At 45.1% G+C, this 57671-nt stretch carries 41 protein-coding genes and 2 pseudogenes (1 of these 43 running past the window's edge); 41 read left to right on the forward strand and 2 right to left on the reverse strand.

What is annotated here, in order from left to right; all coding sequences use genetic code 11:
- From G625_RS0108555 to G625_RS0108685, 26 genes and pseudogenes are all read left to right on the forward strand, one after another.
- Positions 1-192, forward strand: a 192-nt coding sequence (locus G625_RS0108555; protein ID WP_029200790.1) for a transposase, incomplete at its 5' end; no start/stop codon positions are given.
- Positions 193-366: 174 nt separating this feature from the next.
- Positions 367-1665 (forward strand): PDDEXK-like family protein, encoded by a 1299-nt coding sequence (locus G625_RS0108560; protein ID WP_044932091.1) that lies wholly within the window; start codon positions 367-369, stop codon positions 1663-1665.
- 111 nt (positions 1666-1776) lie between these two features.
- A complete protein-coding gene (locus tag G625_RS0108565; RefSeq protein WP_029200792.1) occupies positions 1777-2217 on the forward strand; it encodes a GatB/YqeY domain-containing protein in 441 nt (146 codons plus the stop codon).
- Positions 2218-2225: 8 nt separating this feature from the next.
- Positions 2226-2696, forward strand: a complete 471-nt coding sequence (locus G625_RS0108570; RefSeq protein WP_029200793.1) for a hypothetical protein — start codon at positions 2226-2228, stop codon at positions 2694-2696.
- A complete protein-coding gene (locus G625_RS22370; RefSeq protein WP_029200794.1) occupies positions 2693-2950 on the forward strand; it encodes a hypothetical protein in 258 nt (85 codons plus the stop codon). The genes G625_RS0108570 and G625_RS22370 overlap by 4 nt, the downstream gene beginning before the upstream one ends.
- 10 nt (positions 2951-2960) lie before the next feature.
- Positions 2961-3299, forward strand: coding sequence for a GNAT family N-acetyltransferase (locus G625_RS19050; protein ID WP_044932093.1), 339 nt, complete (start codon positions 2961-2963; stop codon positions 3297-3299).
- 44 nt (positions 3300-3343) lie between these two features.
- Complete coding sequence (locus G625_RS0108585) at positions 3344-3640, forward strand: hypothetical protein (RefSeq protein WP_029200795.1); 297 nt, start codon at positions 3344-3346, stop codon at positions 3638-3640.
- Positions 3630-4526: a phosphatase PAP2 family protein gene (locus G625_RS0108590; RefSeq protein WP_029200796.1), complete on the forward strand. Its 897-nt coding sequence runs from the start codon at positions 3630-3632 to the stop codon at positions 4524-4526. Before G625_RS0108585 ends, G625_RS0108590 begins: the two co-directional genes overlap by 11 nt.
- A gap of 328 nt (positions 4527-4854) precedes the next feature.
- Entirely contained in the window at positions 4855-5355 is a 501-nt protein-coding gene (locus tag G625_RS19055; protein WP_044932095.1) for a macro domain-containing protein, read from the forward strand.
- Positions 5328-5648, forward strand: a pseudogene (gene yaaA, locus G625_RS21925) (peroxide stress protein YaaA); the annotation flags it as partial. The gene G625_RS19055 and the pseudogene yaaA, both read left to right, overlap by 28 nt.
- A 22-nt stretch (positions 5649-5670) precedes the next feature.
- Positions 5671-5898: a hypothetical protein gene (locus G625_RS0108605; protein ID WP_044932097.1), complete on the forward strand. Its 228-nt coding sequence runs from the start codon at positions 5671-5673 to the stop codon at positions 5896-5898.
- Between the two features lie 123 nt (positions 5899-6021).
- On the forward strand, positions 6022-7488 hold the full coding sequence (locus G625_RS0108610) for an AMP-binding protein (protein WP_029200798.1): 1467 nt from the start codon (positions 6022-6024) through the stop codon (positions 7486-7488).
- A 137-nt stretch (positions 7489-7625) separates the two neighbouring features.
- The gene (locus G625_RS0108615) at positions 7626-9836 is read left to right on the forward strand and encodes a condensation domain-containing protein (protein WP_029200799.1); all 2211 of its coding nucleotides are present in this window, start codon (positions 7626-7628) and stop codon (positions 9834-9836) included.
- Positions 9837-9931: 95 nt separating this feature from the next.
- Complete coding sequence (locus G625_RS0108625) at positions 9932-11944, forward strand: glycosyltransferase family 8 protein (protein ID WP_029200800.1); 2013 nt, start codon at positions 9932-9934, stop codon at positions 11942-11944.
- A 30-nt stretch (positions 11945-11974) separates the two neighbouring features.
- Positions 11975-13738 (forward strand): MATE family efflux transporter, encoded by a 1764-nt coding sequence (locus G625_RS0108630; RefSeq protein WP_029200801.1) that lies wholly within the window; start codon positions 11975-11977, stop codon positions 13736-13738.
- A 181-nt stretch (positions 13739-13919) separates the two neighbouring features.
- The gene (locus G625_RS0108635; RefSeq protein WP_029200802.1) at positions 13920-15077 is read left to right on the forward strand and encodes a phosphopantetheine-binding protein; all 1158 of its coding nucleotides are present in this window, start codon (positions 13920-13922) and stop codon (positions 15075-15077) included.
- Between the two features lie 108 nt (positions 15078-15185).
- On the forward strand, positions 15186-18272 hold the full coding sequence (locus tag G625_RS0108640; protein ID WP_029200803.1) for an AMP-binding protein: 3087 nt from the start codon (positions 15186-15188) through the stop codon (positions 18270-18272).
- On the forward strand, positions 18245-20152 hold the full coding sequence (locus tag G625_RS21195; protein WP_029200804.1) for a glycosyltransferase: 1908 nt from the start codon (positions 18245-18247) through the stop codon (positions 20150-20152). The genes G625_RS0108640 and G625_RS21195 overlap by 28 nt, the downstream gene beginning before the upstream one ends.
- Positions 20149-21357: a nucleotide disphospho-sugar-binding domain-containing protein gene (locus G625_RS0108650; RefSeq protein WP_029200805.1), complete on the forward strand. Its 1209-nt coding sequence runs from the start codon at positions 20149-20151 to the stop codon at positions 21355-21357. The genes G625_RS21195 and G625_RS0108650 overlap by 4 nt, the downstream gene beginning before the upstream one ends.
- A gap of 90 nt (positions 21358-21447) precedes the next feature.
- A complete protein-coding gene (locus G625_RS0108655; RefSeq protein ID WP_029200806.1) occupies positions 21448-24465 on the forward strand; it encodes an AMP-binding protein in 3018 nt (1005 codons plus the stop codon).
- A gap of 69 nt (positions 24466-24534) precedes the next feature.
- Positions 24535-25743, forward strand: a complete 1209-nt coding sequence (locus tag G625_RS0108660) for a glycosyltransferase (protein WP_029200807.1) — start codon at positions 24535-24537, stop codon at positions 25741-25743.
- A gap of 16 nt (positions 25744-25759) precedes the next feature.
- Positions 25760-27019, forward strand: a complete 1260-nt coding sequence (locus G625_RS0108665; protein WP_029200808.1) for a glycosyltransferase — start codon at positions 25760-25762, stop codon at positions 27017-27019.
- Between the two features lie 57 nt (positions 27020-27076).
- Positions 27077-28192: a 4Fe-4S cluster-binding domain-containing protein gene (locus G625_RS21200; RefSeq protein WP_029200809.1), complete on the forward strand. Its 1116-nt coding sequence runs from the start codon at positions 27077-27079 to the stop codon at positions 28190-28192.
- Positions 28189-29211, forward strand: coding sequence for a Gfo/Idh/MocA family protein (locus G625_RS0108675; protein WP_044932100.1), 1023 nt, complete (start codon positions 28189-28191; stop codon positions 29209-29211). The genes G625_RS21200 and G625_RS0108675 overlap by 4 nt, the downstream gene beginning before the upstream one ends.
- Positions 29212-29286: 75 nt before the next feature.
- Positions 29287-30693: an NDP-hexose 2,3-dehydratase family protein gene (locus G625_RS0108680; protein WP_242826623.1), complete on the forward strand. Its 1407-nt coding sequence runs from the start codon at positions 29287-29289 to the stop codon at positions 30691-30693.
- Between the two features lie 8 nt (positions 30694-30701).
- Positions 30702-31619, forward strand: coding sequence for an NAD-dependent epimerase/dehydratase family protein (locus tag G625_RS0108685; RefSeq protein ID WP_029200812.1), 918 nt, complete (start codon positions 30702-30704; stop codon positions 31617-31619).
- 3 nt (positions 31620-31622) lie between these two features.
- Here the strand turns inward: G625_RS0108685 and G625_RS0108690 are convergent, their stop codons facing one another.
- Entirely contained in the window at positions 31623-34559 is a 2937-nt protein-coding gene (locus tag G625_RS0108690) for an AMP-binding protein (protein WP_029200813.1), read from the reverse strand.
- A 796-nt stretch (positions 34560-35355) separates the two neighbouring features.
- Between G625_RS0108690 and G625_RS0108695 the strand changes: the two genes are divergently transcribed.
- The 9 genes and pseudogenes from G625_RS0108695 (at position 35356) to G625_RS0108730 (ending at position 47937) form a co-directional block, all read left to right on the forward strand.
- The gene (locus G625_RS0108695; RefSeq protein ID WP_029200814.1) at positions 35356-36051 is read left to right on the forward strand and encodes an AzlC family ABC transporter permease; all 696 of its coding nucleotides are present in this window, start codon (positions 35356-35358) and stop codon (positions 36049-36051) included.
- Complete coding sequence (locus tag G625_RS0108700) at positions 36044-36367, forward strand: branched-chain amino acid transporter permease (protein WP_029200815.1); 324 nt, start codon at positions 36044-36046, stop codon at positions 36365-36367. The genes G625_RS0108695 and G625_RS0108700 overlap by 8 nt, the downstream gene beginning before the upstream one ends.
- Positions 36368-36428: 61 nt before the next feature.
- Positions 36429-36545: pseudogene (locus G625_RS21930) on the forward strand (AAA family ATPase); the annotation flags it as partial.
- Between the two features lie 167 nt (positions 36546-36712).
- On the forward strand, positions 36713-37891 hold the full coding sequence (locus tag G625_RS19075) for a GNAT family N-acetyltransferase (protein ID WP_049895814.1): 1179 nt from the start codon (positions 36713-36715) through the stop codon (positions 37889-37891).
- A 271-nt stretch (positions 37892-38162) separates the two neighbouring features.
- A complete protein-coding gene (locus G625_RS0108710; RefSeq protein ID WP_029200816.1) occupies positions 38163-40847 on the forward strand; it encodes an amidohydrolase family protein in 2685 nt (894 codons plus the stop codon).
- An 8-nt stretch (positions 40848-40855) separates the two neighbouring features.
- On the forward strand, positions 40856-41533 hold the full coding sequence (sfsA, locus tag G625_RS0108715; RefSeq protein WP_029200817.1) for a DNA/RNA nuclease SfsA: 678 nt from the start codon (positions 40856-40858) through the stop codon (positions 41531-41533).
- Between the two features lie 98 nt (positions 41534-41631).
- Complete coding sequence (locus G625_RS0108720) at positions 41632-43335, forward strand: AAA family ATPase (RefSeq protein WP_029200818.1); 1704 nt, start codon at positions 41632-41634, stop codon at positions 43333-43335.
- Between the two features lie 263 nt (positions 43336-43598).
- On the forward strand, positions 43599-45185 hold the full coding sequence (locus tag G625_RS0108725; protein WP_029200819.1) for an amidohydrolase: 1587 nt from the start codon (positions 43599-43601) through the stop codon (positions 45183-45185).
- 445 nt (positions 45186-45630) lie between these two features.
- The gene (locus tag G625_RS0108730) at positions 45631-47937 is read left to right on the forward strand and encodes a diguanylate cyclase (protein WP_029200820.1); all 2307 of its coding nucleotides are present in this window, start codon (positions 45631-45633) and stop codon (positions 47935-47937) included.
- 72 nt (positions 47938-48009) lie between these two features.
- On the opposite strand, the gene G625_RS21205 is transcribed toward G625_RS0108730, so the two are convergent.
- Positions 48010-50388, reverse strand: coding sequence for a fructose-specific PTS transporter subunit EIIC (locus G625_RS21205; RefSeq protein ID WP_084152826.1), 2379 nt, complete (start codon positions 50386-50388; stop codon positions 48010-48012).
- Positions 50389-50678: 290 nt separating this feature from the next.
- On the opposite strand from G625_RS21205, the gene G625_RS22740 reads away from it, so the two are divergent.
- The 6 genes from G625_RS22740 to G625_RS0108765 form a co-directional block, all read left to right on the forward strand.
- Positions 50679-51212 carry a hypothetical protein gene (locus G625_RS22740; protein ID WP_049895816.1) on the forward strand — a complete coding sequence of 178 codons (534 nt, stop codon included), beginning with the start codon at positions 50679-50681 and terminating at the stop codon, positions 51210-51212.
- A 31-nt stretch (positions 51213-51243) separates the two neighbouring features.
- The gene (gene budA, locus G625_RS21210; protein ID WP_049895817.1) at positions 51244-52956 is read left to right on the forward strand and encodes an acetolactate decarboxylase; all 1713 of its coding nucleotides are present in this window, start codon (positions 51244-51246) and stop codon (positions 52954-52956) included.
- Positions 52957-53230: 274 nt separating this feature from the next.
- Complete coding sequence (locus tag G625_RS0108750) at positions 53231-53620, forward strand: PaaI family thioesterase (RefSeq protein ID WP_029200821.1); 390 nt, start codon at positions 53231-53233, stop codon at positions 53618-53620.
- Positions 53621-54197: 577 nt separating this feature from the next.
- Entirely contained in the window at positions 54198-55361 is a 1164-nt protein-coding gene (locus G625_RS0108755) for a GGDEF domain-containing protein (protein ID WP_029200822.1), read from the forward strand.
- Positions 55362-55594: 233 nt separating this feature from the next.
- Positions 55595-56785 carry an ATP-binding protein gene (locus tag G625_RS0108760; RefSeq protein ID WP_029200823.1) on the forward strand — a complete coding sequence of 397 codons (1191 nt, stop codon included), beginning with the start codon at positions 55595-55597 and terminating at the stop codon, positions 56783-56785.
- A gap of 26 nt (positions 56786-56811) precedes the next feature.
- Positions 56812-57671, forward strand: partial view of a hypothetical protein gene (locus G625_RS0108765; protein ID WP_029200824.1) — the 5' portion only. It continues 400 nt past the right edge of the window; 860 of the gene's 1260 nt are visible here — the first part of the coding sequence; the start codon lies at positions 56812-56814; its stop codon lies off the right edge, out of view.

Here is a 57671-nt window from a genome sequence, read left to right on the forward strand (position 1 = left end):
CGGCTTGTACTCCCAATGAAGTTCAGAAAACTTCAGGCAGATACAATCCGTATGAAGCTGATCAAAATAGCTGCAAAAGTAGTTCGATCAGCAAGATACATGGTATTCAAACTCTGTAGCAGTTGTCCATATCAGGAAGAGTTCATTGAGACACTTTCAAACATCAGGCAACTTCAAGTTGAGTTGGAATAGCAACTTAGTGGAACTTTGACAGCTTAAAAGGATTTCTTTCCAACGATTACGGGATTTTTGCGCCCTTTTTTCGGTAGATAACTGTTGATTCTTTTAAGGTTGTTTTTAAAATTATCCGCAGAGGCTAAATTGAGTGAACTTATACCTCCGTGAATAATTCAGGATTATGATTATATGGGACGATTTGAGCAACTTATTTCAGAGTGCAAGCCAATTGTGAGTAAACATTTGGCCGCTACGCAAGACGGAAACAAAAAATACAACATCTATCGGATTCTGAATCTGACACAGAATGAAGTTCAGATGTGCAGGGTACTTGCTGATTTGCTAAACCCTTCAGGGGAACATGGTCAGGGAGCAAAGTATCTTGGCTGCTTTGTAAGGACAGTTCTTGGGCTTGATATTTCTGATGAAGAAATTGAAGATGCTCATGTTTATAAGGAATATCCCATCACGGATGACAGGAGAATTGATATTGTTATCACATATCATGGTGGCTTTATTCCTATGGAAGTTAAGATAAATGCTGGGGATCAGAAAAGTCAGTGCTATGACTATTATCAGTTTGCAAAGAAAAGGGATAAGAATGCTTTTGTCGTATATCTGACAAAAAGCGGATACAAGCCATCTGAATATAGCTTGACCGGTAGAGCAGGTGACAGACTTCCTGAAGGTGCTGTAAAATGCATTTCATTTTCTGAGGACATTTTAAGATGGCTGGAAGACATAAAGGCTGGTTCACCGGATGAGATGCAGGTGCTGATTGATCAGTACTCAGGAGCGGTCAAGGAATTTATTAATGTAGATAATGCGGAGTACAAGATGAATCTTACAAACAAGATTTTAGCTGATTCTGATAGCCTTAGAACTTCTTTAGAGATAGCTGGTGGAGTTAATCATGCCAAAGCAGAGATTATGAAAAGGCTTTTTGAAGAGTTTGAAGCTCAGATGCAGCCTATTCTTTGTAAATATAATCTGGAGGTGGAAACAAGATCAGAATGGTTTCACTACAAATATCAGGCGACAGAAGAGTACTATACTCGCAATGAATCTTCTTATCCGGGGCTTAATTACGTTATTAAATCAGTTAACCTTGGAAGAGATTTATCTCTATGGCTGAGGATTGAGATAGACTATAAGCTTTTCGGAAGTTTATGTGTATTCGATTATGGGGCTGAGTCCAATACGGGATATGAAGTCGGAAATCAGTGTGATGTTATCTCAGATGATCTGTGGTTAAAGCTTCGAGAGCACATTAATCTTCCGGAGAAGAAAGAAAAAGAAGGCTGGATCATAGTATGGAAGTATCTTCCAACTGGCTCGGATAGCACGATTGATGCTATAGATACGGTACCTGATTTTAAGAAGATGAATGAAGCTGCGATTGCACTTGTTGATGAAACAACATGTAAAATATTTGTTGGCAAGTGCATAACAGTTATAGAGGAAACGCTTTTATCGTTGGTTAAGTAATACAATGTCTAATAAGAATTGTGAAAGAGCTTGAAGAAGATTTCCTTGGTAGACATTTCACTTTGGATGGTCAATAATCAATTAAAAATAATTAGAAAGAAGGTATTTAACATGACAAAATTTGAAACACTTCAAAAGGATATGATCGCTGCAATGAAGGCAAGAGATAAGGCTAGAAAAGATGCAATTTCTTCTCTTATATCAGATGTTAAGAAAGTGGCTATAGACTCTGGATCGAGAGACAATATAGGTGATGACCTTGTGGATCAGGTGATTCTTAAGTCTCTTAAGATAGCGAAAGAACAGATTGATACTTGTCCGGACGATAGAGCAGAACTCAAAGCAGAGTATCAGTTCAGATATGATGTAATCAAGGAATATGCTCCTTCTATGATGTCTGAGGATGAAATTAAGGCATTCTTGAAGGAGAAGTTTGCTGAGGTGATAGCAACCAAGAATAAGGGAGCAATAATGAAAGAAATAATGCCGGTTCTTAAAGGTAAGGCTGACGGCAAGGTGATCAATATGATAGTTGCAGAGCTCTGTAAGTAAGACTTAGGATGTGTGATATCGAAGCTGCCAGAGCCAGAACTGCGGCAGGCAGAAAGAAAAGAGAACTTTTTAAAGATAAGGTCGAGGCTGCCAGAGCAGAGCTCAGAGAAAAGTTTAAGCTTAATGCCAGGGATGCCAATGACTTCTCCAGAAAGATGTACTATGCCTCTGCAATGCTTCTTAAAAACAGTGAGGATGATAATCTGATCTTCTGGGATGATGATTATGATTTTTTCTGGAAAGATGGATTTATTAAAGGGATTGGCTATCTGAAATCTATGGTGGGGCAGAATGCCGGGTATGGATACAAGTATACCTGTGATATTTTCTCCGATATAGGCATTAAACCACCGCTCATGCTACTCGGTACAGAAGAAGCAAACCGGATTGCAAATGAAGAAGAGGGTAAAAGGATCAGGGAGTACATGGATGGGTTCTATGGAAAGATTACAGGTGAGAAAGAGAGGGATGGTTTATGAAAAGAATTATCACGCAGGTATTATGCCTGACCTTAATAGCATTACTCATATCCTGTGGGAAATCAAATACGAAACCAGCTGAAACGAATACTACTGAAAACCACTCAGAGAGTTCTTCTGAAGAAGTTATAGATATTTCCAAAACCGTACTGCTAAAGATTGAGACAGAAGGGTTGGGCTATGTTGCTTATGCAGAAGATGGAGAGCAGCGTACTGATGAGACATTTAATGCCTGGGATTATGTGGACGAATAAGGAGCACCCTATGGATTTTAAATCAAACAATTCATGCACCTGGCTGGAAGACGAGAACGGAAAACGTATTGCAGTACTTGAATATCCGGAAGTTAAACCCGGGATAGTAAACCTTACTCATACAGAAGTAGATCCGTCTATGAGCGGACAGGGAATAGCCGGAAAAATAACTGAACATGTAGCGAACCTTCTTAGAGAAGATGGCCGTAAGGCTGAGCTTTCATGCTCCTACGCTATAAAATGGTTCCAGAAACACCCTGAGTATGCAGATGTTTTAGCAGATCCTGTGGCAGAGGCAGAAAAAGCAATGAACCTCGGCGGTCCTGCATGTGGGATAAAACAGCCTTAAAGCTAAGGTTATTCTTTCAGTTTTGGCAACGGAATGGTGTTCATATGGATAATCGTAGAGAATGGTCAATTTACCGGGATGAATTAGTCAGTGCCATAGTAAGCCTCGGATTCCCGGGCGAATTTGGCAACCAGATAGCAAAGCAGCTAGGAAGTCCCAAAGCCATGCAGAGAATGTGCAAGTACTTAAACAATGTAAAACCGAAGAGTGCTGAGCTTATAGCTGACGAGATGCTTTCCATATGTACTGAAATCGAAAGATGGAAAGAAAAGAAGGCGTGTGAAGAGGCTAACGCAAATTATAACAGGATGCTGTGGGAAGGGTTGTTCGATGATGAATAGAAAGAAAATAATGGGTGTTCCTATAATGTGCTTTTGTGTTGTAATCGCTGTCTGTACCATTGGCATAATTATAGGGTCATTTTTTGATTACAGCATCAATGTAGCGCTTGCAAACAAGACGGAAATTGGAGCGTTTTTTGCAACATACGGGTCGTACTTTTCTTACTGCCTTTACCCTGCGTCCGGGATGTGCATATATAAAGGTCTCATGAAGAAGGGCAGTCGTTATCAGATGCTGGCCCGCGTGATCATGGCAATCTCATACTTTATGGCCGTTTATTACAGCAACAATTATAACGGATCAAAGGTAAGGGCACTGTTTGGCTATACAGCCGGTGAATCTTCGCCGATTCTGTCTGTGCTAAGCTGGCTATTCTGGGTTGTCCTCTATGCGTGGGTGCCTATTGTCTGCTACAGACTATTCGATGACAGTGATGAAGATAAACTAATCGTGACAGGAGCAGCAATTCTTATAGCCGGAATCACAGCTGATAATCTGAATCTATGGCTAAAGCAGGTCGCATCGAGGCCAAGGTTTAAGTATCTTATAACGCTTAATGATCCAATGTCAGAGTACAGGAACTGGTGGCAGATGATTCCTAATCTTGCAGGTTCTAATGACAATTACAAAAGCTGGCCAAGTGGAAATATGACGATAGCAAGTATGATGTTTTCTCTGCCTATGCTTTCAGATGTTTTGAAAAAACGCTCTGACAAAAAGAATATGGTATGTTTTGTGATTGCCTTATGCTTTGTGATTATTTACGGTTACAACAGGATACATATGACAAATCATTTTCTTTCGGATGTGTGCTTTGGAACCCTGATTACTTATATTCTATATTCGGTTGTAAGTTCGGCATTCCTGGATGCAGCAAGAAAATAGCTTTGTTGGAGGAACCGGAGAAATACTAATTGGAAAATGAGCTGTAGGTATATGTAAAACGTGAAATCAAGGAGTCCTAAATATCAGGAGTACACGCTTGTCATTTATCTCAGTGACACAACAATAGATGATGTCCATTCCCTTTGTGATGAGTTGGTCGATGTGTATAGGCAGAGTTCTGTGCTTATCCAGGCAAATGAGACTACGACGGAGTTCTATTCCGGGTGATTCAATGCAAGTGAGCGCGTAGATAATCGTAAAAAATATAATCAGAGATAGGCGTATAAAAGCTGCTTCAGAATATATAGAAATGAAGGTGGAACAAAATATGAGTAATATAGTTCTTATCCAGGAATCATGTGTTAACCAGAATGTGGATGCAGTAGTCAACGCTGCAAATTCGGGTCTTTTTGAAGGTGGTGGTGTTTGCGGCGCAATTTTCAGCAGTGCAGGAAGTGCTGAACTTGCGAAAGAGTGCAGCAAGTACAAGACTCCGCTTAAAGACGGTTCTGCGGTCATTACTTCGTCATGCAGAATGAAGAATTGCAAGGCAATAATTCATGCCGTGGGTCCAGATTTCAGGATAAAGAAGGATGCTTTCAAAGAATTATATGAAGCTTATTATAATTCTATGACTGTGTTGAAAAACAATGGCTATCACAGCATAGCATTTCCCTTAATTAGTTCGAGTATTTTTGCAGGGAATTTAAAGAATCCGGTCGCCGAATCTACAAAACAGTGTAAACGGGCATATAAGCAGTTTACAGAAGATTATCCGGATTATGATATTAATGTTAGGCTTGGGGGAAGAGGCTTTATAATGAAGTAAGAGATGAAACAGGAATTATCATTAATCTTGCGTCTAAGGAATACTCAAAGTGTGTAGAAAAGTATCTTAGACCGGAGGATACGTTTATAACTGTAACTTTTGGCGAGACTGCAAATGGAAAGCTTGTGACAAAGGGTACATATGCAAAAATGGCACGTGGCGAGATGGTAAGGTTTATGGCAGAAAACATGATAGAAGATCCAAATGAGATAAAGACCTTTGACCGTCTTGGATATGTTTTCATGGATGAGCTATCTAACAGTGATGAACTGGTATTTGAAAGAAGAAAATGATTTTACGTTTTTTGGAGTTACTATGTTTAGCATTTTCCCAAAGAGAAAACCAAATATCCCGGCATATGACTACGATCCCGAAAAAGAGATACCTGTGATCCGTGCTTCAATATGCAATGGTGAACAGGTTGCAGGATTTAAGGATATAAAGACAGGAGTGTTTCATGAGTTAATGCTTATTCGTAGCGATAAGGACATTGCTGAATTCAAAAATGCCTTTAGTCTTAAGGATATTAAGAAGGAGTATTGAACCATGGAAACAAGACATTATGTTGTGGTAAAAAATCTTTATACTTACATAAAAAATTGTAAAATAAAGAAATAAATATGTAAGCAGTGTGTGTGAATGAGTGCAATCTCAAGGAGAACATAATTGGACGACTATAAAAAGCAAACAATTCCTCAGGTTCTTGAACAATACAGGGACAGTGACGAGCCGGCCGTGCTCTGTGGGGATGAAACTGTCAGTTATTGTGAACTGCTTTCCGATGCCCGGAAAATTGCTTCAGGTATACAAAAACGCGGTATCAAAAAGGGCGATTGCGTTGTATTGCGTTTGTCCCGGGATACGGTTTATATCAGAGCATGGCTCGGAGTGCTGTATGCCGGTGCAATCCAGCTAACATTCCATGATGGATGGCCTGAGAAATTCATAGAATCAGCTATGGCTGAGTGCCACCCGGCAATGGTTCTGGACGATAAAGCTATAGGTGAGCTGCTTGAATCTCCTGAACCTTCGGACATTTCTCGATTATTTACAGAACTTGATGGAGAGGATCCCTTCCAGATCATCTACACTTCGGGAAGCACGGGACAACCCAAGGGCGCGGTCAATGCCCATCTGACGGCTGTCAGTCGTACTCTGGCTGCATATGGAGACCCTCTGCCGGATTATTTTGTACATAACTGCAGCAGGCTGCTTTTGGATTGCAGTCTTGGTTTTGTTCTTTCCTCGTTTTGCATTTGTCTCTGTTTACTGAATAAAAAAACTCTCGTTCTTGCACGGAAGCAGGATATACGTACGCCTCGTGCAATCGCGGAATGTGCCGGAAAATACGGCGTAGATACTATTCATGTTACCCCTTCCTATTTTCAACAGTATAGAAGTGATCCGGCTTATGGCTCGCTTTTTAGAGAGATGAAGCTGGTGATGGCAGGCAGCGAGGCTGTTTCTGAACAGACGGCGCATATGTTGACGGACCTTTCCGGAGGGAAAACGGTTTTCTGCTATGGTGCTTCTGAGATATTTGGACCTGCTTTTTTTCAGTTCGGGAGCGAATACCATGGAGGAGATATCTGCTTTAGTGCGGCACCATCCGTTAGGGAGACATATGTGCTCAATGAACAGGGACAGGCTGCCGGGATCGGAGAAGAGGGTGAACTCTGCGTGGGAGGAATTGCAGGCAGATTGGGAAGATATCTTGGGTCGTATGCGTCATCTCCTAACTTTACAGAGCATTCTGGGCTTGGGCGTTTGTATCTGACAGGTGATATTGTAAAAAGAATGGCTGACGGCAGATTCTGCATCGTAGGCAGAAAAGACTCTATGGTAAAGCTTTACGGCATGAGGGTTGAATTGGGTGTCATCGAGAGTAAACTCCGAACCATTCCGGGCGTGCTTCAGGCGGCAGTCAAGGTGCAGGGAGAAGGGAACGAGGCAAGGCTTTGTGTATGGTATGCTGCTGAGGATCAGGTGAGTGAATCAGAACTTCGCCGGTATCTTTTGGCTTCTTTGCCAAACTATATGGTTCCCGCTTTCTGGATCAGGATGAAAGAGCTTCCGCTCAATCCAAGCGGAAAGCTGGATCGCAAAGCACTGCAATGGGAAAGGGAACAGTAGTTATGGAGCTTAGTAAAAAAGAACTTGATTTGGAAACGACCATTCAGATTTGACGATATCTGTCCTTTGACGTATCATACAAGATATTGATAAATATTCATCCTTGGGTTTTTAGGAGGAGTTAAAGGAATAGCATTATGATGAACGACGATTATCGTGACTTCCAGAGGATGGTTGTTCAGAACCAAAGGATACTTGCGAACATGGCCAGCTATATACAGGCGAGGTCTGTGTCAGCGTCTGGGTCTGTGCACTTGGGGCAAAAGGAACGGCCATTCGACTGTGGCGGAAGGAATTTTGTTTGGTTCGACAAAGTCATCCAGAGATATGCCGGACAGGTCGGCAAGGCGGCTGGGGAATCTGCGAATTGGGCCGGCAAAGCGGCTAGAAGACCTGCAGATCACGTCGACAAGGCTCTTGGGAGTTCACCTTCGGTCAAGGATGAGGTCTCCCATGATCATACGGCAGAAAAAAAGGCCTTTTTCGACACCTCAAGGTACACTGCTGCAAATCTTTCCGAACACGATCTGAGCAAAATCATCAGCCTGTACGGAAATGCCGTGCAGGACATCTACGAGCTTGCAGCCGGACAAAAATGGATGCTGGAGGAGGGAAAACATGTGAAGTCAGCATTTTTTCTCCAGATTCTGACAAAGGCCGTGATCTCGCTGGATCCCGCTACTTTTCGCCAGCAGGCCGATCTGGTCTGTGAAAAGCATGAAAATCTCAGATCAGCCTTTGTCTACAGAAACGTGAAGCATCCCTACAGGGTCGTTCTCAAGGACCGCCACCCGGAGATTAATTATTTTGATTTGTCCGACCTTAGCATGGAGGAATTTGACAAGCGGATATCCAAAATGATGGAGGCAGATCGGCGGCGAGGCTTTGATCTCGAGAAGGATTCTCTGCTCCGGATCAGCGTGTATAAAAGCTGTGAAAAGGATACTTATGCGCTGATTGTCTCTCAGCCACATATCAATTCAGACGGCACTAGCCTCGGTATCCTGTTCGGCGATCTCTTTGTCGGCTATGCGCTTGATTTAAACGGCATTGACAAAAAGATCGAAGAACAGTCGTATCAGGCCTATGCGGAGCATCTGCAAAATGTTGATATAGACAAGGAACTGTCTTGGTGGAAGGAATTTTTGGGAGATATGAGGGAGAATGTTCTGTTGCCCGGACAGAATCCCAGTGACCTGGAGTATAAGCGGGCTGAGTATTTCGCACCGTTTTCAGAGGACGATGTGGCTACACTCAAGGCTTTTCAGAAAAAGCTTAAGGTGACGCAGTTCACCCTTCTTCAGACCCTGTGGGGCATCATGATTGCAAGATTGGGAGGAGAAGACAGTATAGTGTTCGGTGCTGTCACGTCCGGAAGGGATGCCGAGGTATCGGACAGCATGAAGCTTGATGGCGGATTTATAAATGCAATCCCGGTGAGGATAAAGTTTTCTGAGGATGAAAAATATGCGGATCTGGTGAAACGCTCACAGGAAGATTTCGTCCGCTGCATGGAAAATTCCCACTGTTCTCCGGGACAGATCCAGAGAGCGTTGGATAGAAGTCAACCGGTGTTTGGTCATATTCTGAACAATCATAATTTCGTAAAGGCAAAGCAGCCGATCTCCGGTGGAGACAGCCTTTTCGGCATACGTATCCTCGGGGGTGATGCCTATGACAACCTTTCGGCAGATCTCTGTATCTATTTTACGGAGAAGGAGGGAAAGCCCGGCAGCAGCTATTCCTATAACGAGAGGGCTTTTTCCAGAGAGGTCATACAGCTGCTCAGCGAGCACTTTATGAAAATGATTTCTGCGCTTGCTGATGTGACAGAGGATACCGTTATCGGCGATTTTCCAGCGTTGGACGCAGACCTCATACTTGCTGTGCAGGACAATGAGCGGATCAGGCAGGCAAAGATCGCGAGTTATATGAAGAAGCATCCGCTTTTTGGTTATGCGGATGACAACGAACTGTTTTTCTTGGCAGATGAATGTGTCATGACGTCCTTTGCTGAGGATGAGACCATTGTGCGCATCGGCGAGAAGCAGGGCAGCATACCTATCCTCATGCGCGGAAGGGCGATCGTATACGGAGAGACCAGAGACGGATGGAACAATCCCGTTCGTATCCTCAGGCAGGGAAGCGTGCTTTCCTATGCATCTCTCCTCGGCAGGAAGGAGGAGAACATCATCACCAGCGGGGAGGATGATACGGTGATTCTCTTTGTTCCATCGGATGTGTTGCTCAATCTCATGGAAACCCATGCAGAGACTTCACTCAGGATCATAACGGATCTGATGAATCAAAGGGAAACCTACATGAAGCTCTGGTTGAATGCAGGGTGAGGAACAGTTGATTGAAGGACGATGGACTAAGTCTTACGTATGAGACAGTGAAGAAGATCATGAAAGAATACCTGAAAGGAAAGGAAGGGGAATAGATGAGGGAAACTTTGGATATTGTGTATGCATCGGATCAGACTTACCTGTTCTTCTGCTGTGTCTCCATTTTGTCCCTGATGGAGCAGCTTCCCGAAAATCAGAAGGTTAGACTTCATCTGCTTCTTGATGAGAGCTTCAGTGAGGAAGACCGAAGGCTGTTAAATTATCTGACAGACAGTTATAAAAACCTGAAGCTTTCGGAACATCGAATCTCTGAGGCAGCTTTTGACAGCAGAGACTTTAAGGATTCCCTATGGTCTAAGGCCGCCTGTTATCGGCTTATCCTGCCAATGCTCCTTCCGGATGTGGATATTTGTCTGTATATTGATTCAGACACGCTTGTGGTGGGAGACATCCTCCCACTTTGGGAAACGGATATGACGGATTACTATCTGGCAGGAGTTTTTGATGATATTTCCCCTGTTCGGGAACAGACCGTGAGAGACAATATTCCTGACATCCAGACCTATATCAATTCCGGCGTGCTGCTCATGAATCTTTCACTTATGCGGAGGCATGGGATCCAGAAAAAACTGATGAAAGGTATACAGGACTATCTGGTGGTGGATCAGGATCTTTTAAACGTCGTATGCTATGGAAGGATACGGCTTCTGCCATCGGATTACAACTGTATTCCCGGTGTATTCTGTGATACTCCGAGGATCCTGCATTTTCTGATGCGTGACTATATACGTCCGTGGAAAAACCTGCGTGCGGAGGGAAGCGATCTCTGGTGGCGTTGCGCTGAGAGATTTGAGGGACTGTACGATATCAATGGACTCAGGGAAAAGGCCGATTGGTATGAGATGGGCAGTCTTACTGCCATTCTTCGAAGAAGCAGTGATTATGAGCGGATTTATGTGGTTGGATCAGGTATGGATGCACAGCGGATTTACAGAGCTCTGCGCCTTGGCAGACTGAGCGGTCTGCAAAAGCTTCTAAAGGAGGACGATCCTGCCCCCGATGTATCCGGGACGCTTCTTATCGTTGCGACAAAAAAGAAGAAGATACCCATTGTACAGTCTTTTTTAAAAGAGAGTGAAAGTGAAGGTCAGGTGTTTTATTTTGCAAAGTGGCCGCTCTCATTCTATCGACTACTTCCCAAGAACTGTGCTCGTGAGGTGAATGGAGAACTTCTGATGTGGGAGTATGGTGCAGACAGCAAAGGAACAGCTTCCATGACGTTGCTGCTTGAAATCAGTGCCGCCAGATTTCCGGAACGGGAGGCTCTGACAGAATGGCGGGACGGTGCAGCTACCTCGGTATCATGGAGGGAATTGAACCGAATGGCAAACCGAATGGCAGACAAGATCCGGCGGCAGAATATCAGGCGGGGATCTGTGATCCGTCTTGGTTCGGATGGCAGAAAAGGTATAAGTTTTCTTGCCGGTATGCTTGGAATCATGAAAAGCGGATGCATCGCCGCTATGGATGAGAATGACGATTATCCCTGTATATCGATTCCAAAGGAGGGAGAGTATTTATCCGATAATCCGCCTTTGGAGGTTCTGCCGGATGAACCGCTGCTTATTGAGGATACTGCTGTGGCTTTGGATAATCCTGTATGGACAGGGCGCAGAATATGTGAGATGGCAGAGGTTTTTCGAAGGAGAACAGGTTGGCATGGTAAGGACAGGCTGATGATCTGTCAAGGAGAAAGTTCTTTGGTCTGGGTGCTTCTTGCCGCAGCGTTTTATGAAGGCAGTCCTGTAACCTTTGTTTGTGATGATGCTATGGGTGATTTTCTGACGGCTGCAAAGGAAAAGAATGTTACGGTCATCTTTTCAGAGAATTCTGTTTTAAAAAGAACCCTATACAGAAGGGAAAAAGAAACATTGGATCCCGGATGCCTTCGGATGTTGATCACGGAGACATTTTGGAAAGCCCCGGGGAGGTCGGCAGAACTCGATGAGGGAGAGATTGCTGACAAATGGCATACTCTCGTACCATCCGTTCCGGTGAACGGACAGGGATATGAAGGTAGCTTCTGCTATGATAGTGAATGGTATTGAACTTGAAACGGGAAATCATGGTGGTAAAGTATGAAAAAAGAAAAAACATTGATGGAGGGAGTATTCTCCAGATTATTTACAGTCATGCTGGTTGGAATGGTGTGTGGTATCCTGTGCAATGTGATTGACTCGGCAGTTACAGGACAGTTTCTCGGAAGAGATGCAGTAGCGGCTTCAGGACTGACCGGTCCGTTTGTTTCACTGATCGGGCTTGTGATCGCATTGTTTGTGGCTGGAACCGGACAGCTGTGTACAGAGAATATGGGAAAGGCGGATATAGGAAAAGTCAACCAGATTTTTTCAACCATGGTTGTTTGCGTTACGGTATTTGGTCTTCTGATGACAGTTTTATTTACGGCTTTCTCTCCGATGTTTTTGCCTTTCATGGCAAAGGGCGCGGATCCGCAGGTTATGGAGATGGCAGACGGTTATCTAAGGGGTTATTCTCTGATCATTATTCCCATGAGCCTCTCTTCTCTGCTCAACAGTCTTTTTGCTCTGGATAATGACCAAAAGCGAAGTCTAGGCTATGCAGTGATCATTCTGGTCGCTGATGTAGTTCTGGATCTTTTAAATGTTTTCGTTTTTCACGGTGGGCTGCTCGGTATGGCATTAGCGTCTGTAGTCAGCGCAGTTATAGGTCTTTTGTACCTTTTGCTGCATTTTCGTCAGGAAGGGCATCTTCTCAGATTCAGCATGAACAACTTAAACTTCCGGGATGTTCCCGAGGTTCTCGTATACGGATTTGCCGGGGCAATCCCCATGCTGATGGGAAGCTTTAGATCCGCCTCCTTCAATTATGTTCTGCTGAAAGCAGGAGGTACGGACGCAATTGCGGCTTTTTCGGCTGCAGGCTGTGCCTTTATTCTGCTTGTGTCCCTCACCATGACCATACAGTCCGTGACGGCATCTCTGACGGGGCTTGCCTTCGGAGAAGAGGACACCGATTCCATTGGACAGATACTTCGCATCTCCCTTGTATTCACCTACAGGGTATTTCTGGTGATAGGACTCCTTTTGTTGATTTTCGCAGCTCCTGTTTCCTCTATTTTCATCCGGACAGAGGATACAGCCTTGAGACATCAAACAACAGCTTTTATCAGATACATGGTGATTCAAAACCTGTTTGGGATAGCCAGCTATTGCTTTAGCGGAAGCTTCACAGGCACAGGACATGTCAGGCTGAATTATCTTGTGAGTATTTTCAGGGATGGTTTATTTCCCTGTCTTTTGGTGCTTATTTTAGGGCTTGGGTTCGGAATACCCGGGGCAGAGGCAAGCATACCGGCAACGGGTATTTTGACACTGCTTAGCTGCATTTGCATTCCGGCTGTCATAAACCGTGTTTTCCCAAGGTCTGTTCGCGATCTTCTGATTCTTTCAGAGGACTTTGGGACGAAGCCGGGCGAATGCTTTGAGGCCTCGGCTAAGGATATGGAGCAGGTTGTGGATATGTCCGAAAAGGCACGTCAGTTCATCATGGAGAGAGGTGAAGATGTGAAAATGGCAAATCACGTCGCACTGTTCATTGAGGAAATGGCAAAAAACACGGTGCAATACGGATTTAAGAAAGTAAAAAACGGTCGCATCGAGTTAAAGCTGATACTTAAGGAGCAGAAAAAGATGATACGGCTTAAGGATAACGGAAGACCTTTTGATCCCATAAGATGGCTTGAGGAAAACAATCCGGAAGAACCGGGAAAGAACATTGGCATCCGGATGATCATCGGTCTGTCAAAGAAAGTGCAATATATCCCGGGTATGGAACTTAACAATATTATCGTGGAATTGTAGCTGTAGAAGATGACATTTGGATGCTTCTCGCCTGTTCCTTATGGTTCGCAGCCTGAAACAATCGCAAATATCGCAGCGAGCAGTTGACACCCCCGGTTCACAATGGCTTGCATTTATGAATCATTTATAATAAAGTTATTGTATAAATGCTTGAAACTCTTATAGAAAAGGAAGATGAGTTATGAAGTCTGAAGAAAAAATCTCATTGCTTAAACAGGCATGGAAGGAAGTTTTCGGAGTAGATGAGGTTGCCGATGATGCTGATTTCTTTGACGATGGGGGGGACTCCATCAAGGCGGTACAGCTTTCATCTTGGTTGGTTCAGAAGGGCATAAAGCTGGATTTGGGCAAGATCTTCTATACGCCGGTTTTGTCAGATATGGCTGAGACATTGGAGGAAACGGATGCCATGTATGTACCGGCGGAGCTTCTTACCAAAGATGTTATGCAGCAGAAACTGAATGAGGTGATGCAGGAGTCTTCATCGAACCAAGCCGCAGATGACCAACAGATATGTGATCCGGAAACGATGCAGCAAGTCAATGCCGCAGATGGCCAACAGATATGTGATCCGGAAACGATGCAGCAGGTCAATGCCGCAGATGGCCAACAGATATGTGATCCGGAAACGATGCATCAGGTCAATGCCGCAGATGGCCAACAGATATGTGATCCGGAAACGATGCATCAGGTCAATGCCGCAGATGACCAGCAGATATGTGATCCGGAAACGATGCAGCGGGCAAATACCGCAGATGGCCAGCAGATATGTGATCCACAACTTGAACCCCGGGTTTACGGTGGGATGACTTCACTGAAGATGATGAGGTCAATGCTTAAACTCATGATCATGCAGCAGCAGACGGTACTGCAGATGATGGAGATCATGGCAGAAATGATCATACCACCTGTCACTAAATCTCCGATGGGAAATATGCCCGGACAATATTTCGTGCCAAACAAGTGGATGGGAAACAACAATCCGTTTATGAAACAGCCTTCGGGAGATATGAAGGCAAAGGTGCAGAAGGCAATGGAACCTTATATTTCAAGAAAGGCAGATAAGCCGATCGAGCAGCCAAACGTGATCGAAATTAACAAGGCCAAGGTTGCCAAGCCTGTCAAAAGTGCAGAGGAGGTTCTGGAGCATGTTCTTTCCGGACTTCTGAAAAACGGATTCAATAAAACAGATGATTTATTTGAACAGGGGCTCACTTCTCTGGATGCCGTCAAGATTGTAACCAGGTGCGGAGAACATGGCTACTCTGTTAAAATGCAGGATATCTATATGCATTCTACTTTTGATGAGTTGGTGAAGTACATGACTCCGGGTGAATAAAAATCCTATAGAGCGTGATAAAAGAGAAGCCATGCCTGCAAAAGCATGGCTTTTCTTTTATATCGGGAACCGCTAAATTGAAAGAGAAAAACAGGATTACATAAAACTGTGGCTCAGGGTGCTTTGAACCAGATAGGAAAAAAGGCGGCGTATCCGGATGGAGAGGAACAGAAGATGAATCTGAAGGAAGCTGACAGGTTTCAGACAATTCTCGATGGAATCATTAGATACAGAGAAAGCGAAAAGACTGCCGTACTATGCGGGGAGGAAAGGATATCCTACAGAGACCTGATCCGTGATGCCATGCTGCTTTCGCATGCTCTGAGAAACAGGGGGGTAGGAAAAGGTTCTTTTATTATCCTTGCTATGAACCGCAGCGTGCATATGATTAAGGCTCTGCTTGGGATACTGTATGCGGGAGCGGCTTATGTGGCTGTGGATCGGACGTGGCCTTCCCGGAGGCTTTCGTATATACAAAAGGACTGTCAGGCCTCATTCATACTAGATGATGTGTTTTATGAGGGTCTCTGCCGGGAAAGCGTGGCGATTCTACGGCAGAGAAGCTTTGACGTGGACGAAAAGGAGCTGTACCCTGGCGAGGAGAATCTTCCCAGAGTAGAGGGCTGTGATGCGATCGCGGTATATTATACCTCCGGCAGTACGGGGGAGCCCAAGGGTACGGTAACCCATCACGGAGTTTTCCTGAATGAGGCCATGCCTGTGTCTTGCAATATCTGTTCCTGTAAGACTGCCCTTCTATGCGACGTGGTTTTTTCCATGGGCAATTTTGCATACGGTGCCGTTGCCTGTGATATTTTTTATGCTCTGTTTAACGGGATGACCCTTGTGCTCGCATCGGAAAAGGAGCGGCTCTCGCCGGATCTTTTAGGGAAGTGTATGCTTAAGCATCACGCGGATGCTCTTCTGGGTACGCCATCCATGCTGATGGGATATCTGGAGGATGCTACGTTTGCCTCCGGCTTTTCAGCTCTTAAGAGAGTCATCCTGACAGGAGAAGCCCTGTCCGAGGATGCGGCTTCAAGGATCGCTTCCTGTACCGGAGCTGTCCTCTTTGACGCCTTCGGTGCATCGGAGGTGCGAAATTACGCCTTTACAGAGATAAAGCCCGGTGAAACTATCAAACTGGGATCACCCACCCGGCAGGCTGTGCTGCTGTTGCTTGGTGAGGAAGGCATACTTCATGAAGCGGATAAGGCCTCCCCTGATACGAAGGGGGAGCTTTGTATCGGAGGAGAGCCGGGCAAATACGGATACTATCTCAACCACCCGGAGCTGACAGCTCAGAAGTTTACCGTTACCAAAGAATACGGAAGGATCTATCATACCGGAGATATGGCGATGGTAATGAAGGATGGGAGTATCATTCTGACGGGACGCGCCGACGGTCTGCGAAAGCTCCATGGACAGCGCATGGAGACCGGTGAGGTGGAGAGGATGATGGAACGGTATCCCGGGATTTACAAGGCGGCGGCGGATATCCGCGGTGAAGGGGCGGATGCGGTTCTTTGTGGATGGTATAAGGGAAATGAGATCGATGAGGATGGGCTCAGGACTTTTCTGGCAGAAAGACTGCCGGCTTTCATGGTTCCTGCCCGGTTGATGGCACTTAACGAGCTGCCGCTTAATGATAGCGGAAAGCTTGACAGACGTGCCCTTCCGGATATTCCCGCAAAGGACGTGATTTTCATTCCGCCTCAAAACGATCTGGAAAAGCTTCTGTGTGATACTTTTGCAAGGGTATTAAGGCTACCATCAATTCCGGGAAGAGATTCCGGCTTTTTCGGGTTGGGAGGAGATTCCATCAAAGCCATGATGCTGATCAGTATCATGGAGGAGTCCGGATATCATCTGTCTATGGCAGATATGCTTAAATATTCGACGCCGGCGCAGCTTGCGGCATGGCTTGACCGGGAGGAATCCACGGTAAAAACCTCTGTGGAGGTAAAGGCTCCGGAGCTGTTCACGCTTCCTGAGGAGTTGATGACGCTAAGGGAGGATGCGAACATAAAAACAGTGCTTCCTGTCAGCAATGTAACCGACGTTTATCTTAGGATGAAGGGGCTCGGGATCTCTGACCGCCGAAATGTGACAAGGGGAAAGTTCTATGTTTCCCGAGGCTTTACAGAGGAAGAGTTTCGTGACCGCGCAGAACACCTTGTCAAGAACCATCCTGCTCTCAGGTCTGCCTTCAGGCAGGACAGCTCCGGAAGGTTCTGGCAGGTATTCTATAAGGAGTATCAGCCGGTCATATATTATAAGGATATCCGGAAGCTGTCGGGGGAGGTAAAGGCAGGGTTTACAGACGGCTTCCTGAAGGTCATGGATATGGGAGAAGGACTTTTTCAGGCCGCATGCCTTCTTCTTTCTGACGAAAAGAGCGTTCTTTTGCTTTGTGTAGATCACACCATCGCAGATGGGATATCTGTTCAGATCATGGCTTACGAGCTGGCTTCTCCCGATTACAGGAAGCTATCGGAGGATGCTTTGCTGTCTCACAGAGAGAGGGTTATGCAATATCTCACCCCTCCCGCTCCTGTCCGTGACTATTATCGGAAGGCGCGGCCCCTGTGGAAATCGATAGAGAGCCTTCGTCAGGATCAGCCGGACAGAAAAGTCCGCAGGGTATCTCTTACGAAAGATGAAACAGGACGACTTAATCAGATCCTGGCAGAACGTGGTATCCTTCTCTATACCTGGGTTCAGTTCTGTTACGGAAGAGCCCTTTTGGATGCCCTTTCAGGAGAAGAGATCTGGCTTTTGACCCTGGAATCCGGCAGATATCCCGACTGGAAGGACGATATGAGGACAGTCGGAAACCTGATCATCGGCACACCGGTAAAGATTAGCCGCGATATGACTGCAAAAGCCCTGCAGGAAAAACTGTTTATGTTAAGGAGTGGTCCATGGCTTTCGGATAGCGATATCCTGCGTGACGGAAAGTGGATGGGGATCTACGAGGGCATCACCTCCAATATGTTTGACGGCATCGGGAACGAAAATGAACCCGTGGTGGAATTATGGGAGGATCGTCCGAGAACCGGAAACAGTATGGAGCTTACGGATAAGGCGCTTGTCATCGAGCTTCGTCATCCGGATCAGAAGGAAGAAAATGAGCGTTTCGATCAGGTGGAGGTGAAACTGAGGGAATGGATATTACATATCCTGTCACTGTAGTAACACCGGTTCGGGATACACCGATCCCGGTTTTTAAAAGAGCCCTTGCATCCCTGCAAAGCCAGAGCTTTGGCTTTGACCGTATACAGTGGGTTGTGGTACTTCACCTTTGCTCCCCGTCTTACAGGGATGAGGTTACCCGCCTTTTGGAAAAATATCAGAACGTTACTCTGATTTCCGAGGATAGACCGGAAAGTGCTTTATCGGATGTCAGAAACAGGGCACTGGATCTGGCGGAAGGCAAGTGGCTGTTTTTCCTGGATTCCGACGATGAGCTGAAGAGAGATGTGATCAGGGATGTTGTCGGACATATGGAGGCATCGGGTGCTGACACAGGGATCTTTGGCGCGGAGATCGATTATAACGGCTTTAGTGTCACCTCCCTGCCTGACTCCGGATCAGATAAAGCGCATGTCCTTATGCGCGGAGACGAGCGGATCGGCAAAGGTCTTTGCGAGTATGGCCTGTATCTGTGGACGAGATGTTATCGCAGACAGTTTCTGTCAGAAAAGGTCATCCGTTTCCGTCCGCATATGTTTCATGGAGAGGATTTTTTCTTTAATCTTGACGTTACTGCAGAAGCCGGCAGGGTACTCATACTTCCGAAGCTGTCCGGATACAGGCATTATCTGGCCGGAGGAATGAGCGCAAGGTTTGCGGAAAAGATCGGAGCAGGAGAGAGTACGAAGCTGTCAGAGGAGTTCGTTGCCGACTATGCCCTTTTGCTGGATGACCTTTATGAAGCCGGGAAAAAGATGGCTCTTGCGCTGGACAATGCGATCTGGTATCACATATGGAATTATGGCCGTTCCTTTTTCTACGCGAAGGGAGAGGTAAAACGTGTATTCAGGGATTCCATATCACCCCTGCTGCAAAAGCTCCGTCCTCCCGTGATGCTTGACTTAGACAGACAGAAACAGGCGGAAGGCATCTATAGGAAGATCATTGAGCAGACCGGTGACATTTCTTTGAAGCACTGCATGGTATCCGTGATCATACCGGTTCATAATGGAGCGGCGTACCTGAGAGAATGTCTGGAGGCGATTCAGAGGCAGACCTGGAAGCGTCTTGAGATCCTGGTGATCGACGATGCATCTACGGATGAAACAGGACGGATCGCGGAGGATTTTGCCCAAAAAGACGACAGGGTCAGAGTCATTCACAATAACGTCAATAAACAAGTATTTCATGCAAGGCGGATCGGATTTGAACAGGCCCGGGGGGATTATCTGATCTCTGTTGACGGAGATGACAGGTGTTCAGAGGACTATGTGGAATCGCTCCTTCTAGCCGCCGGTGAGAGCGGTGCCGATCTTGTTGTAGGAGATCATATTCTGTACACTACCGAAAGATCAGTTTTTCAAAATCTTGCCATGGGCCGGAATGAGGACAGGCAATATCTGGTTCCGCAGGATATGGAAATGGAGTTTTATATCCCGATCGACATCAATGATTATCGATATGATCAATGTCTGGTGCCGGTATGGTCAAAGCTGATCCGTAGGGATCTGATGGAACGGGCGCTTCCCACCTTTCGGGCAGTGACGTTTCCGATGTCTTTCTTTGAGGATGTTCTGTATTCCGGTGTTTTTTACCGCCTCAGCCGGCGGTCGGTTTTTACGAACCATGGAACCTATTATTACAGGAGACATTCCGCATCCAACACAAGCAAGGATCTGATAGAGGCGCTGGAAAGCAACGTCAGAGGACAGCTGGAAACGATCGTACAGCTTCGCTGGCTCCTTCGGCAGACGGATGCGGGGAAAGAAAAGACGGATCGTTTCGAAGCCTGGCGGGATTCACTCTGGAAGGTCATGGAGGCCCGATACGTCGTCTATATTGGGAAGGAAGCAGCTAAAAAGAAGGAAGGAGACGCATGATTTTCTTGTTTGTGAACCCCTTCTGGGGGCATATTAATCCTCTTCTTGACCTCATCAAAGGACTGGCTGCGCGAGGTTTTACGGTCAGGGTATACAGCGGAACAGAGACAGCAGACGCCATTACGCAGGCAGGCGGTATGTTCGTTGACTGCACACGCTTTTTTCTGAGACCGGGAGAGATCCAGTACGCTGTATCCGGTTATCTGAATGCACTTGAGGCCGCCATGGCGATGGATGGGTTCATGGCAGATCAGATACAGGAATGGAAGCCTGTATATGTCATCTCGGATATCGAGAGTATCTGGGGCAGTCTTCTGGCGGAAAAGTATCAGCTGCCTCTGATCATATTTTCTCCCACCCATCTGAGGACGCTCTTTGCGGCGGGAGATTACTGGGGAGAATTCTTTCGGGAGCTGGAGCCTTATGAGGAAGCATTTGAAAGAAGACTGCAGCTTTTGAACGAAAAGGGCTTCCCGAAAAAGAGCATGATGTCTTTACTTTGCGTGGATCCGGAAAAGAACTATATCGCTGCCGTTCCCCGCATCCTGCAGCCGGATTGTGAGAGCCTTGATGAAGACCGGATAAGCTTTTTTGGAGGCATCGGCCTGAAGGTTAAGGACAACGCTTACAGATCCGGCAAATACCGCCCGCTTATCTATGTGACGCTTGGAACCACGTATTTTTCCGATGCACATGTCTTTTTCCGATGCTGTATCGAAGCCTTCCGGGATCTGGATGCGGATATCGTGATGGCGGTATGGAAATATGTGGATATCCGTAAATTGGGAGAAGTTCCGGAGAATATCGACATCCGGGTTTTTGTAGATCAGACAGATGTCCTCAGAAAATGTGACGCGGCACTCTTTATAGGAGGTATCAATACGGTAAAGGACTGCCTGATGCTGGGCATACCCATGGTCATCTGTCCGTTCTTTTACGATAATTATGCCACCGCCAAACTGATCCGGGAAGCCGGAGCCGGAGTGCGGATTGACAGCTATCAGCCCGGGCTGCTGCGTGAGAGCGTCCTGCGGGTTCTGAAGGAGCCTTCCTTTAGGGAGAAGGCGGCTTCCCTTGGAGAGATCATCAGAAGCAGTCAGGGTACTTCTGAGGCGGTCGAATGGATCCTGACCCGCATCGAAGAAAAACAGCAGGAGGACTTTTCACAGCATTCAGATTCATTGCCGGGAGCCAGATACCGTTAGTGACCGTACTTCGGTAACTTACAGGATCGGCATCCGACCGCACACATTCAGATTTTAATAAGCGTTTATGGAGGAAGAAAGATAGAAACTATGTATACATTCAAGGACATCTGGAAGGGCGCAGACGAAAACGTCACCGTACATGAGCTTCTTGAGCGTACAAGGAGCTGTGAAGGGATCGCCATGGATATATGGGGCGAGACCATGAGCTATCAGGTCTTTCACGAAAGATCCGATGCTGTGGCGGCATTTTTGCAGCACAGGGGATATGGCAGGGGTGATATGATCCTCGTGCGCATGGAGCTTTGCTGTGATCTGTACTGTGTCATCACCGGCGTGATAAAAGCCGGCGCTGTCGTGGTGCCCCTCGATAAGGAGCTTCCCGACGCTCGTCTAGCGTTGATCATGGAGCAGACATCCCCGGTCCTTCAGATCACGGATGAGTTGGCGGAAAAGATGCTGACAGAAGGGAAAGAACTCACCTTTTGTCCTGCAAACAAGCAGATGTCATCTCAGGATGTCATAGCCATCCTGTATACATCGGGTTCTACAGGGGTTCCCTGCGGCATCCGTGTGATTTCCAGTGTCATGGTATGCAGCCTCCTTCCGATACCGGAAAACAGGATACTGTCAGAGGCAATAGGGGATTGTACAGCTCTTTTTAATATCAGCCATCCTTCAGTTGCTTTTGGATTTACGAACTTTTATTACACGATCCTGTATGGAAAAAAGTTTGTGCACATTCTTATGGGGCAGGCGGACACCATGGAGCGGATTGCTGCAAAGCTGAATGAGAATGAGAGCTGCTTTTTGTTCTTCCCGCCATCCGCTGTTTTAGCCTGTCTTGACAATGAACGGGTACGCATGGCCTTTTCCCACGTAGGTGGTGTCATGGTGGGCTCGGATATCGTCAAACCCTCTCTGATGGAGGAAATGAGAAGCGTGCTGCAGCCGGGTGCCAGGATCGTCATCCTCTATGGGAGCTCGGAGGTCGCCCTTGCCACCGCAAGGATTGTCGTGCATCCGGAGAAGGCACATTCGGTCGGTTTCCCCACTGCCTTTTCCCGGATCGAGATTGTGGATGAGAACCGAAGACCCCTGCCCGTCGGAGAATCGGGTGAAGTAAGTGTGCGGGGAATCCGTGTGAACATGGGCTACATCGGCGCTGAGGATCAGAAACAGAACAAGATCGTCTTTCATCCGGATGGAACCCGTACCTGGTACTCAGGGGATCTCGGGTATCTGAAGGAAAACGGAGAGCTGTTTGTACTGGGAAGAATGGACCGGATCATCAAGCATCATGGATACCGGCTGGATCCCGTGGAGATCGAGGAATGCTTCAAACGGGAGCTTGGTGTAAAAAATGCTGCGGTCAAACAATTTGAAATTGCGGGAAGATCCGTTCTGTGCGCCTTTTATGAACACACCTTTACGATGCCGGAGGAAGAGATTCGGCAAAAGCTCTCAGATAAGCTTCCCCGTTACAGTATCCCGGAGCGGTTCGTGCAGTTGGATAAAATGCCGTTAACCGATCGCGGGAAGCTTGACTACCGCGCCCTTTCCCTGCCGGATTCTGAAGGGCAGGCCCCCTATAAGGCGCCCAGGACAAAGGAGGAAAGGCAGATCTGTGAAGCCTTTGCAAAGGTGATGAAGCTTTCCCGCGTAGGGGTAAATGATAGCTTCTTTGCCCTGGGAGGAGATTCCATCCTTGCGGCAGGAGTTCTTTCCATGCTGAGGTATGAGGGACTGGAGCTTACGGTTGCTGAGCTTTTCCAAAAACCGACTCCTGCCATGCTGGCCGGCTGTGCAAGGCATGTGACTTTACCTGATCAGACAAAGAAGGATTCCTTTGCCGGAGAAAGCGGCCGTGGGGAGGAGCTGTCCTGGAAGGATCGGCTGCCGGAGGAACTGGCATATCTTTCGGAGGATGAAAGGATAGAGGCGGTTTATCCGACAGACCCTTCCACAGGCTTCTATCTGTTTTTGCAGGAATCCGGGAGCGACTACACAAGAGGAAATATGATACGCTTCCTGATCCGCTGTAAAAGAGGATTTACGGAAGCCGCCTTCAGAGAACGGGTAAAGCAGATCACGGCAAAGCATCCTGTGCTGAGATCCTCTTTTGTGCGAGCAAAAGACGGAAAGCCATATCAGGTATTCAGGAAGGAGACAGAGCCTTCTGTCTGGTATAAGGATCTGGGCTCCCTGTCCGAAGAAGCCCGTGAACGGTTCCTTGGCGGATTCTTTCAGGTGATGGAAGAGGAGGGAAGCCTTTTTTCGGCAGCCTGTTTTCCGGTGGCTGATTCCTGCTGCGAGCTGCTTCTGAGCCTTCGCCATGTGCTGACAGACGGGCTTTCCCTTTATGAGGTGATACGTGAACTGACGGCAGATTCCATCACGCCGGATACAGATGCCTTTTATCTGTGGCGGGAGAAGCTGATGCAGGAAGAGGACAGGATCCCGCCTGAGCTTCTTGAGCATTACCGGGATTTCGGGGAGAAGATGCTTCTTCCCTCCGGCAAGGGAACGGGAGATTTTACGGTCAGGGTGCGGAAGCTTTCTCTTGATCCGGACAAGACCCGGGCTATTCAGGAAAAATGCGCCGCAGAGGGCGTATCTCTGGTCACCTATGCCGAGTACTGCTACGGAAAAAGTCTTCTGAAGGTCATGAGCCGTGACCAGCTCTGGTTTTCCCATCTGTATTCCGGCAGGAGCCCGGAGCTTTCCGGAAGCGATGCCATCGTGGGAAATCTTTTCTACACGATGCCGGTGAGAATAGATAACCGGATGACTGTACAGGAATTTCAGGAGGAGCTCCTTCTGCCCTGGCGGTATCCCTACAGCACGCAGAATTCTCTTTACAGAAGATTGAACCGTTTTGTCGTTGAGGAAGGACTGGTATCCAATCACTTTACCGAATTGGGGGAAAATGTGTTGGAGATCCGGGATATTCAGGAAAACACACGTACCGGACATTCGGTTGAAAGCAGGGATGGCCGTCTGACCATTACCCTTCGGCATTTTGACCGGGAAGAGGAAAACAGGTCATATGATCAGATCGAAGAAAATCTTCTGTCCCTGCTTAATCAGGTATCGTCTGAGCACTGATGCTGATATCCGGAAGAAATGACGGATGAAAGGATGAAACTCTGAACAATGTTTTGGGAGAAAGGGAACATGAACTCTGTAATTGCGGTCTTTGTCATTCCGGGTGTCAGCCATATTGCGATGCTGGTACCTCTTTTGCGATATTTTGGGGAACAGGGATATGCTGTCCGTGTCTATACAGCTTCTTTTATTGCTTCTCATGTGGAAAAGGCAGGTGCCGAGCTGGTTTGCCTGGATGATCTCTATGATCAGCTGGAAGGGGATCCTTATACACGTGCCACCAGTCCCTACGCCATGCTGGAGCTTGTGAAGTTAATGGATGAAAGGTTTGGAGAGGAGCTCCGTACCCATCCTCCTGCTCTTGCGCTGGTGGATGCCCATACGGTTTGGGGGCGTCTTCTTGCCGGGAAGTACGAAATTCCGGTGATCATTTCCAGCACTACCATGATCATGAACCCTTTGACGATGAAGAAATACTTCCGGTATTACGAACGATCGGTTCAGATCATGGAGGAAGGCGATCTTGACAATAAGCTGGAAGAACTGACCCGGGACGGCTTTCCGAAACGGGATATCTCTTCCCTTTATTCTGTGGGGGAAAAGGAAAACTGCATCGTGTATGTATCAAAGGAGCTTCAGCCCTGTGCGGATCGGATGGATATTTCCCACGTGTTTTTTATGGGATATGCAGATGAATTTAAGGGAATTCCTGTCAGAAGGTCGTCTTCACGTCCCCTCATCTTTATCTCCATGGGGACCTCCTTCTTAAATACCGGATTCGTATTCAGAAATTGTGTCACTGCTTTTAAAGACAGAACGGAGCTTGACGTCGTGATGGCAGTCAGCAGTGAAGAGATAGTGAAGCATCTGGGAGAGCTGCCGGGACATATCCGGGCACTGCCCTTTGTGGAGCAGAAAGAGATTCTGGCGATTACTGCTAAGGCGGATGTGGTGATCTGCCATGGAGGACTAGGCACAGTACGGGAGAGCCTTCTGGCCGGCGTGCCCATGATCATCTGCCCCCGGGCATTTGACCAGGAAGGAAACGCAAAGCGCGTGGAGGAGCTGGGGGCCGGAATCACTCTTGACAACAACCGTCCGGAAACGCTACGGCGGGCAGTCCGGCTGATGCTGTCGGTTCCATCTTACAGGGAAAACTCCTTCCGCATAGGGGAGACCCTGAGAAAAAGCGGCAATGTCGAGGAAGCGGGCAGATGGATTCTCTCCTGCCTTCCTCATACTGAGAAAATATCGGGGCAGTCCGAAATACTGTTATGAAGGGAAGGAGAGGAATATGAAATCTGTGATCATGGTTTTTGTCTTGCCATACATAGGGCATATTACGCCGATGGTTCCCCTTTTGCGATATTTTGGGGAACAGGGATATGCTGTCCGCGTCTATTCAACTCCTTCCATTGCTCCTTATGTGGAGAAGGCAGGCGCGCTGCTGGTCAACCTGGATGACCTGTATGACCAGCTGGAGGGGAATGCTTCTGATCATGCCATCAACCCGCTTGCCATGATGGATCTTCTGATGCTGATGGATGAACAGATGGAGCGGGAAGTCCGTATCCATCCTCCTGCTTTCGCGCTGGTGGATGCCGCTACAATCTGGGGCCGCCTTCTTGCCGAAAAGTATAGGATTCCGATGATCCTGTCCAGTGCGCCTATGATCATAAACCGCCTGACGATGAAGGAATACTTCCGGTATTTTGAACAGCTGATGCAGATTCTTGAAACTGGCGTGATGGAGGAAAAGCTGGAGGAAGCAGCGAAGGCCGGCTTTCCGAAAAAGGATATATACTCCCTGTATACGGTAGAGGAAGAGGAAAACTGCATCGTATATGTATCAAAAGAGCTCCAGCCCTGCGCGGATCAGATGCAGTCGTATCACATCTTTTACGCGGGATACGTCAATGATGAGAAAGAGGGAAGGGACAATAGTCTGGAAGATGAGGTTGGTCTGAAAGCCGGAGGCGAAAGGGATGCTGCCCCGCAGGACACGGAGCACGAAAGATCTTCCTCGCGCCCCCTCATCTATATTTCGATGGGGACCTCATCCATAAATACGGGATTCTTCTTCAAAAACTGTGTCACTGCCTTTCAGAACCGGGAGGAGCTTGACATCGTGATGGCAGTCTGCAGCGAAGAGATCGTGAAACAGCTGGGAGATCTGCCGGGACATATCCGGGCGTATCCCTATGTGGACCAGAAGGAGATCCTGAAAAAAGCCGACGTGGTGATCTTTCATGGCGGGCTGAATACCCTGCGGGACAGCCTTGTGGCCGGTGTGCCGATGATCATCTGTCCCCGGGCATTTGACCAGGAAGGAAACGCAAAGCGCGTGGAGGAGCTGGGGGCAGGAATCGCTCTTGGCAACAACCGTCCGGAAACGCTGTGGCGGGCAGTCAGGCTGATGCTGTCAGTTCCTTCATACAGGGAAAACGCTTCCCGCATAGGGGAGACCCTGCGGAAAAGCGGCACTGTCGAAGAAGCGGCCCGGTGGATCTTATCGTGCATCGGGACTGAAGACGCATCGCAGCGGCTCTCCTGAGGGGAAACTGCTGCGATGTGTCAGGAAGCTGGTGTCTACAAAGGAGGTAATCGCATTATGGTGGCAATATGGGGAACATATCCGGGTTTTTTGGAGATATACCAAAAGCTTGACCCAGAAGAAAGGAGGGATATCTGTTTTGTGGTTTCCGGTAAAGGGCAGTTGGAAAAATATAAGGACCGTTTTCCCGTCATTGATCTGGAGCAGTTCTCCGGGGAACAGGTTGAAAGACTGATCATTCCTTTATTTGACATGTACATAGTCAATGATATCGTGTGGAAGGTATTTCGTCATACTGATCTAAAGGCAGATCAGATCTGGATCATGGGTCCTACAGAGCTTTTGAGAGAGCTCAAGAAATATGGCTCAATGAAGGAAATCCTTGGTTGTGGGAAGCTTCCCTGTCTGAGTGGGTTGGAATATGATGTGGTATTCCATTGTAATCTCAACTGCAAGGGATGTAGCCATTTTTCACCTATCGCGGAACCGGGCTTCGGTGATCCGGTAGCTTTTCGGAAAGATCTGTCCCGAGTACATGAGCTGGTGGATGAGCTCGGGGAGATCCGTCTGGTTGGCGGTGAACCGCTGCTCTGTGACAATCTGACAGAATATATAGTGGCTGCGCATGCAATATTTCCGGATACAAAAATCCTCATTTTTACGAACGGTATACGTCTTGGGAGTATAAATGACGACCTGAAGGACTGTATGAAACAGTATGGCGCACAATTCAGTGTAACCATCTATCCGCCGGTGGAAAACTATGTCAGGGGAATGATAGAACAGCTGGAGGCGGAGGGGATCGCCATTTACCGTAGCCTGCCGATGCCTTTTTTTGGAGCATGGATCATTCCGGCCGGTGATTCAGATCCGGAGGCAGCCGCAGCCTCCTGCTACATTCCTTTTTGTTACGCGATGTGGCAGGGCAGGATTTATCGATGTAGTACGGAAAATAAGATCCGGGTATTTGAGAAGTTTTATAAGCCTGCCACGGCCTTTCCCGAAGGAGGCATCGATCTTTATGATCCATCTCTGACGGGGTCAAAGCTTGCTTCGTACTTGCTGTCTCCGATAGAGATGTGCCGTTTCTGCGGCAAAACGAGAAAGTTTACCTGGGACAGGGCAGGAAAAGAGCCCTCCGCCGAGGATTGGTATGGGGATGGAAGAATATGAGAATAGGAATACTGTGCCCGTCAGAAATCGCATACAGACGATTCCTTCCTGCATTAAAGCAGATTGATGATGTTATTTTTGCAGGAGTGGGAGTGAACTCTCCATATGAAAGATATGGGGATACGTTACCAGATAAAGAAGAAATCACTAAGATGCTTGAAAGGGGCAAAGCAAAAGCTGGTCAGATGATCTCAGAATACGGAGGACGCTTATTTGACAGCTATAAGAGCGTTGTTTCAGCTCCTGATATCGATGCCGTCTATATCCCTCTTCCCCCCGCTTTGCACTATAAGTGGGCGAAGAGGGCGTTGGAATGCGGGAAGCATGTCCTGGTTGAGAAGCCTGCCACCACCTCCTATGATGCTGCAAGGTCACTTGTGGAGCTCGCTTCCGAAAAGGAGCTTGCACTGCATGAGAACTATATGTTCATTTTCCATGCCCAGCTTGATGCGATAGAGGAGGTAATTAATAGCGGAGAGATAGGAGATGTACGCCTCTATCGTATCTCATTCGGATTTCCGGCAAGATCTGCGGATGATTTTCGCTACAACAAATCATTGGGAGGGGGAGCTCTCCTTGATGCCGGAGGATATACCCTGAAATATGCCGCAAGACTGCTGGGGGATACGGCCAGGATCAGGTATGCCGGGCTTAATTACACAGACGATTTTGAAGTTGATATGTATGGATCGGCGGTGCTTGTAAATGAAACCGGTATTACTGCTCAGATCGCCTTCGGGATGGATAATGATTACAGGTGTGAACTTGAGGTATGGGGGAGCAAAGGGACCCTTAAGACCGGAAGAGTTCTTACTGCCCCGGCAGGTTTTATACCGACGATGACGATAAAAAAGAATACTGCTGTTGAGGAACGGCCATTGCCCGCTGATGATGCTTTCAGAAAATCCATCGAATACTTTGTGAGATGTATGACAGATAAGGAAGCACGGAAGGAAAGCTGCAGGGCGATCCTAAAGCAGGCGCAGCTGGTGGAGCAGTTTCATGAAATGGCAGGATAAATTTTTCAAAACGCTCTCCTGATAGTCACATGGCACAGGGATGACCGGGCGGAAGATGGGGGATTGTAAGGAAAAATGTACAACATACATGCGAATATGTCGCTTATGCAGTTAATTGAATCATGGGCAACAACAGAAAACCCTTTCAATTCGACGGATGACATTCTCACTTGGATCAAAGAAAAGAACAGGGACGTCAGGGTTGATATCAGAAAGATTCCATATGATTATACGGGTGACAACTGGCATTATGATCAGGAAAGAGGAGAGATCAGAAACAGGGACGGCTCTTTTTTTCAGATAAAGGGTCTTCAGAAGGCGGAAGATGGCCGGATCCTTCATGAGCAGCCGATCATCATTCAAAACGAGATCGGATATCTTGGAATCATTTGTAAGGAATTTGACGGTGTCCTGTATTTTCTGATGCAGGCAAAGATCGAGCCGGGAAATGTCAACAAGATCCAGATATCGCCGACCATACAGGCTACCAAGAGTAATTTTATGCAGGTTCATGGCGGACGTGTTCCGGCGTTTCTTGAATATTTCTCAAACAAGCGCAATTACGAGATCATCGTGGATCAGATCCAGTCCGAACAGTCCTCGAGATTCTTAAGGAAGCGGAACCGCAATATCATCATTGTGGTGAATGAAGAGATCGAGGTGCCGGATACCCACAGGTGGATGACTCTTGGACAGATCAAGCAGTTAATGCGCTATGATAATCTTGTAAATATGGATACCAGGACAGTGATTTCCTGTATTCCCTTTTCTTTAAGAGATTTCTCCTATAAAGAACTCAGTCATATCAGGATGCTGTTTCATCAGGAGCCCTTTTATAACTCCGTTTTTTTCGGAAATTCCGGGTCAGAGATCAATAAGATATATCAGTACATGAATGAGGTCAAAATGCTTGACCGAAGCGAGATCAGACTGGTGGATCTTTATTCTCTCGCGTCATGGAAGAGAAAAATGGATGAGATCAGTTCCGAACATGGAGCCTTCAAGGTGGTCTACTGTGACATCGAGATAGAAGGCAGAGAGGTCAGAAGGTGGCAGCAGCCATTGCTTGAAGCCGAGGGGCAGTCTGTATTCGGACTCATATACTGTGTTGAAGACAACCTTCAGAAGTTTCTGATCCAGACAAAATCTGAGGTCGGATGCTTTGATAAGATCGAGATAGGCCCAAGCGTACAGCTCGAGCCCGGTGAGAATCCTAATGCAAGTCTTGTCGATGCTCTGTTTACATATAATTATGAGCACAATAGGGGAATAGAATTTGACGGCCTGTTTTCAGAGGAGGGTGGTCGCTTCTATCAGGAACAGAATCGTAACGTGATCATGAAAATTGAAAAAGGCGATCTGCCGCAGCCCCTGCCGGAGGGTTATTTCTGGGCTGATTTTCAGACGCTCAATATTCTGATCCAGTTCAATAACTGCCTGAATATTCAGCTTAGAAACCTGCTGTCTGTTCTGGATATATGAGGTGAAGGATGAATAAGGTTATCATTACAGGATGCGGAGGCTTTTTCGGAAGAGTACTTACACGAACGCTTCTTGATCATGGCGTCAGGGTATACGGGGTGGATATTAACGAAGAAAAGCTGAGTGGGTTTAAGAAGTATGACAATTTTTATCCCGTTGCAGCGGAATTTGAGGATTATGAACAGCTTCCGGAGAGGATAAAGGATACCGATATAGACGTATTTTATCATCTTGCATGGGCCGGCGGATTTACAACGGCAATAAGGGATTACAAATTACAGATGAAAAACGCGGCTTTTGCCGGAGATGCCCTGGTTGCTGCCCATAGGATCCATGCAAAAAGGTTTGTATATGCCAACACCTATAATCAGTATGAGATCATGAATTTCCTGGAATCAGAAGGCTTTGAGCCCAGATATACCTGTATCTATTCCACCGGAAAAACGGCTGCAGGCCTGATCTGCAGGACACTGGCCCATAATCTTGGCATGGAATACAGTGCAGGGCTGATTCCGATGCCATATGGGGAAAACAATTATTCAAAGCAGCTGGTGAATGTCGTCATCACCAGCCTGAATCATGGAGAAGCTCCGAAGCTGGTCGAAGGAAATAATCTATACGATCTGGTATACGTTCAGGACATTGCTGATGCCCTGATCGCCATCGGAGAGAAGGGGAAGAATAAAAAGGAATACTACGTCGGCCACAGAAGGTTAAAAACCTTCAAGGAGTGGATGATCGAGATCCGTGATGAGATTGCCCCGGAGGTCGAGTTAAAATTCGGTGAATTTAAGGACAATCAGCAGATCGATTATTCGAAGGTCGATCTGGATGCACTCTACAGAGATACCGGATGGGAATGCCGATATGAGCTGAGAGACAGGATCAAGGAAGTCGCACAGTGGGTAAGAGATCATATTATATGATCGTCATATTCCTTTCAGAATAGCATCAACTCTTTCACAGACTAAAATAAGTCCCAATGCCCTTTCAAAGGCGCTGACAAGCCTCTCTGTCTCCTGATAAGAGAAGTATCCTTCACCAAAGACATCGATCGCAAGCTTTCCATCTGCCAGTTCATCAATATAGAATTGGAGCCATGCCTGCCGGTGGCTAAAGCCGGCGAGGTATCCGAGCGGAAGAGACGGAAGCTTCTTCTCTCCAAGGTGAAAGCTTCTTTTCATATTCCCCCTGTAATTCAGGCTGATAAAGGATTCTGCCTGCGGATATCTGACCACAAGCTCCTGTATGGGGATCACGTCATAATAGACAGTATCCTGCCAGGTTTTCTGGAGTTCATTTAAGAAGTCACCTGTTGCTTTCGTTCTGTCGATGTCCGCACGCAGAGGGGTGGCTCTGGCAACGCATCCATGCAGATTGTCGTAAGCGGAGCCATCTCTGCCGCTGTGAAATATCTGACAGATCAGCCGGTTTTGGTTCAAAAACTTTGCCAGGGTAAGAAACAGAGCTGCCTGGATATAGGTACTCTCAGATACGCCGTTTTGTTTCAGAAACTTTGTTTTTTGCGTCTGAGAAAGTCCGGCGCCGATCTCCCGCGAGACCGAACAGATCGGGTAGTTCCCGGAGGATCCTGCGGGCTTTTTCTTGAGATTTCCGAATTGACCCTCAAAAAAGTGCAGGGCTTCACGGCGAAAGTCGGATCCTTTCAGTTCCCCTTCATATGCGGCAACATCAAAATAGTCATAGTCCTCTCTGACAGGCTCTCTTCCCTCATACCGGTCAGATATCTCGTCAAACAGAAGGTTGATGGAGACCTGGTCAGCCAAAAGATGCGATAGGTTCAAATACAGGAATCTGGTTTTTCCCGCATGAACGATCTCGAATTCGAACAGAGACTGACGCAGCAGATCCCGTTTCTGTGACGATTTTTTCATTCGATATGCCCCGAATTTTTCAGGCGCTATCGTCACTTCCCCGACGCTCGTGTCATAGGCTTCGTTTCGAAGGATCATTCCGGATGGGCTGAAACGGATACCGTATACCTTGTGTGCCCTGAGGCTGTCCTCGATCGCTTGCCTGAGCCTTTCTTCGTCAATGGTACGGTCAAGCCGGTAAAGACACCTCACATCCGTCCAATCAATCGGTTCACCGATGCTTCCGGCATCATAAAAAAAGTAATGATTGGAGAGCGTCATCGGATATTCTCTTTCGGGCTTGTATTTATGATCAAGTACAGGTTTTCGTATATCAGCATTCTTTTCGTATTGCAGGGCGATCCCTGCGGGGGTTTGTCCAAGCATGATATCACGGATCGAAAGTCCTTTGAGTCCAGATATTGAGGCCAGCGCAGCCGCATTGATGGAATTGCCGCCAAGTTCAAAGAAATTATCATTTCTGCCTGCCCTGTCGATATGCAAAACCTCCTGCACGGCATTACAGATTGCTTCCTCGACTTGATTTATAGGCTTCTCATAGGCAGCTTTAAACATGGAAAGATCTGGCTTCCTGATCGCTTTCCTGTCTGTTTTTCCGTTTTGGTTCACGGGAAAGGTATCCATTCTGACAAAAGCCCCCGGTATCATATAAGATGGTAGCTTTGCCTTAAGCATAGCCATAATGTTTTCCTTTTTCACAGGTCTCTTTTCGGTATAAAAGCCGCAGAGGAGCATAGTACCGTCTTCGTTTTCAAAGGCCTTTACGATAGAGCCAGTAATACCGCTGACACTGTTCATCACCGACTCGATCTCTCCGGGCTCCACCCTCTGCCCATGAAGCTTGATCATCCAGTCGCTGCGGTTTAAGTACAGAAGGTTTCCATCTGGGAGCTTCTTTCCTATATCTCCCGTGCAAACGAGGAATCTCCCGTCCGGGAGAAGCCGGAATACTTTCTCTGTCTCCCCGGGAAGCCTGTTGTATTGCCGGGGCAGATTTCCGATCACGCAGAGCTGCCCCTCCTGACCGTCCTCCACTTCATTCCCGTCATGGTCTGTTACGATTATTTCGATTCCATTAAGGGGTCTTCCGATGGGAGTATTGTCATAAGACCTGTCAATGACAAACGCACAGATACCTCCCACGGTTTCGCTCAGCCCATAGGAGTTAACGATCTCAAAGTCAGAGCTGAAAAGCTTAACCGCCTTTTCACCAATGGTAAATACCCTCTTTAAGCATTTGCTTCTGCTTACAAAGCCCTTAAGGATCCCGAGGCTTATAAAACCGCAGGTGATTTCATGGGCTTTATAGTATTCTGACAGTCTCTCAGCATCGGATCGAACCTCATCGGAGATCATATGAATATGTCCGCCCATCGTCAGAGTCGTGAAATACTCTGTCACCGCGACGCAGAAGCTCAAGGAGGCGGAGGCGGCAAAAATAAGCGGATGAATGTCATTCACGCTGGACTGCTTTCGCAGGATCTGTACGTCCATAGTGCTTCTTGTGTACACAACGCCCTTTGGGAATCCTGACGATCCGGAGGTATAAATGATCATTCCCCGATCCGCATCCCGGCTTTCGGAAATGTCCGGTGCCTCATCCGGCACTAAGGCTTCCTGCCTAAACCCCTCTAAGGATCGTAAAAAATCCTCTCTTATTACAAGGGCTGCATCACAATCCTTTTTTATAAAGGAAACCCGCTCATCCGGATATTCCGGAATCAGAGGCACGATCACGGCTCCGATTTCAAGTAAGGCAATCTCTGTAGCGATGTATTCACTGATTCTAGGAAGAATGAGGATGACGCTGTCTCCTTTTCTGACACCGAGCTGTAAGAGCTTACCGGCAATCCTGTCGGAGAGCGCAGCAAGCTGGCGGTAGGTAAACGTTCTCCTGCCGTTCATGTCCGTGATGGCAGGAGCGCTTCCACAGTCTATGGTTTTCCTGATAAATTCCTCTATAATAAACATATCAATCGGGGTAGAGACGGTTGTGTCCCAACTTTCCGCTGTGATTTAGCGGCAGTTCATTTATGCGTTTCCTATATTTACTGCACCGTATCATATTTTGAAACAGGTGTAAAGGCTGATTCTTTCTTCCGGAAGATAGTCAAATCTAACGGTCTTATATATGTCTGTATGCATCAGCTTTGTCAGGCTGCTTTCTGTTTTTTTGAAGCGGAGCGTAAACTGTAAACCGTTTATCGGAATCCCTTAAATACTAGGATTTTTGGTAAACATCAACAAAAAAGAATAGAGAGAGTTTTGTGGCAGTACCATAATATGACCGGTGTTACCCTTTTTTTATATCTGCTTTTCATATCCAAAATGTTGTTTATTGGTTTATTATCTATTTGTATTATTATACATTTTTCATTTGTTAGACTATTGTTAGAATTAAAGACTTGATGTTATGCTTATCATTACCGAGTATACTTATTAAAGAGCTTATCTCAGACTAATACAAGCTGTATTTTTTCCATAAGAGATAACGGATGCGGTATCCCCAAGGAATCAATTGAGCATATATACGATAAGTCTCCACATCCGGCAGCATCACTTCAAACGAATGCTTTCTGTGTAATGATTAAAATATCGGTCTTTCGATAAATGAGGAGCTTATTTACGTAAAATGCCATATGGGTGATACTGGACTCCTATTGTGAGGAACGTAAAGCTATCCACACTCGGTTATCAACCGGATGTATGGAAGAAGTGGGAGTGATATAGAAAGTCGGGATTTATAGTACTGCTATTGGAGATATAGATGAAGGAGTTACGCTTTGCCATAAGAAATACGATTCCAATATTCTTTACCTATCTGTTCATCGGGATTGCCTTTGGCATTCTGATGAGTGATGCAGGATACGGTGTTATGCTATCGACAGCATCCGCTTTTTTTATTTTCGCTGGTTCGATGCAGCTTGTAATGGTGCCAATGATGACATCCGGAGTATCCTTGTTTTCACTGGCACTCATGTCCTTTTTTATCAATGCCCGGCATATTTTCTATGGAATTGGATTTATTGAAAAGTTTCGCGGAATGGGCTGGCGCTATCCCTACATGGTTCTGACTCTAACAGATGAAACTTATTCCGTTCTCTGTTCAGTAAAGTATGATAAGGATCTGGACGAGGACAGGGCTGCATTTCTGATTGCCATGGCAGACCATCTGTATTGGGTTTTCGGCTGCTTCATTGGCGCATGCGTGGGGCGATACCTTCCGTTCGATATGAGAGGAATCGAGTTCTCTGCCACGGCTTTTTTTCTGGTCGTGGTTATCAATCAATGGCATCAATACCATTCCAAACTCCCATTTTTTACAGCTGCCGTATGTACCATGGTTTTTTATTTGTTGCTGGGTAAGGATTTTTTCCTGATTCCCACCCTGGTCACCTGTCTGGCTGTGATGATTTTTCTTCGAAAGCCCGTAGAGCAGAAGGAGGGCTTTGCCGATGAATGAAGTGCTGTATCCACTGGCTGTGATAGCTGTCGTCGCACTAGTTACATGGATGCTCCGGGCTTTTCCTTTCCTGCTGTTTGGTAACAGACCGCTTCCCAAGGTGATCCTGTATCTAGGCAAAGTCCTTCCGCCTGCGATTATGACTGTTCTGGTAATCTATTGCCTTCGGGATATATCTTTTTCCCAGCCGCCCTATGGAATACCGGAAATCGTTGCATGTGTTGTAGTTGCTGCTTTGCAAATCATCCGCAGGAATATGTATCTTTCAATTATAGTGGGAACGATTTGCTACATGATAATGATCCGTGTTGTTTAGAATGTTGCGTTTATAACTTGTTTCATAAAGTTTAGTCTAAGGGGTTAAATTCTAGCTTGCTATCAATAGTTTATATAACAGCCGAAAATACGATATCTATATTACAGGTTCCAATGCATTTTTGTTAAGCTCAGATTTATCGACGTTATTTACTGGGAGATTTATAGAAATTCAAGTTTGAAAAAGGCAAGCTCTTGATAAAGTAATCAAAAAATAATATGAAACACATGATTAAATATATATTGATGCTCTGCATTGTATTTTCTCTTTCAGGGTGTGTCAGACGGAACGTTACCCCCTCCGTAGATCCCAAACTTTTGGAAAGTTGCGCCGGATCTGTTTTTGGTGATTAAAGACAGGGAAAATGATGGAAAGATTGTAGGATTCCTGAACGGCATAGCAACAAATGAACGTATATTCAGGGATGAATTTTTCACTGATGAAAGCCTTCATGAGCCTGATGGAGAAACAGTAATGATTATGGGTCTTGACGTCCTTCGGGAGTACAGAAAAATGGGCCTTGCCAGGGAACTTGTTTTCAATTATTGCAGGAAAGAGCAGGCTCGAGTACGGAGGAACAAGTTTATGAATAAGAAATTATTAATAGAGTTTAAAAATCATATCGATTTGGGGGATCTGATAAAAAAATATAATCACAGCTTCGATGAGTATGTAACAATGCAGATCGGCTTTGATGGAAACGTTTATATTTTATTCAATAAAAACATTCCGGAACGAATAGATGGAATGTTTGTTCCAACAGAGTCAAACAGTAATTATTCTGTTTTGCTATTACAGATTGACTGGAATGAAGAAAAAATAATAAATGAAAAGTATTATGATCTTGGTGTTCAGAAGATGAATTACAGCTTTGTCCAGCCAATTTCTGAGGGTCTTCTTTTGGTATCTTCGAGATGCAGATTTAATAAAGGAAATCCGGAAAATAATGCTGCAATAGTTGATTTTAATGGAAATATAATCGATGAATTCTGTCTTGGAGATGGGATATCTCATTGCTTTGTTCATCCTGATTTAGGAATTGTTATCGGGTACTTTGATGAAGGTGTCTTTGGAAATTACGGATGGAATAATCCGCTAGGTGCATGTGGTGTCAGGGTCTGGGGAAGAGGCGGTCAGGATATATGGCAAGCAGACAAAAATATCTATGATTGCTATGCTATGAATATAAGTGAGACAGGGACTATCTGGTATTACTATTACGATGAATTTAAACTTGTCAATGCAAGTATAAACAATTCTTGCGAAAGAGAATACGTTCCTGAAATAGACGGAGCGGTGTCTCTTATTATTTCAAAAGATAATCTCACAATAATGATGGATAAAGGATACGATGCCAATGATGAATTCGTAGCAAAAAAGATAATAGACGATAAGCTTTGCGATGAAGTGCATATTAGCTTTATGTATCAGGGGAAATGCCGTAAAGTCAGTTTGATTTCTTCATATGGTTCCAAAGCTGCATTTGTTGAAAATGGAACTTGTTTATTTTTAAGAAGTTTCTAGCCGGAGCCTTTTTTGCAACATATGGGTCCTGCTTTTCTTACTGCCTTTATCCTGCAGCCGGGAAATTGCAAGTAAAAAGCACTGAGTGTATGGTTTGCTGCAAAGAAAAAATAAGTGCAGATGGGTAATTGAGTTTGCAGAATTACTTATATTTTATGAGAATGATTCCGATTTTCAGTATGTGGGTGTTATGCCATATCGGAAGTCCACAGTACGATGATTAAGGCATTAACAGTAGGCAGCTATCTGTTTTATAGAAAGGATAACGAACATGAAAGCAGATAAGATAATCAAAAATGCAAAAATCTATACATCTGACAAAAACAAGTCAATTGCGAATGCTCTTGCTGTAAAGGACGGGAAGTTTGTTTATGTGGGAGATGAGGCCGGTCTTTCTGATTACGAGGGAGAGGTCACTGACCTCGGAGGAAGGTTTGTCTTGCCCGGAATCATTGACAGCCATGTCCATGTAACCACCGGTGTTGCATTTGAGTACACTGACCTTGGCGTACCGGTCATGGAATCCACTAAAAAAGAATGTCTTGAGTTTATGGCTGATTATATCAAAAAAAATCCGGGACTTGAGCGCTACAGATTTATGATGGAGCGTACCTGCCTTGCCGGAGAAGAACTCACAAAGGAAGATCTCGATGCTATCTGTCCGGATGCGGAGATTCTGGTTTTGGAGGGTGAGGTGCACAGTAACTGGGTCAACTCCAGAATACTTGCGGCTCACGGAATCACCGATGACACACCGGATCCGGTACCGGGGCTTGCCTACTATGTGCGTAAAGATGGACATCTGACCGGAAACTCTTATGAAACCGCAAGCTGGCCTTTCCTTTTCGATGGTGTCAACAAACTCACTGATGAGCAGATTACTGTAGCATTACTTCGCTGGCTGGACTCATCTTTAAAATATGGAGTCAGCGCTGTATTTGATGCCGGATTCCCTGAACACAACCATATGAATGAGCGGATATACTCAATACTTCGTGATCTGGACAAACAGGGATTGCTTCCTGTTTATGTTGACGGATGTTATGTGCTCACACAGCCGGGGAAAACGAAAGAAGCACTTGATGGAGTAAAGCGTTTCAGAGAAGAGTTCAACACTGAGCACATGAAGGTGCATACCTTAAAAATATTTATGGACGGAACTCTGAAGATCGAAACCGCGGCTATGGTCACTCCATACATAGATACCGGTGCATTTGGAGCCCCGGCCTTTAATGCAGAAGAACTTGCCGATATCATTAAGGAGCTTAATGCAGAAGGACTGGATCTCCATGTACATACCGTAGGTGAGGCTTCATCCAGAGTGGTTCTTGATGGGGTAGAGTTGGCCAGAAAGGAATTGGGAGACAAGTACCGTGTTAAGGTGACCTGTGCGCATCTATGGGTTCAGGACGACGCAGATCTAAATCGCTTTGCTAGTCTTGGTGTAACCGCCAATTTCACTCCATGGTGGCACAGCGGCAACGTAGGCGGCAACCCTGCTGAGTACTGGCCTCAATTTATCGGAGAGAAACGCGGTCACAACATGTTCCGCTGCAAAACGATCTGGGATACCGGTGCGCTTGTGACATGGTCAAGCGATGAAGTGTTCTATGGAGATTTCAAAAACTGGAGTCCTTATCTCGCCATGGAGATAGGTATGACCCGCTGGATCAATGAAAAAACCAGATTTGAGGAAACAAGCAGAACAGTTGCAGCATTTCCTCCATTAAGTGAGAGAATGAATATCGAGGAAATGATACAGGGTTATACCATCAATGGTGCCAAGCAACTCGGTATCGAGGCATCCAAGGGTTCTATAGAAATCGGAAAGGATGCGGACTTCCTTGTGTTTGATAAAGATCTGCTCACTGCTGAGCATGAGGGATTCAGTTTCAACATGCCTTGTGAAGTTTATTTTGGCGGAAAAAGTATGACTCCGAAATCCGCACATCTCCTGGCAGAAGGCTATGAGATCATGAACGGTTTAACTGTGCCGGTGGGAACTTCCAACAAAGATCTGGCAGTTGAAGGCGCAGAGCCGAAGAATGCTGAAAAAATCACCATTGAGTGTTCGCGTGGAGAAAAGATCAATCTGTATGTTTTCCGTCCTGCAGATTATGTGAAGGGTGAGAGAACGCCGCTTATCTATTTCATTCATGGCGGAGGATATCACTTTGGCAATACCTCCATGGATGAATCAAAGATACAGGGTGTGGCAGATGGAAGCAATGCCACGGTTGTTTCTCCTGACTATACACTTTCACTGGACCCTTCATACAGATATCCTATGGAGCTTGAAGAGGTTTATGCAGGTCTCGAATATGTGTACAGGCATGCGGACGAATTGAATGTGGATCCTGACAACATAGTCATTGAGGGAGAAAGCGCCGGAGGCGGTCTGACTGCACGTCTGGCTCTTTATAATCGTGATAAGGGATGTGTTCCTCTGAAAGGTCAGGTTCTTATATATCCTATGCTTGACTGCCGTACCGGTGGCGGAGATGACATTTACAAGAATGAATATGCCGGAGAGTTTGTCTGGACAAAGGAAAATAATGTTTTTGGCTGGGGAAAACTGCTCGAAGGTCAGGAGAAGGAGCTTTCCGATGATGAGAAGATTTATTTCTCACCGGCACTTGCTGATGTAGAACAGCTGAAAGGATTGCCTGAGACTTTTATGATCGTCGGAAGTCTGGATCTTTTCTGTAATGAAGATATGGATTATGCCAAAAAGCTTATGCAGGCCGGTGTTTTTACGGAGCTTTATGTAGAACCTGGAGTGCCTCATGCCTATGAGTATCTGGAGTGGACACCTCAGGCAGCCCGTTTCCTCGAGCTGAGAAATCATGCTACCATAAGGATGCTTGGAACCGAAGAGAAATCACAGACTCCTGATGCAGGAATAGAGTTGGGAGACCTTTTAAAGTATATCTCCGGCATGGGTAGTACAAAATAAGGTTATTTATGAATTATGAAAATATAGTCCCCGGAGTTTTCCTGAAAAGACCGAACCGTTTTATTGCGGAGGTTGAGATAGATGGCCGGAAGGAAACGGTTCACGTGAAAAATACGGGACGGTGCAGAGAACTTCTGGTACCGGGATGTGAGGTATGGCTTACAGCGCCGGGGACTCTGGGAAGAAAAACAAAATATGATCTTGTGGTTGTGAGGAAAAGCACAGGGGTGTTGTTCAATATCGACAGTCAGGCACCAAATAAGGTGGTGAAGGAATGGCTTTCAACACAGGGCTTTGACAGGGTTATCCCGGAATATACCTTTGGTGACTCCCGGATCGATTTTTATATGGAGAAGGGTGATGAAAGATTCTTGATGGAAGTGAAAGGCTGTACTTTGGAATTTGACGGCATCGGTTATTTTCCTGATGCTCCTACAGAGCGTGGGGTCAAACATATACGAGAGCTCATAAAGGCCAAAGCCCGGGGTTACAGAACCGCCCTTGCATATGTTATACAGATGGAGGGGGTTTCAGAAGTGAGACCTCACAGGGAGATGCATCCTGAATTTGGGGAGGCCATAGATGATGCCATAAATGCCGGAGTGGAGATATTGTTTCTGAGATGTAAGGTTGAGCCGGATAAGCTGTGGATCGAGCAGGACTCTTATTTTCCTGTATTGACTTGATCCGTGATAATACCTGCAGCATTTTTAATCGTCATCAATGTCTATAGAATAGATTTTGTGATAGTATAGCATCATATAGATAATGAAGGAGATTTATCATGCCGAAAGTGATTTCCATCGGAGCACAGTATTTCTATGACCTTAGGGATAATGACTGTTTTTACATAGATAAAACCCATTTTATCAAGGAATGGTGGGAGAGGAAGGATGCAGTCACCTTAATAACCCGTCCTCGTCGCTTCGGAAAGACTCTCAACATGAGCATGACAGAGTGTTTCTTTTCCATAAAGTACAAGGATAGAGGGGATCTTTTTGAAGGCCTTTCTATATGGGAAGATGAAAAGTACAGAGCACTGCAAGGAACTTATCCGGTTATATTCCTGTCTTTCGCAGGCGTCAAGGCAGTTAATTATGAGACTACAAGAGAATCCATCAATAAGATTATAGTAAATCTGTATGATGATTATAAGTATATACTTGAAGATAAAAGATTTGACGAGAAAGACCACGCAGTATTTGATGAAATATGTATGGATATGCCTGACAGTACGGCATACACCTCTATCAATCAGTTATGTAAATATCTTGAGAAGTACTATGGCAGGAAATGCATAGTGATAGTTGATGAATACGACACTCCGATGCAGGAAGCCTGGATCCATGGCTACTGGGATGAACTGACGGCATATATCAGAGGACTTTTCAACAATACCTTCAAGACAAATCCATACCTTGAAAGAGGACTGATGACCGGAATTATGAGAGTGAGCAAGGAGTCTATCTTCTCAGACCTAAACAATCTCAATGTCATAACCACTACATCAGATGAATACGCAGATTGTTTTGGATTTACAGAAAAAGAAGTCTTTGATGCGATGGATACGCAGGGGATAGACCCTTCAGAAAAGGAAAAAGTCAAAGAATGGTATGATGGTTTTACCTTTGGCAACATCTCGGACATCTACAATCCATGGTCGGTAACTTCATATCTTGACAAAAAGAAGACCGGTTTATATTGGGTCAATACCAGCGGAAACGGACTTATTAACAAGCTTCTTCAGGAAGGAGATTCGGACATCAAGATGAAGCTTGAAACCTTGATAAAAGGAGGAACGCTCAGAGCAGAGATAGACGAACAGATTGTGTTTTCTCAGCTTTATGAAACAAGAGATGCTTTATGGAGTCTGATGCTTGCATCCGGATACCTCAAAGTAGATAAATACGAAGAGATTGAAGACTATGACGGACAGCTCATCTTCATGTATACCCTGTCTATCACAAATCGGGAAGTCCGGGCAATGTTTGCGAAGCTTATAAAGGGATGGTTTAATAAAGGTACAGCCTTTAGCGATTTCATTTCCGCCATGCTGCGAGGTGACGAGTACGAGATGGAAAGATACATGAATCAGGTAGCATTAAACACCTTCAGTTCCTTTGATACCGGAACATCTCCTTCCGGCGAGAAGCATCCTGAAAGGTTTTACCACGGCTTTGTTCTCGGACTTATGGTGGATAGATCAAGAGACTACATCATTAAGTCAAACCGGGAAAGCGGCTACGGAAGATATGATGTGGTGATGGAACCAAAGAACACTTCAGATGTTGCAGTGATCATGGAATTCAAGGTCCGGGATGAGAGACGCGGAGAGAAGTCTCTTTCAGATACCGCGGATAATGCTCTGTCACAGATAAACGAAAGGAAGTATGACGCAGACCTTCTTTCCAGAGGCATCCCTGCGGAACGCATCTACAAGTATGGTTTTGCATTTGAAGGAGAGACCTGCCTCATAAAAAAAGGATAATTATTGATGTAAAGGTCAAAAAACGCCGCTTATTAATTTCATTCATGGCGGCGGATATCACTTTGGCTATGCCTCCATGGATGAATAAAAGATACAGGGTGTGGCAGATGGAAGCAATGCTACTGTTGTTTCCCCTGACTATACACTTTCACCGGACCTTTCGTACAAATCCGTGATTATCAGCTGAGAAGAAGATCATAGAAGATAAGGAGGATATTTTATCAGTGAAAGCACAAACGATTATTTTAGGAAATGTTATTACAATGGATGAATTCAAGCCTTATGCTGAGGCGATAGCGGTGAGTGATGAAAAAATCATTTACGTTGGCAGTAAAGATGCTGCGATGAAGCTGAAGGATGATAAAACCGAGGTTTTGGATTACGGAACGAATTCTGTTTATCCCGGCTTTTTGGAGGCACATTGCCACCCCGGTTTTGCCGGAAATATGATGTTTGGAAGGGCAAAGCTTTCAGAAGGTAAAACTCCCGAGGATTATCTGAAAATTCTAAAAGAATATGTTGACAACAACCGGGATAAAAAGAATTATGTCGGATCGGGTTGGTCGGATGATCTGTTATATGATCTTAATGCAAAGCAACTGGATGAGATCTGTCCGGATAAGCCTATGATCAATCAAAGCAGCAGCGGACACATGATGTGGGTCAACACCAAGGCCATGGAGGCCTTTGACATCAATGAAGATGCAGTGAAACAGTGGGGAACAGAATGTATCCATGTTGATGAGAATGGCAAGCCGAATGGTGTGCTCGCCGAAAAGCCGGCCATTGATCTGGTAAAGCGGGTTCAGCCGGATCTTGCGCAGGCAAAAAGTGAACTGCTTGGATTCCAGAAATATGCGTTTTCAAACGGCTATACAGGTGTATATGACGCCGGATACCAGCTTCTGACCAGTCACGATCCGCGTGCCTACAGGGAGCTTGACGATGAGGGTAAGCTGAAGCTGTATTCATATTGTGGCAGTTTCGTTAATGACAATACCGATACCCCTGAAGAGGAAATGGACAGAGTTGCGGAGGAGGCAAAGGAATATAACGGCAAGCACGTGAAGGTGATCGGCGCCAAGGTCTTTGCCGATGGAGTCGTGGAGGGACACACCGCATGGATGCTGGATGATTATGTGGACAAGCCCGGGTACAAGGGCGTAAGAAGGTTTGATGATCACGAAAAGATGGTAAGGCTCGTCAAGGCGGCGGCAGCCCACAATATGAACGTTCACATTCACTCGATCGGAGACGGAGCCACAAAGGCATGGATCGACGCAATCGCGGAGGCGCAGAGCGAGACAGGGAATTTCGATATGAGAAATGCGCTGGCGCATTTACAGGAAGTCACTCCGGAGGATGTTAAGAGAATGGGCGAATATAATGTTATGGCTGTATGCGGAATTATGTGGGCAATCAAGCATCCTGCCGGCTTTGCACAGGAGGTTGCCTATGTGGGCGAGGAGAAGTCCTATAATGCCTACCCGGTCAAATCCATCATGGATGCAGGCGGCGTGGTTGCCAACCACTCAGACTACCCCGTGTCGCCTCTGTTCAGCGCGATTCAGGCGTTTTGCTATGGAGTGTTGAAGAAGCTGCCCTCAGACCCGGATGACTATATCAGAAATATTGACCAGGCGCTCACCAGACATGAAGCATTAAAGACGCTTACGAGTAATGTGGCTTATATGTGGCATGAAGAGGACAGGATGGGATCGATCAGTATAGGAAAAATTGCCAACTTCGTTGTCATGGACAAGGATTTTATGCACGATGATATGTCAGAGATTGAAAAGGCAAGATGCCTTGCTACGATTGTTGATGGTGAGGAGGTATATAAAGCGTAAAAGCTGAATTATCAGGCAGGAAGAATCCTTGCAAATCCCAGACAGACCAACCTTAAGGATTGTGTGATGCTTTATAAAAAAGCACTGTGATATACCTTATGGTTGTGGTAAGTGAAGGAGTTTTTGATAAAAGAAGGCTGATGAATCAGGATCCGTAAGTTTAATGATGAACCAGTGGGACGGAGTCAATGGGGCATTTACAAAATGTCCCACTGACTCCGTCCCCTTTGGTTCATCAGAAAGGTACTTGACAGCCAGGCGGAACAGCACAGAGCATTAGTTGACAGTGTCATTTTTGTGTCTTACGATGAAACTGAATACTGCGTTCGTGAAGGATAACCGTCGGAAGCATTTTTTCTGATATCTGTATTTAATTTATTATTGTCGACCTTTATAATGATAGAGTGAGTATTATATGTAGAGTATTTAGTAAGAGTGAGATGATATGAGCAAACGATTTAATATAGCTTACCTAATAGCCCATAAGACCCTGGGCTATCCTTTAGGAATTCAGAATGGCCTTAGAAACTCAATAGAAGAGCAGGGTCATAATCTCATAAATATTATGGATCTTTTGCCGTCGAATAACTTTCTTGAATGGCCGGAGAACTATATTCATGTGGCATTTGCATTGGCCGCCAGAATGGAATTTGATGCGTATATTGTTCCGGTGGGTGTTGTCAATGCTTTTATTTCACGTTCCTCAACAAATGTCAACGCTATGGATTATGTGAAATTGCTCAATCCGGAAAAAACTATTTTGATTGAGGAATTTCATGAGGGTTACAGATGTATCAGGAAAGACAATAAACCGGGAATACGTCAGTTAATAAGACATCTTATTGAGGATCACGGATACAGAAAGATCTGTTTTTTAAGTGGACCTGCCACGAGCTTTGGGGCAAAGGAAAGGGAAACGGTTTATTTTGAAGAGATGCATAAGCATGGACTTCCTGTTGAAGACCATATGTTTGCACGTGGAATATATTCAGGTGACTGTGACGACGTGGTGGAGCAGCTTCTTCTCAACAATCCCGATGTGGAAGCTGTTGTCTGTGCATCGGATCATATGGCGGAAACTGTTTATCGCGTCATGAAAAAGCACGGACTTACTCCGGGCTCAGATATAGCTGTAACAGGGTATGATGATATTTCATCTGCTGCCGAAATGACTCCGCCTCTTACCACTGTGCGTCTTTCGGCGTATGACATGGCATATGCTGCCGGTTATGAAGCAGTTCGTTTATGCGAAGGTAAACCGCAGGAAACAGAAGTAATAGAAAGCATTTTTGTACACAGACTTTCCTGCGGAGAAAAGGTGACCGATAATAATTCCGATCTTGTAAAGCTAATGGCACAGACACCGGTTGACAGAGAAGCCATGGCAAAGCAAATGATGGAGGACGTGGCTGAAACTGCTTCAAAAAAACTAAAGCAGGAATGCCTTCCTCGCTTTAAGTTGTTTGTCGAAAAGATATATAACATACTTATGGACGGGGAACAAAGAGGCTCCGTTCATCTCACGGGGCAGGACGATATCGACGATATTTTTCGTTACGATTTCAGAGATTATTTCTCCTTAAGGAAATTCGGTGATGCAGTTACGGATTGTTATGATTATGCGGTGTCCCGACTTGAGGGAGACGAAAAGATATGGATATTGAATGAGCAGGCAATGTTTCAGCGCATTATCAGAAAGAATATAGTAGAGCAGTATGAACAGAGACTATGGCACAGCCAGAAGAGACAGTACTACATTACCCGCATAACGATGGATGCATTGATGAATTCCCTGGATAGAAAAAAAGCTTTTCTGGCAATGTTTGATGATCTTATCAAGCTTGGGGTTAAGGATGCTGCTCTTCTGAGTTTTCCTGAACCTGTTGAGTATTTTCACAATTCATTGCATATGGGAGATACTCTGCTTCTTGAGGCTTCACTGTCCCGGGGAGAGATCAATGTTTCGGATAAACCGAAGACATATAAGCTTTATCAGATTGTAAAAAGCTTTATGTCACCGGATACGCCTGAACAGACAGCATTTCAGGTGAATCCGAGCTTTACTGTTGGAGCATTACTTACCGGTCGTGAAATGGTAGGAGTTTTCATAACAGGACCAAGCTTCATGTATTCTACTGAGCTGGTCAGAGTTTATCACCAGATGGCGGTGGGCGTGCAGCATATCAGACTTATACAGAATGAGCAGGAGCTTATAGCTGTATTGAATCGTAATAATCTGCGTCTTTCACGGGAATCAGAGCATGACGAGCTGACAGGAGCTTTTAACCGCAGAGGTTTCATGAACAATCTGGAACAAAGGGTGAACTCTATACTTTCAGAGAATAAAACTGATTGTAAAGCTGCCATTTTCTATATGGATATGGATGATTTAAAGCATATCAATGATACCTATGGTCACGATGACGGGGATTTTGCAATAAAAAGTACAGCAGAGGTTCTTGCAAAGGCTTTTGCAGGTGGTCTGGTAGGTCGGCAGGGTGGAGATGAATTTTTGGGCTTCTGCATGTTGGGCGGCTCACAGATTTCTGACCCCGGGGAAATGATTTCAAGGGTAGATAAACTCATGGAAGAGGTCAATGCGAAAAGCGATAAACCATATAAATTGCGTATATCTATCGGATATCGTGAATTTACTGTGGATTCCGATACCATGAAAATATTCTCTTCATATATGGAAGAGGCAGATACCATGCTTTATGAAAATAAGAGGAAGCATAAGGCGTTGTCATAATCACGATGGAAAAGGCTCCTGATATAAGATGATCTGACATCTTATATCAGGAGCCTTTTTTAAACCATATTTTTAGGTGTCTTCCTTTTTCTTCAAAAATCCAAGGATAATGGCAGTGACCATGGAACCGGTTAAAATTGATAACATGTAAAGCAGAGGATGTTCCACAAGGGGTAGTACAAATATGCCTCCGTGAGGGGCAGGAAGACTGCAGCCAAATATTGAAGACATTAATCCTGAAACCGCAGAGCCTGCAATACAGGAGGGGATTACCCTTATAAAATCAGTGATCACAAAGGGAAGTGCTCCTTCTGTGATAAAGGAAAGACCCATAAAGAGCGCCATGATTCCGCCGTTCTTTTCATCAGTGCAGAACTTATCCCTGAAAAGCATTATGGAGATGGCGATGCCTATAGGGGGAACCATACCGCCGGCCATTACTGCGGCCATAATCATGGTGTCCCTTGCATCAATGGATGCAAGTCCGTAGTTATAAGCTATCTTGTTGATGATCCCACCCATATCAACCGACATCATCCCGGCAGCTATCGTGCAGGTAAGGGGCTTGCTGATGAGCTTCGCATTGTCCAGTATTGTGTTAAATACTGAACCCAGTACAACCGTTGTCGGTCTTATCATGAAAATTGAAATTGCCTGTACTATGGTCAGACTGAATATGGGATATATAACTATGGGAGCGGCTCCCCGGATGAATTTCGGAAGCCTGTCTGTAAAAATGTTGATCTCTCTGCTGATGATTCCGGCAGCAAGACCGGCTATAGCTGCTCCGATAAATCCCGAATTGGTATCTATCACCATATAACCGCCTACAAGTCCTGCCATAAAGGCACTTTCTCCGGCCAGGCTGTATGCCATAAAGGCCGAAAAAACAGGCAGCATAAAATTGAAGGTTGTATCCCCCAGATATTTCATGTAGGTGGAAATGGAAGTCATTGAACCCAAGGAAGCTCTTTCGTCAACTGATAGTTTGGAGAGGTCAAAGCTTGCGGCATCAAAAAGGAATGCCGAAGCGATAAGGATACCTCCTGCAGCCACGAAGGGAGTCATCCACTTAACGGCGAATATGATCCCGGGCAGAAATCTTTCTCTCAGAACCTCTTTAAGGCTGAGCCTTGTTTCCTGTGGTTCTGCTTTAAGCGTAGTATCTATGTCAAGAGACATGGTTTCTGTCAGATTCTGCTGCTGGTTCGTATTGACATTGGCGATAACGGAGATGTCCTTTTCTGCTTTTGCCATGGCATCAGAAAAGACAGAAACAGTATTTCTTCCGTTCTTTTTTGATTCATACAAAGCGAGATCCGCATTTTCACAGACATGGGAGAGTGTCATGCCGCTTTGTACAGATGTTATACCGACACTTATGGTAAACGGAGTTTCTTTTTTCGGTGAATCCTGTTGTATATTTTTGCAAAGCTCAAAGAGTAAAGCTTTTGCTTCGGCTGAGGGCAGGTTTATGACACCGATGAACTCGTCACCACCCCATCTTCCGGCAAAGCCATTTGCCTTTGATACCATGGTCTTTATGTATGCTGCAAGCATTGACAAGGCGGCATCACCGGCGGCGTGGCCGTATTTGTCATTGATCTGTTTGAATAAATCTATATCCAGAAGGAATATTGAATATTTACCGGATTCATCGGAGTTTAAGACCATTCTGCGATTGAACTCAGCAGTAAAGTATTTTCTGTTGGCAAGACCCGTAAGCTCATCGGTAGTGGCAAGCTGCAAAAGCCTGTTCTTGTACCGGGAGAACATGTTGGAAATAAGAACTAAAAGTGTAATGATCAAAATTACACCGATAGAAAAGATCACAACATATTGCATCCTTTGTATCTGCCGTTCCTTGGAGCCGTCATTTTCCAGGATGAGGCTATAGCTCCCGTTGCTGAATATTCGTGCGATATATATGGTTTTGTCAGCAAAAAATAGGGAATTTCCTCCGGTATTTGCATCAAAAAAAAGCTTATCAGGCTCTTTTACAGAGTCCAGGAAGGATGATTTGAATTCTATGGCATTACCGGGGGCTTCTGCCACGATATCACCGGAGGAATCGAGCAGCCACAGGGAAAAACCCTCATCTGTATACTCGGAAGACTGATCTTCAAAGTACTTTGCAAGCTCAGTGTCCTTATCTGAGGATGAAGTACTTGTGGCTTTTTCGTTCAGAATACGCGCCAGTTCATGGGAGATCATCTTTGTATCTGTTTCCAGATATCTCAGGGAAAGACTGTTGCTGAGATATGCAAAAGAAAGAAGGATCAGGGTGAAGGTGCCGATGATCAGGAGGAAAATGATATTTAATTGTCTTTCATTGGCCTTCTCGTTCACATGAAGCTCCTTATATTTATGTAAAGCACAAGTTACGATACTTCTATATCGGCAGGTGGGGTGGTTATTATAAGAATCAAGAGTGGTTTTATAGATGAACATTGGCTGTCATCCACATTTCAGGTAACAGATCAGCTGACTCATCGAATTTCTGAAAAATGTATAAAACCTCTTAAAATGCGGAAATATGTGCTTGAACGGTATTTACAGACTGTCGGTGAGTCATGGTATAATGTTTACATAAGTGGAAGACAGACTTCATGACACGCCCCACATGGAGCAAGGAAGGATGCTATAGCGGACCGGGAGTACGGAATGTGTGAGAATCGTGGGAGCGCCTTGCGCGGATCGGTTCTATGTAGAAGTGTATACTTGAAAGAAAGGAGCAGGGTATGGCTGTGAATCCTATCGGTGCGTTTGGTACAGGAAGAACGAATAGTGATCCCTATGAGGGATATTATCGGGCGTACTATGGGAATGCCCGGAATCCTCTGAATTACAGACAGATGATGTCTGGTAACGACCAAAACTCTGTGTATAAAAGCGAGGATACCATTAAGCCGGGCAGGTTAAGCGCACCATCCGAGTGTCAGACCTGCAAAAACCGCAAGTATCAGGACGGATCCAATGAAATGGACGTTTCCTTCAAGTCGGCTGCCCACATCTCTGTCAAGGACGCTCCCGCAAAGGTTCGGGCTCATGAGCAGGAGCATGTTGCCAATGCCTACCAGAAGGCGAAGGAGTCAAATGGTAAGGTGTTGCAGGCGTCGGTTTCCATAAAGACTGCAATATGTCCTGAATGCGGGACAACCTATGTTGCAGGCGGTGAGACATCTACAAAGATAAAGTATCCTGTTGACAAAAAAGCAAAGGAGAGTATTGCGGAGGACACAGGTCTCGGGAAATTTTTTGATGCCTCCGCCTGATGGCGTAGATTTATAGAAAGAGGTAAATGTTATGAATAGACTGGCTGCATTGGTTTTATCGTCTGCTGTAGCAGCAACATCCGTTGGTTCCGCTCCTCAGGGTGTTTTCGGATCTGTAAAGGTGAACATTTCGGATGCTGCACACAATATTGAAAATGTCCTCGATAATCTTGATAAGGATAAAGTGAAAGATGTACAGGGCATACTGAAATCGGCTTACGACGCTGTATCAGAATCGAATGTTGTTAAAGCTGCTTCAAAAAGGCCGGCTGAGTCCGGTGACAAGGATGATCCGATAAAGGAGCCGGAGGATCCCGTAAAGGTGAAATCCGAGGAGAAGGTTTTAAAAGAGAAGCCCTCGGAAAAAATATATGCAGAAGATAATAAAACTGAGGTTATTAAATCTGAAACACCGAAGTTAAAAGCTTCTGACAAAGCAAATAAAGAGAAGAAAAAATCAGACACAAAGGATAAAGGCGAAAAGAGTCAAGAGAAGAAAAATCAAGAGAAGAAAAATCAAGAGAAGAAAAATCAAGAGAAGAAAAGTCAGGAGAAGAAGGATCATGACAGAAATAAGAATAACAGGAAAAAGTATTCGTCCGATAAAGCTAAGTCAGAGGAATACTATTCCTGGAGTAAAGACCGTTTAAATGAGGGAAAATACGGCCATTATCATGATCGTGATGATGATATGCCATACGGCGGTTGTCGATTCCATGATGACTACATGCCATATGACGGCTGCCGTTTCAATGATCGAGATGAAGATGACATGTCTTACGGGGGCAAACATTACAGATTAGAGTATCGCGGCCAGAAACCATTCTTCGGATTCTGTATCATTGACGAAAATGAGGAGGCGAAGCCGTTTATAGGCGTACCTCTTCCTGATGATGCCGAGGATTATGGCTCATACGGTAGTTTCAGCCTTTATAATGCTCCCGATTGGGATCCATCAGAAGGACCGGAAATGATTCCCGGATTTTTTGAATTCCAAAGCTCACAGGAACAGAAAACAGAAAAAGTATTTCAGGTGGCACTTCTTCAGTCACTTACCATAGGGCAGTATGACGGAGTCATCAGTGTGGAGGAACTGAAAAAGCATGGTGACATAGGCATTGGCACCTTCGAGGGTGTTAACGGGGAGATGATCTATCTTGACGGTGTTATGTATCAGGCACTGGGTGATGGTTCTGTTGTTGAGGCTGATGATGCTGAAACTGTTCCCTTTGCTACGGTTGCTTACTTTAATCAGGATCTGATAATAGACGATGTTTCCGCAAAGAATCTTGATGACCTGAAGGATCAGCTGGACAAAATCGTAGAGGAGAACGGAAGTAACCAGTTCTACTTTATAAAAGCTGAGGGTGATTTTGAGGATATTCAGGTAAGGAGTGAGCTTAAGCAGGAGAAACCTTATAAGACACTGGATGCCGCGCTTAAGACAGACCAGAGGGAATTCTCATATGAGGATGTATCCGGAACCATAGTGGCTATTTATTTCCCTTCATATATGGGAACCCTGAATACTCCGGGCTGGCACTTCCACTTTATCTCTGATGATACGTCAAAGGGCGGACATGTACTTGGTCTCACGGGATTCTCAGGTATGATTGAAGGCAGCAAGATGAATCAGTTTGAAATGTATTGCCCTGATTCGGATACCTTTAATAAAGAAGATCTTTCTGTAGATCAGTCTGACAGGATCAAATCAGTTGAGCAGAAGTCAATGAATGAAGAGTGATGCTGATGTTCCCACACAAAAAACTATCCTTTCATTGAAACGTACATTAATAAAGCATCCAACGGTACTAAAAGAGCTTACAGAACGGATATTCACAACATTATCCGTTCTGTAAGCTGAACTCTTAATACGGTATAAAGTACGAGGATTAAAACCTTTATATATTAATGCCATTTATGTTATCATGTCAGCAGCACATTAACCGGTATAAAGCGTCCGGTCGATGTGCTGCTGATTTAAGTTGAGCATTTTTACGTAAAGAAAAGAGAGACATATGACAGGAAAGAATATCATTGATTACTACACCAGAAGCCGGTTCGTAGAGCATTGCGGCATTGAATTTGAAGAAAACGCGAGGGATGGTTCCATAACCTCCAGGACAGAAATATTACCCATGCATATGAATGGGAGCGGACATATACACGGCGGGCTGCTGTTCACCATCGCAGATACCACAGGCGGTGCCAATGCCCGTCTTTATGCGGATCCTCTGGTAACACTTGATAGTGACTTTCATTTCCTTACCAGCAAGACCACAAGATATCTTTATGGTTCAGCAGAGCTTGTAAGAAACGGCGGCGCTATCGTAGTGATGAGAGTTACCATCAAGGACGATAACGGTGAGACCTTTGCGGAGGGAACCTTTACCTATTATAAGGTTTGATTTTTTATATCATCAAAATAATAAGTTTTGAATATTCTTCAGATCCTCTGTAAAAAGCCCGGTCGGCAGACCTCGTTTTCTGAGTTCAATGGCTGAAATGATATGGAACGAAATTACAGAAGTTGAGTGATTTTACGGAAGGGATGAGTAAATGTACGTGTTGGTTGAGTGAAATTACGGATATGTTGGCAAAGCTACGGTATTTCCGGCGGGAGTGATTAATGAAAAAACGGCTGAAAAAGAGTTGTTCACATGTACTGATGCGGACATATACCGCTACAGATCATAAAAAACGTAAAATCACTCACCCTTTGGATGTAAACGTACAAAGACTCACTTATTGACAGAAATGAAAAATCGTTCAACGTAAGAGAGGAACGTAAAATCACTCAACCTCACATGAACCGTATCATAACTCAACTTTTACTTATCGGAGATTATCACGGCAGAAAAATATTTTTAACTGTTTTTTTCGATCTGTTAGTGTTAAAATACACAAGAATTATGTGAAAGGCATAAAATATTTTCACAAATCATTAAATTTGATTAAATTTTAGGAATTTTTAAGGTGATAAATATGGGGTACTATACAGCAGTGATTTATTTGTCGTGTGCCACATTGCTGATGTTTGCGAGAATGATTCACGACAATCAACAGATTGATATTGATACAAGAAAGAGGTTTTCCGTATCTTACTTGGTGATAATAGTTGCTATGCTTGCAGAATGGGGAGGAGTTGCGCTGAACGGAGCGCCTGCCTGGACGATACCTCTTCATGTATTGATGAAAGCAATTGATTATATTGTGACGCCCTATCTGGGGTTGAGGCTGGTTGAGATCGTTATGCCAAAAAGCAGGCTGTTAAATTATCTCAGATTGCTGATTGCAAGTAATTCCATAGCAGAGATAATTTCGGCTTTTAACGGCTCCATATATTATGTGGATTCACAGAATGTATACCATCATGGTGCCTTTTACTCAGTATATGTAATGGTATTTGTTTCTGCCCTTGTAAGTGTTCTATGGGCTTATTTAAAGGTCTTAAGGGATTCGTCAAACACCTATGGCAGATCTACGATTTCAATCGTTTTGATGGTGGCTGCAGGTATCGGACTTCAGGTTTTTTTCGGCAATGAAATGCGTACCATCTGCCTTGCCATAACTTACGGAACCATGCTTTTGTTTGTTCAGTACCAGGAGTATTATCTTCGTAAAAACGAGATAGATCTCTCTGAGAAGCAAAAGCTCCTTGAAACTGATGTGATGACGGGGTTGAAAAGCCGGTTTGCCTACAGTAATGTACTTGATAAGTATGAAAGTCTTGATAAGCTTCCGGATAATCTTACCGCAGTGGTATTTGATGTGAACGGACTTAAGCGTATCAATGACAGTCTGGGGCATAAGGCCGGTGATGAGTTGGTGCAGGGTGCCGGAGAATGCCTGAAGAAAGCCTTTAGTGATTACGGAGAGTGTTATCATATAAGTGGCGATGAGTTTGTGGCTCTTTTAGAGGTTGATCCGGATTACCTTAATGAAGCGATGGTTGGATTCAATGATATCGTTGCCTCCTGGAGGGGTGAGCATATAGACAGCATAAGTGTATCCGCAGGCTATGCTGTAGCAAAAGATAATCCCGGAAACATCAATAATCTCATTTCTATAGCAGATGCGATGATGTACGAGAATAAGCGTAGTTACTACAGTAAAAAGGAAAACTGCAGACGAAAAAACACAGGTTAGAAAAACATCCCGGATTCAAGGCGAGCGCCATGATCCGGGATGTTTTCTATATAGTGAAGTATCAGATGTCAATATGTCCTTACAAGCAAGCTTGACGGACATATTGCCGCCTGATACTGGACTGGCTGCTTTTTGCTTATTTTCAAAAAAGAAAAATATTGTAAGTTTTGAAAGCGAATGATACAATATTTTCAAAAGTGAAAAGAAATTAAAGTTTTGAAAGTGGAACCCGTATGAAGATTATTAAAAGAAAAGATTATTTGGATAGACTCGTTCGATTAAAGGATACTCCTGATATAAAGATAATAACAGGGTTGAGACGTTCAGGAAAGTCTGAGTTGGTGCGAGCATATATGGAATGGATACGCACAAACGAAGATACAAATATAATATACGTTGATTTTGCAGATTTAAAATTCGATGATTTAAAAACATATAAGGAACTCTATAATTTCTGCGAAGGACAATACATTGATGGTAAAACAAATGTCATTATTGTAGATGAAGTTCAAATGTGTGAAAAATTTGAGCTTGCTATCAATAGTTTATATAACAGCCGAAAATACGATATCTATATTACAGGTTCCAATGCATTTTTGCTAAGCTCAGATTTATCGACGTTATTTACGGGGAGATTTATAGAAATCCCTGTTTATCCATTTAGTTTTGCTGAATATTGTGAGTACTATGGATATGATTCTAATACAGCAAATGTATTGGATTCATATGTTATGAGTGGTGGTTTATCTGGGTCATATGTGTACAGCGAAAAAGAGGATCAGGCATCATATATAAAGGATGTTTACACTACAATTATAAAACGTGATCTTGTAGACAAGTATGGTATTAAGGAAGAGGCGCTTTTGGATTCTTTAACAGATTATATGATGGATAATATTTCCAATCTGACATCTGCTAGTAAGATTAGTAATGTTTTTAAGCAAAATAAGGTTGAGACGAATCATATAACAATAGGAAATTATATGAAGTATCTCTGCAGTGCATTTATGTTCTATAAAGTAAAACGATACGACATTCGTGGAAAAAAGTATTTAGAAACATCAGATAAGTACTATCTTAGCGATTTAGGATTTAGATATGCAATGCTTGGAACAAGAAATATGGATTATGGACGAGCATATGAAAATATAGTTGCATTAGAATTACTCAGGAGGGGTTACCAGATTTATGTTGGCAAGTTGTATCAGAAGGAGATAGATTTTGTAGCTATGAAACAAAATGAGAAGCTGTATATCCAAGTATCAGATAATATTTCTGATTCAGATACATTAGAAAGAGAGTTGTCTCCACTAAGAGCGATAAAAGATGCATATCCAAAGATTTTGATAGCGAATACAAAGCATGATAACTATGACATTGAAGGAATAAAAGTACTAGATTTAACTAATTGGTTAATGAGATAAATCGGGATTTGAAGGAGAACCAGCAAATGAAAGAGTTTTTTGAGCCAATGCTTTTTCTATCCACACCAGATCATCCCAACACGATGGGGGCAATTGCCGTTCTGAAGGAAGCGGTGGATGGAGAGATTCTGCGAGACGTTGTAGAGGATTTGCGCCTAAGGTTCCCATACTTTTATGTGCAGGCCGTTGTGAGAGAAAACGATATCTTCCCGGAGCCTAACGCGCTTCCCATGACGGTGCGGAATACTTGGGTGCCGATCAAACTGAATTCAGAGAAATCCAATTATCATCTCGCGGCGTGGAAATATGAGGGTAATCGCATGGCGTTTGAGATTTCCCACTATTTAACGGATGGTGCAGGTGTGCTGCCCTATGTGAAAAGTGCGCTGTACCTCTATCTTTCCCGCAAAACTGGACAGACCTTCGACCCCTCGGGATTCCGTCTGCCGGGAGATATAATTCCGGAGTCTGAGATAGGAAATCCCTTTGCCGACTTGAATATTGACGCTGCAGAAGAGCCGTTATATACCAGGGAGACGGTAAAGGACTTCTATCGCCTGAATAAAGGAACGGAGCATGATGCACGTACTTTCTGCATCAAACTTTCAGAGGCGCAGCTGATGCAGTATTGCAGGGATTTAGACGGAAGTCCCAACGCATTTCTGGCTGTGATACTCGCAAGGGCGATACGGCACTATGATCCTGCAAGTGAAAAGACGATCAGTGCTACCGTTGCGATTGATCACAAAGCGATATTGGGAAACCATGACAATTACCGCTTATTCGCCAACGTTGTGGAACTGGATTTTCCAAGAGACCGGAATCTTGATGACCTGATGAAATCCTGCACCGGAGCCCGTGGACAAATGCTCCTGCAGACCCAGCC

Source organism: Oribacterium sp. NK2B42, from assembly GCF_000424445.1.
Taxonomy (GTDB): Bacteria; Bacillota; Clostridia; order Lachnospirales; family Lachnospiraceae; genus Oribacterium.

Coding starts and splice junctions, on each gene's coding strand:
- G625_RS0108615 (WP_029200799.1), top strand. CDS start 7,626: ATGATGAACGACGATTATCGTGACTTCCAGAGGATGGTTGTTCAGAAC.
- G625_RS0108625 (WP_029200800.1), top strand. CDS start 9,932: ATGAGGGAAACTTTGGATATTGTGTATGCATCGGATCAGACTTACCTG.
- G625_RS0108685 (WP_029200812.1), top strand. CDS start 30,702: ATGAATAAGGTTATCATTACAGGATGCGGAGGCTTTTTCGGAAGAGTA.
- G625_RS0108755 (WP_029200822.1), top strand. CDS start 54,198: ATGGGGTACTATACAGCAGTGATTTATTTGTCGTGTGCCACATTGCTG.
- budA (WP_049895817.1), top strand. CDS start 51,244: ATGAATAGACTGGCTGCATTGGTTTTATCGTCTGCTGTAGCAGCAACA.
- G625_RS0108655 (WP_029200806.1), top strand. CDS start 21,448: ATGTATACATTCAAGGACATCTGGAAGGGCGCAGACGAAAACGTCACC.
- G625_RS0108730 (WP_029200820.1), top strand. CDS start 45,631: ATGAGCAAACGATTTAATATAGCTTACCTAATAGCCCATAAGACCCTG.
- G625_RS0108630 (WP_029200801.1), top strand. CDS start 11,975: ATGAAAAAAGAAAAAACATTGATGGAGGGAGTATTCTCCAGATTATTT.
- G625_RS0108635 (WP_029200802.1), top strand. CDS start 13,920: ATGAAGTCTGAAGAAAAAATCTCATTGCTTAAACAGGCATGGAAGGAA.
- G625_RS22740 (WP_049895816.1), top strand. CDS start 50,679: ATGGCTGTGAATCCTATCGGTGCGTTTGGTACAGGAAGAACGAATAGT.
- G625_RS0108700 (WP_029200815.1), top strand. CDS start 36,044: ATGAATGAAGTGCTGTATCCACTGGCTGTGATAGCTGTCGTCGCACTA.
- G625_RS0108690 (WP_029200813.1), bottom strand. CDS start 34,559: ATGTTTATTATAGAGGAATTTATCAGGAAAACCATAGACTGTGGAAGC.
- G625_RS0108680 (WP_242826623.1), top strand. CDS start 29,287: ATGTACAACATACATGCGAATATGTCGCTTATGCAGTTAATTGAATCA.
- G625_RS22370 (WP_029200794.1), top strand. CDS start 2,693: ATGAAAAGAATTATCACGCAGGTATTATGCCTGACCTTAATAGCATTA.
- G625_RS0108725 (WP_029200819.1), top strand. CDS start 43,599: ATGGATGAATTCAAGCCTTATGCTGAGGCGATAGCGGTGAGTGATGAA.
- G625_RS19050 (WP_044932093.1), top strand. CDS start 2,961: ATGGATTTTAAATCAAACAATTCATGCACCTGGCTGGAAGACGAGAAC.
- G625_RS19055 (WP_044932095.1), top strand. CDS start 4,855: ATGAGTAATATAGTTCTTATCCAGGAATCATGTGTTAACCAGAATGTG.
- G625_RS0108695 (WP_029200814.1), top strand. CDS start 35,356: ATGAAGGAGTTACGCTTTGCCATAAGAAATACGATTCCAATATTCTTT.
- G625_RS0108605 (WP_044932097.1), top strand. CDS start 5,671: ATGTTTAGCATTTTCCCAAAGAGAAAACCAAATATCCCGGCATATGAC.
- G625_RS21205 (WP_084152826.1), bottom strand. CDS start 50,388: ATGTTCATCTATAAAACCACTCTTGATTCTTATAATAACCACCCCACC.
- G625_RS21200 (WP_029200809.1), top strand. CDS start 27,077: ATGGTGGCAATATGGGGAACATATCCGGGTTTTTTGGAGATATACCAA.
- G625_RS0108665 (WP_029200808.1), top strand. CDS start 25,760: ATGAAATCTGTGATCATGGTTTTTGTCTTGCCATACATAGGGCATATT.
- G625_RS0108590 (WP_029200796.1), top strand. CDS start 3,630: ATGATGAATAGAAAGAAAATAATGGGTGTTCCTATAATGTGCTTTTGT.
- G625_RS0108675 (WP_044932100.1), top strand. CDS start 28,189: ATGAGAATAGGAATACTGTGCCCGTCAGAAATCGCATACAGACGATTC.
- G625_RS0108660 (WP_029200807.1), top strand. CDS start 24,535: ATGAACTCTGTAATTGCGGTCTTTGTCATTCCGGGTGTCAGCCATATT.
- G625_RS0108560 (WP_044932091.1), top strand. CDS start 367: ATGGGACGATTTGAGCAACTTATTTCAGAGTGCAAGCCAATTGTGAGT.
- G625_RS0108585 (WP_029200795.1), top strand. CDS start 3,344: ATGGATAATCGTAGAGAATGGTCAATTTACCGGGATGAATTAGTCAGT.
- G625_RS0108565 (WP_029200792.1), top strand. CDS start 1,777: ATGACAAAATTTGAAACACTTCAAAAGGATATGATCGCTGCAATGAAG.
- G625_RS0108760 (WP_029200823.1), top strand. CDS start 55,595: ATGAAGATTATTAAAAGAAAAGATTATTTGGATAGACTCGTTCGATTA.
- sfsA (WP_029200817.1), top strand. CDS start 40,856: ATGAATTATGAAAATATAGTCCCCGGAGTTTTCCTGAAAAGACCGAAC.
- G625_RS0108650 (WP_029200805.1), top strand. CDS start 20,149: ATGATTTTCTTGTTTGTGAACCCCTTCTGGGGGCATATTAATCCTCTT.
- G625_RS0108750 (WP_029200821.1), top strand. CDS start 53,231: ATGACAGGAAAGAATATCATTGATTACTACACCAGAAGCCGGTTCGTA.
- G625_RS0108720 (WP_029200818.1), top strand. CDS start 41,632: ATGCCGAAAGTGATTTCCATCGGAGCACAGTATTTCTATGACCTTAGG.
- G625_RS0108570 (WP_029200793.1), top strand. CDS start 2,226: ATGTGTGATATCGAAGCTGCCAGAGCCAGAACTGCGGCAGGCAGAAAG.
- G625_RS0108710 (WP_029200816.1), top strand. CDS start 38,163: ATGAAAGCAGATAAGATAATCAAAAATGCAAAAATCTATACATCTGAC.
- G625_RS21195 (WP_029200804.1), top strand. CDS start 18,245: ATGGATATTACATATCCTGTCACTGTAGTAACACCGGTTCGGGATACA.